This is a genomic window from Halomonas flagellata (assembly GCF_022487945.1).
Lineage (GTDB): Bacteria > Pseudomonadota > Gammaproteobacteria > Pseudomonadales > Halomonadaceae > Halomonas > Halomonas flagellata.
The window spans coordinates 1-57,671 of record NZ_JAKVPY010000010.1; the positions used below are offsets into that span (position 1 = coordinate 1).

45 protein-coding genes and 1 pseudogene (1 of these 46 running past the window's edge) are annotated in these 57,671 nt (G+C 68.3%); 31 read left to right on the forward strand and 15 right to left on the reverse strand.

The window, feature by feature from the left end; all coding sequences use genetic code 11:
* A pseudogene (locus MKP05_RS10005) lies at positions 1-278 on the forward strand (tyrosine-protein kinase); the annotation flags it as partial.
* Between the two features lie 503 nt (positions 279-781).
* Here the strand turns inward: MKP05_RS10005 and MKP05_RS10010 are convergent.
* The 6 genes from MKP05_RS10010 to leuS form a co-directional block, all read right to left on the reverse strand.
* Positions 782-1,201, reverse strand: coding sequence for a DUF488 domain-containing protein (locus MKP05_RS10010; RefSeq protein ID WP_240568158.1), 420 nt, complete (start codon positions 1,199-1,201; stop codon positions 782-784).
* The gene (locus MKP05_RS10015; RefSeq protein WP_439108977.1) at positions 1,198-2,106 is read right to left on the reverse strand and encodes a PA2778 family cysteine peptidase; all 909 of its coding nucleotides are present in this window, start codon (positions 2,104-2,106) and stop codon (positions 1,198-1,200) included. The genes MKP05_RS10010 and MKP05_RS10015 overlap by 4 nt, the downstream gene beginning before the upstream one ends.
* A gap of 87 nt (positions 2,107-2,193) precedes the next feature.
* Positions 2,194-2,601 (reverse strand): PA2779 family protein, encoded by a 408-nt coding sequence (locus MKP05_RS10020; RefSeq protein WP_110284027.1) that lies wholly within the window; start codon positions 2,599-2,601, stop codon positions 2,194-2,196.
* A 198-nt stretch (positions 2,602-2,799) separates the two neighbouring features.
* Positions 2,800-3,858 (reverse strand): DNA polymerase III subunit delta, encoded by a 1,059-nt coding sequence (gene holA / locus MKP05_RS10025; protein WP_240568159.1) that lies wholly within the window; start codon positions 3,856-3,858, stop codon positions 2,800-2,802.
* On the reverse strand, positions 3,855-4,346 hold the full coding sequence (locus MKP05_RS10030; protein ID WP_240568160.1) for an LPS-assembly lipoprotein LptE: 492 nt from the start codon (positions 4,344-4,346) through the stop codon (positions 3,855-3,857). Before MKP05_RS10030 ends, holA begins: the two co-directional genes overlap by 4 nt.
* 22 nt (positions 4,347-4,368) lie before the next feature.
* Positions 4,369-6,966, reverse strand: coding sequence for a leucine--tRNA ligase (leuS, locus tag MKP05_RS10035; RefSeq protein WP_240568161.1), 2,598 nt, complete (start codon positions 6,964-6,966; stop codon positions 4,369-4,371).
* Between the two features lie 215 nt (positions 6,967-7,181).
* Between leuS and MKP05_RS10040 the strand changes: the two genes are divergently transcribed.
* Entirely contained in the window at positions 7,182-7,700 is a 519-nt protein-coding gene (locus MKP05_RS10040; protein WP_240568162.1) for a zinc ribbon-containing protein, read from the forward strand.
* Positions 7,701-7,711: 11 nt separating this feature from the next.
* Here MKP05_RS10040 and MKP05_RS10045 read toward each other — a convergent pair whose 3' ends face one another.
* On the reverse strand, positions 7,712-9,040 hold the full coding sequence (locus MKP05_RS10045; protein ID WP_240568163.1) for a hypothetical protein: 1,329 nt from the start codon (positions 9,038-9,040) through the stop codon (positions 7,712-7,714).
* Between the two features lie 42 nt (positions 9,041-9,082).
* The gene (locus tag MKP05_RS10050; RefSeq protein WP_240568164.1) at positions 9,083-9,985 is read right to left on the reverse strand and encodes a LysR family transcriptional regulator; all 903 of its coding nucleotides are present in this window, start codon (positions 9,983-9,985) and stop codon (positions 9,083-9,085) included.
* Between the two features lie 388 nt (positions 9,986-10,373).
* Between MKP05_RS10050 and leuC the strand changes: the two genes are divergently transcribed.
* From leuC to MKP05_RS10135, 17 genes are all read left to right on the forward strand, one after another.
* Positions 10,374-11,822, forward strand: a complete 1,449-nt coding sequence (gene leuC / locus MKP05_RS10055; RefSeq protein WP_240568165.1) for a 3-isopropylmalate dehydratase large subunit — start codon at positions 10,374-10,376, stop codon at positions 11,820-11,822.
* A gap of 3 nt (positions 11,823-11,825) precedes the next feature.
* Positions 11,826-12,479, forward strand: coding sequence for a 3-isopropylmalate dehydratase small subunit (gene leuD / locus MKP05_RS10060; RefSeq protein WP_240568166.1), 654 nt, complete (start codon positions 11,826-11,828; stop codon positions 12,477-12,479).
* A 179-nt stretch (positions 12,480-12,658) separates the two neighbouring features.
* Complete coding sequence (gene leuB / locus MKP05_RS10065) at positions 12,659-13,738, forward strand: 3-isopropylmalate dehydrogenase (protein WP_240568167.1); 1,080 nt, start codon at positions 12,659-12,661, stop codon at positions 13,736-13,738.
* A 149-nt stretch (positions 13,739-13,887) separates the two neighbouring features.
* Positions 13,888-15,000, forward strand: coding sequence for an aspartate-semialdehyde dehydrogenase (asd, locus tag MKP05_RS10070; protein WP_240568168.1), 1,113 nt, complete (start codon positions 13,888-13,890; stop codon positions 14,998-15,000).
* Positions 15,001-15,236: 236 nt separating this feature from the next.
* Positions 15,237-17,900, forward strand: a complete 2,664-nt coding sequence (locus MKP05_RS21765) for a FimV/HubP family polar landmark protein (protein ID WP_276316587.1) — start codon at positions 15,237-15,239, stop codon at positions 17,898-17,900.
* 7 nt (positions 17,901-17,907) lie between these two features.
* Positions 17,908-18,825: a tRNA pseudouridine(38-40) synthase TruA gene (gene truA, locus MKP05_RS10080; RefSeq protein WP_240568169.1), complete on the forward strand. Its 918-nt coding sequence runs from the start codon at positions 17,908-17,910 to the stop codon at positions 18,823-18,825.
* A gap of 95 nt (positions 18,826-18,920) precedes the next feature.
* Positions 18,921-19,607, forward strand: coding sequence for a phosphoribosylanthranilate isomerase (locus MKP05_RS10085; protein ID WP_276316588.1), 687 nt, complete (start codon positions 18,921-18,923; stop codon positions 19,605-19,607).
* Positions 19,608-19,660: 53 nt separating this feature from the next.
* Positions 19,661-20,875, forward strand: coding sequence for a tryptophan synthase subunit beta (gene trpB / locus MKP05_RS10090; RefSeq protein ID WP_181422051.1), 1,215 nt, complete (start codon positions 19,661-19,663; stop codon positions 20,873-20,875).
* Positions 20,876-20,890: 15 nt separating this feature from the next.
* Entirely contained in the window at positions 20,891-21,706 is an 816-nt protein-coding gene (gene trpA / locus MKP05_RS10095; protein WP_110284031.1) for a tryptophan synthase subunit alpha, read from the forward strand.
* A gap of 74 nt (positions 21,707-21,780) precedes the next feature.
* Positions 21,781-22,803 (forward strand): acetyl-CoA carboxylase, carboxyltransferase subunit beta, encoded by a 1,023-nt coding sequence (gene accD / locus MKP05_RS10100; protein WP_240568170.1) that lies wholly within the window; start codon positions 21,781-21,783, stop codon positions 22,801-22,803.
* Between the two features lie 11 nt (positions 22,804-22,814).
* Positions 22,815-24,314 (forward strand): bifunctional folylpolyglutamate synthase/dihydrofolate synthase, encoded by a 1,500-nt coding sequence (locus MKP05_RS10105; protein ID WP_240568171.1) that lies wholly within the window; start codon positions 22,815-22,817, stop codon positions 24,312-24,314.
* Between the two features lie 8 nt (positions 24,315-24,322).
* Complete coding sequence (locus MKP05_RS10110; RefSeq protein ID WP_240568172.1) at positions 24,323-25,015, forward strand: SPOR domain-containing protein; 693 nt, start codon at positions 24,323-24,325, stop codon at positions 25,013-25,015.
* A 2-nt stretch (positions 25,016-25,017) separates the two neighbouring features.
* Complete coding sequence (locus MKP05_RS10115) at positions 25,018-25,599, forward strand: CvpA family protein (protein ID WP_240568173.1); 582 nt, start codon at positions 25,018-25,020, stop codon at positions 25,597-25,599.
* Between the two features lie 59 nt (positions 25,600-25,658).
* The gene (purF, locus tag MKP05_RS10120) at positions 25,659-27,182 is read left to right on the forward strand and encodes an amidophosphoribosyltransferase (protein WP_240568174.1); all 1,524 of its coding nucleotides are present in this window, start codon (positions 25,659-25,661) and stop codon (positions 27,180-27,182) included.
* A gap of 10 nt (positions 27,183-27,192) precedes the next feature.
* On the forward strand, positions 27,193-28,383 hold the full coding sequence (locus MKP05_RS10125) for an O-succinylhomoserine sulfhydrylase (protein WP_240568263.1): 1,191 nt from the start codon (positions 27,193-27,195) through the stop codon (positions 28,381-28,383).
* A gap of 422 nt (positions 28,384-28,805) precedes the next feature.
* On the forward strand, positions 28,806-29,360 hold the full coding sequence (locus MKP05_RS10130; RefSeq protein WP_240568175.1) for a cytochrome b: 555 nt from the start codon (positions 28,806-28,808) through the stop codon (positions 29,358-29,360).
* Between the two features lie 61 nt (positions 29,361-29,421).
* Entirely contained in the window at positions 29,422-30,012 is a 591-nt protein-coding gene (locus MKP05_RS10135) for a YceI family protein (protein WP_240568176.1), read from the forward strand.
* A 108-nt stretch (positions 30,013-30,120) separates the two neighbouring features.
* Here the strand turns inward: MKP05_RS10135 and MKP05_RS10140 are convergent, their stop codons facing one another.
* Positions 30,121-30,915 (reverse strand): 2OG-Fe dioxygenase family protein, encoded by a 795-nt coding sequence (locus tag MKP05_RS10140; protein ID WP_110283863.1) that lies wholly within the window; start codon positions 30,913-30,915, stop codon positions 30,121-30,123.
* 299 nt (positions 30,916-31,214) lie between these two features.
* Between MKP05_RS10140 and MKP05_RS10145 the strand changes: the two genes are divergently transcribed.
* Both MKP05_RS10145 and MKP05_RS10150 read left to right on the forward strand, forming a co-directional pair.
* A complete protein-coding gene (locus MKP05_RS10145) occupies positions 31,215-33,050 on the forward strand; it encodes a putative bifunctional diguanylate cyclase/phosphodiesterase (protein WP_240568177.1) in 1,836 nt (611 codons plus the stop codon).
* 280 nt (positions 33,051-33,330) lie between these two features.
* A complete protein-coding gene (locus MKP05_RS10150) occupies positions 33,331-34,590 on the forward strand; it encodes a D-amino acid dehydrogenase (RefSeq protein WP_240568178.1) in 1,260 nt (419 codons plus the stop codon).
* Positions 34,591-34,659: 69 nt separating this feature from the next.
* Here MKP05_RS10150 and MKP05_RS10155 read toward each other — a convergent pair whose 3' ends face one another.
* The 3 genes from MKP05_RS10155 to phhA are packed head-to-tail and all read right to left on the reverse strand — an operon-like array spanning position 34,660 to position 37,051.
* Positions 34,660-35,847, reverse strand: coding sequence for an amino acid aminotransferase (locus MKP05_RS10155; RefSeq protein WP_240568179.1), 1,188 nt, complete (start codon positions 35,845-35,847; stop codon positions 34,660-34,662).
* Positions 35,848-36,186 (reverse strand): 4a-hydroxytetrahydrobiopterin dehydratase, encoded by a 339-nt coding sequence (locus MKP05_RS10160; RefSeq protein WP_240568180.1) that lies wholly within the window; start codon positions 36,184-36,186, stop codon positions 35,848-35,850.
* A 28-nt stretch (positions 36,187-36,214) separates the two neighbouring features.
* Positions 36,215-37,051 carry a phenylalanine 4-monooxygenase gene (gene phhA, locus MKP05_RS10165; protein WP_110283868.1) on the reverse strand — a complete coding sequence of 279 codons (837 nt, stop codon included), beginning with the start codon at positions 37,049-37,051 and terminating at the stop codon, positions 36,215-36,217.
* 297 nt (positions 37,052-37,348) lie between these two features.
* Between phhA and MKP05_RS10170 the strand changes: the two genes are divergently transcribed.
* The 4 genes from MKP05_RS10170 to MKP05_RS10185 all read left to right on the forward strand — a co-directional run bounded on the left by MKP05_RS10170 (position 37,349) and on the right by MKP05_RS10185 (position 45,752).
* A complete protein-coding gene (locus tag MKP05_RS10170; RefSeq protein WP_240568181.1) occupies positions 37,349-38,911 on the forward strand; it encodes a sigma-54-dependent transcriptional regulator in 1,563 nt (520 codons plus the stop codon).
* A gap of 45 nt (positions 38,912-38,956) precedes the next feature.
* The gene (locus MKP05_RS10175) at positions 38,957-39,610 is read left to right on the forward strand and encodes a hypothetical protein (RefSeq protein ID WP_240568182.1); all 654 of its coding nucleotides are present in this window, start codon (positions 38,957-38,959) and stop codon (positions 39,608-39,610) included.
* A 131-nt stretch (positions 39,611-39,741) separates the two neighbouring features.
* The gene (gltB, locus tag MKP05_RS10180; protein ID WP_240568183.1) at positions 39,742-44,277 is read left to right on the forward strand and encodes a glutamate synthase large subunit; all 4,536 of its coding nucleotides are present in this window, start codon (positions 39,742-39,744) and stop codon (positions 44,275-44,277) included.
* Positions 44,277-45,752 (forward strand): glutamate synthase subunit beta, encoded by a 1,476-nt coding sequence (locus MKP05_RS10185; RefSeq protein WP_240568184.1) that lies wholly within the window; start codon positions 44,277-44,279, stop codon positions 45,750-45,752. Before gltB ends, MKP05_RS10185 begins: the two co-directional genes overlap by 1 nt.
* On the opposite strand, the gene MKP05_RS10190 is transcribed toward MKP05_RS10185, so the two are convergent.
* Positions 45,722-47,704, reverse strand: coding sequence for a RecQ family ATP-dependent DNA helicase (locus MKP05_RS10190; protein ID WP_240568185.1), 1,983 nt, complete (start codon positions 47,702-47,704; stop codon positions 45,722-45,724). The two genes, MKP05_RS10185 and MKP05_RS10190, sit on opposite strands and share 31 nt — an antisense overlap.
* 112 nt (positions 47,705-47,816) lie before the next feature.
* On the opposite strand from MKP05_RS10190, the gene MKP05_RS10195 reads away from it, so the two are divergent.
* The 6 genes from MKP05_RS10195 (at position 47,817) to MKP05_RS10220 (ending at position 56,154) form a co-directional block, all read left to right on the forward strand.
* Positions 47,817-49,349, forward strand: coding sequence for a hypothetical protein (locus MKP05_RS10195; protein ID WP_240568186.1), 1,533 nt, complete (start codon positions 47,817-47,819; stop codon positions 49,347-49,349).
* A complete protein-coding gene (locus MKP05_RS10200) occupies positions 49,346-50,143 on the forward strand; it encodes a hypothetical protein (protein WP_240568187.1) in 798 nt (265 codons plus the stop codon). The genes MKP05_RS10195 and MKP05_RS10200 overlap by 4 nt, the downstream gene beginning before the upstream one ends.
* Positions 50,140-50,331 carry a hypothetical protein gene (locus tag MKP05_RS10205; RefSeq protein ID WP_240568188.1) on the forward strand — a complete coding sequence of 64 codons (192 nt, stop codon included), beginning with the start codon at positions 50,140-50,142 and terminating at the stop codon, positions 50,329-50,331. Before MKP05_RS10200 ends, MKP05_RS10205 begins: the two co-directional genes overlap by 4 nt.
* Positions 50,328-50,519, forward strand: coding sequence for a hypothetical protein (locus MKP05_RS10210; protein WP_240568189.1), 192 nt, complete (start codon positions 50,328-50,330; stop codon positions 50,517-50,519). The genes MKP05_RS10205 and MKP05_RS10210 overlap by 4 nt, the downstream gene beginning before the upstream one ends.
* Positions 50,516-55,417, forward strand: a complete 4,902-nt coding sequence (locus MKP05_RS10215) for a hypothetical protein (RefSeq protein WP_240568190.1) — start codon at positions 50,516-50,518, stop codon at positions 55,415-55,417. The genes MKP05_RS10210 and MKP05_RS10215 overlap by 4 nt, the downstream gene beginning before the upstream one ends.
* A 71-nt stretch (positions 55,418-55,488) precedes the next feature.
* Entirely contained in the window at positions 55,489-56,154 is a 666-nt protein-coding gene (locus MKP05_RS10220; RefSeq protein WP_110283876.1) for a dienelactone hydrolase family protein, read from the forward strand.
* Between the two features lie 7 nt (positions 56,155-56,161).
* Here the strand turns inward: MKP05_RS10220 and MKP05_RS10225 are convergent, their stop codons facing one another.
* Positions 56,162-57,025, reverse strand: coding sequence for a GGDEF domain-containing protein (locus MKP05_RS10225; RefSeq protein ID WP_240568191.1), 864 nt, complete (start codon positions 57,023-57,025; stop codon positions 56,162-56,164).
* A 433-nt stretch (positions 57,026-57,458) separates the two neighbouring features.
* A protein-coding gene (gene cfa, locus MKP05_RS10230; protein ID WP_240568192.1) for a cyclopropane fatty acyl phospholipid synthase crosses the window boundary here: on the reverse strand, positions 57,459-57,671 show its 3' end. 942 nt of this gene lie beyond the right edge of the window; only the last 213 of its 1,155 coding nucleotides appear in the window; its start codon lies beyond the right edge, outside the window — the gene reads right to left on this strand; its stop codon occupies positions 57,459-57,461.

A 57,671-nucleotide genomic window follows, 5' to 3' on the forward strand; every position in this document is an offset into this window, starting at 1 on the left:
TCAGCCGCTTCCTCGACGCGGTGGGCGAGCGTTACGACCTGGTGATCGTCGACACCCCGCCGGTGCTGGCGGTGACGGATGCCGCGGTGATCGGCGCGCAGTGTGGTACCACGCTGCTGGTGGCGCGCTTCCAGGTGAACCCGCTGCGGGAGGTGCAGCTGGCGGTCAGGCGGCTGGAGACGGCGGGGGTGACGGTGAAGGGGGCGATTCTCAATGCCATGGTGCGCAAGGCAGCCACCCGGTATGGCTATGGGTATTACCACTACTCCTACAAGTGAGGGGCCATTGGGGATCGCCGTCGAGGCACCGGCCGACCCGAGGAGGGCTCGGCATAGCGCTGCTGGACAGGCCGGTGCCTGGGGGCCGGATACCTTTTCCGAATGGCTACGTAAGGTCATCGGTTTGCCACCGGGGAACTCGGGTATGAAAAATATGGACCGCCGAGCTGATTGAATTGCCGGGCGGCCTATATTATTTCTTTATTCGGGATTCGGGAGCGAGAGAGCGGCCGGAGAGGTGGCATATGCCTTCATGTGGAGGCTTGGTGCCGCATGGAGGTTCCATGCTTTTGCAATGTCCACGATGCAGGGGATTTGGTGTCTACAAGGTCAAGCAACGTTGGTGGGAGCGCGCCTTGCATATCGAGCGATTCTACTTCTGTGTCGACTGCGAAGCACATCTGCCGCGCTCCAGGATGCGCGAGGTAGTGTAATGGCTCCTCGCGCCATTTTCTTTCGGTATTGCCCCCATTTCTGCCCCATCTGCTGGGCGTAGTCGCTTACTACCTGATTTGTCCCTTGAAGCACGGCGGCGAGGTGAGTTCGCGCTCCTCGGCGTCCTCGGCCTCGAGCGCCTGGAGCAGCGCTTCGCGCAGGATGGGCAGATGGGAGTCGTCCAGCTCCCTGGCGGCCGAGAGCAGGGTCAGCCGCCCGCGCCGGGCGTGGCGCATCAGCGGGATCAGGCAGTCGGGGTCGTCACGCAGTTCGCCGCGATAGCGGGCGGCGAAGACGGCATGACTGATCTCTCCCAGGTGGTACTGGCGGCGTAGTGCCGGTGATGGCGAGGCGTCCCGATACCAGTCGGTCAGTGCCAGGCTCTCGCGCCGCTTGCCACGCGGCCAGAGGCGGTCGACCAGGACCCGGGCGCCATCCTCCGGCTCGGCGGGGCGGTAGATGCGCTTGAGGACGATATCGTAGCTCATGACAGGGTTTCCTCCTCCAGGCCGGTCAACGCCTCCCGGGCACGGGGCTGCCAGTGGCCGGGCAGGGCGGCGGCGCGGCGCAGGGCATGGCGGGCGGCATTCCTGTCACCCTGGTCGCGAAGCACCAGGCCCAGGTTGAGCCAGGCCACGGCGAGCTCCGGCTGGACCGCCACGGCGCGCTGGAAGGCCCGGATGGCCCCCTGGGCATCGCCCGTGGCATGCCGCGCATTGCCCAGGGCGAAGTGGCCCAGGGCGGCCCGGGGAAAGCGCTCGACCAGGGCCTCCCAGGCGGGCCGGGTGGCCTCCGCGCCATGCAGTCGTTCGTAGGCGGAGATCGCCTCCATGGCGCGGTCTTCGGCGACCCCCGCGGGGAGTGTGCCGGGGGGCAGGGCGACGAAGGCCCAGCGGTCACTGCGCGCCCAGGTGGCATCGAAACGACGGAAGGACTCGATCCGCTCGGGTTCTTCGCCACTGTGCAGGATCAGCTCTTTGGCGTCCAGGTCATAGCCGATGGCCACGGCATAGTGCCACATCGGCCAGGCCGGCAGGGCGAGGTTCTGCATCACCAGCACGGGGTGGCCGGCATCGATCTCGGTCAGCAGCGCATCGAGGCGATTGTCGATGACGAAGGGGATGCGACCGTGTCGGCGCACGGTGGCGAGCATCTCGGGCTGGACGCTTCCCTCCCGACGGGGCGTGAAGACCTGGGGAATCAGGGTGTCGACCCCCACCTCCACACCCTCGGCATTGAGGACCATGGCCAGGGAGGCGGGACCGCACTGGTAGTCGCGCTGGGCATGGAAGGGAACCGTTTCGACTGACGCCTGACGCGGCAGTCGCTCCCGGGTGGACTCGGCCAACTGCGGCGTACCGGCACAGCCGGCCAGCAGGAGTGTCAGCAGCACCAAGGCGAGAACGCCCGCAGGGCGGGCGTTCCTTGAGGCGTCATGCAAGTGCTGCCGTGAACGGCGTGGTGTCATGGGACTCCCCGGTCAGCGAGTGAAGGGGAAGACGTTGGTCAGGCCGAGGATATCGGTGACCAGCAGGATCACGAAGACGGCGAACAGCGCTCCGACGACACTTCCGACGCCGGCGCCGGCTGGGAGCTGCTCGAGTTGTTCGGCCATCTGGGCGGCTTCCTCGTCGGACAGGGCGGCGACGCGCGCTTCCACCTCCGCGAGGTCCACGCCCTGGGCGACGAGCTGTTGCTGGACCTCCTCGCGGGCGAGGATCTCGTGGATCCGCTCGCGGTCGGTCTGGGGTCGCTCGGCGTTCAGGGCCGCCTGGGTGGAGATCAGGTCGCTGCCCGGCGTGGCCTGGGGAGCCGCGGCAACGGGGAGACTGCCCAGCACCAGGGCGGCGATGAGCAGCGGGCTGAGGTAACGGCAGATCTTCTTCATCATCGTGGTGTTCCTTCTTCTTGGGTTTGGCTTCCGGCTCCTTGATGATCCACGCGTCGCGTCCAAGCGAGGCAGCGGTCGAGACGTGCATGCAACGATGCGTCACCAGTATAGGCAAAAATGGCCTGGAGTTTCATGCCGTTGGCATCAACGGATGGCGTCGGGGCAAGGGCAGTGTGCCCTCCGGCGTACGCATCGTCAGGCGATACGGTAGGAGGAGGGCAGTTCGGCGAGCAACCCGCGCCCTCCGGCGAGGGTCAGGGCGAGGTCGTGCAGGCCGTCCTGGACCGGCAGTCGCGAGGCGCCCTTGATGGCGAGATCGAGGCGCTGGGCGAACAGCAGTAGCTTGTGCAGGCGCTTCACCGGCAGGCGAGCCAGGGCCTGCTGATAGGCGGGGCGGCGCTTTTCGAAGATCGCCGGCTTCTGCGACTTGCAGGCGTGCTCGAAGCTCTGTCCCTGGTCCAGGTGCTGGTGCAGCGAGAGCAGGGTGCGCAGTTCGCGGGTCAGGGCCCAGAGGATGATGGGCGTCTCGACGCCTTCGCCGCGCAGTCCGGCCATGATGCGGGAGACCCTCGCTCTTTCGCCCCTGAGGCAGGCATCGACCAGGGTGAAGACGTCGTAGCGGGCGCTGTCCTCCACCCCGCCGGCGATCTCCCGGGGCGAGACGCGAGTGCCGGGAGGCACCAGCAGCGCCAGCTTCTGCAGCTCCTGGTCGGCGGCCAGCAGATTGCCCTCGGTGCGTTCGCCGAGCAGGCGGGCGGCGTCCAGCTCGAGGGTCAGGCCGTGGCGGCTGGCCCGGTCGCGTAGCCAGAAGCCCAGCCGCGAGGCATCCACCGGCCACACCGGCACGAACAGCCCGGCCTTGTCGAGGGCCTGGAACCAGGCGCTCTTCTGCTGGCGGAAGTCGAGCTTGCCCATGGCGATCAGCAGCACGTTGTCGCTGTCCCCGAGCCCGTCCACGTACTCCTTCAGTGCCTTGCCGCCCTCCTGGCCCAGGTTGCTGCCGGCCAGGCGCAGTTCGATCAGCTTGCGCGAGGCGAACAGCGACAGGCTGGCGGACGCCTCCCGCAGTCGTCCCCAGGCGAAATTGGCTTCCACAGGCAGGATCTCTCGCTCCTCGATGCCGGCGTCTCGTGCCGCGCCACGCACCGCATCACAGGCTTCCATATGCTGCAGGGGTTCGTCGCCGGCGACGATCACCACCGGCGGCAACTTCTTCGTCAGCGCCTCGGGCAGCTTGTCGGCATAGATCTTCATGCGTCGGTCATCGCCCGGAGCCGGTCGAGGAGACGGGTCACTGCCTCCCGGCGAAGCCGGTCGCGCGTCTCCGCGCGGATGTCATCCTGGGCCAGCAGGTTGTCGTCGGTCACCGTGAAGCGGGTGCTGACCTCGAGCCGCTGCTGGTCGAGCAGGTAGGCGCCGTCGCTGCGGCGCTGCACCGAAAAGGGCGCCGTCAGTTCCATTTCCAGCTCGCGGGGGCCACTCTCGAGCACGCCCAGGCGCCGTTCACGGAAGGTCTCGTCGCCCAGGTTGAGGGCCAGGGGGGCGCCATCGTGGACCCGGGTGCCGGCGGACGCGAGGCGTTCGACCGTCAGCCGCGCGAGGTCGCTGTCGGGGCCGGCGAGCGCGAGCTCGGGGAGCACCGCCTCGGGGGTGGCCAGGCCGCGCAGGTGGAAGCCGCAGCCGGCCAGCGCCAGGGAAGTGCCGGCGGCCAGTCCGAGGTGTAGAAAGGTTCGGCGCTGCATGGGTCTCTCCCTGTCTCGCTGCTCAGCCCACCACGACATTGACCAGCTTGCCGGGCACCACGATCACCTTGCGGATCGTCTTGCCCTCGGTATGGCGCTGCACGTTCTCGGCGGCGAGCGCCCGGGCCTCGACGGCGGCCTTGTCGGCATCCGCGGCCACCTCGATACGGGCGCGCAGCTTGCCGTTGACCTGGACCACCAGTTCGATGCTGTCGCGGGCCAGGGCCGACTCGTCGTGCACCGGCCAGGCGGCATCGATGACCGGCTCGTCATGGCCGAGCTCGCGCCACAGGGCGTGGCAGGCGTGCGGGGTGATCGGTGCCAGCAGCAGCACGCAGGCCTCCACGGCCTCGCGGGCCACGGCCAGGCCCTGGGGCGAGGCGTCGTCGTCGCCGTCGTTGTGGAAGCGCGACAGGGCGTTGGAGAGCTCCATCACCGCGGCGATGGCGGTATTGAAGGTGGTCCGTCGGCCGATGTCGTCGCTCGCCTTCCTGATGGTCTCGTGGGTCTTGCGCCGCAGCTCGCGCTGGGCGTCGGTCAGGGCGTTGACGTCGAGCGTGCCGGGACTACCGGCGTCGAGGTGCTCGCTGACCAGTCGCCACAGGCGCTTGAGGAAGCGGTTGGCACCCTCGACACCGGAGTCGGACCACTCGAGCGACTGCTCGGGGGGGGCGGCGAACATCATGAACAGGCGCACGGTGTCGGCACCGAAGCGGTCGATCATCGACTGGGGGTCGACGCCGTTGTTCTTCGATTTGGACATCTTCTCGATGCCGCCCATCTCCACCGGCTGGCCGTCGGCGATCAGGACGGCACTGATCGGGCGGCCCTTGTCGTCGCGCCTGACCTCGACGTCGGCGGGGTTGAACCACTCCTTGCCGCCGTTCTCGGTGGTGCGGTAGAAGGTCTCGGCGATCACCATGCCCTGGGTCAGCAGTTGCTGGAAGGGCTCGTCGGAATCGACCAGGGCGAAGTCGCGCATCAGCTTGTGGAAGAAGCGTGCGTAGAGCAGGTGGAGGATGGCGTGCTCGATGCCGCCGATGTAGAGGTCCACCGGCAGCCAGTAGTTGGCGCGCTCGTCGAGCATCGCTTCCGGGTTGTCGGCGCAGCAGAAGCGCGCGTAGTACCAGGAGGACTCCATGAAGGTGTCGAAGGTATCGGTCTCGCGAACCCAGCCGTCGCCGAGGTCCGAGAATTCCGGCATCTTTTTCAGCGGCGAGCCGGAGGCGTCGACGGTGACCTCCATGGGCAGGGCGACGGGCAGCTCGTCGTCGGTGAGCGGCACGGTCTGGCCTTCCGGGCCGTACTTGACCGGGATCGGCGCGCCCCAGTAGCGCTGGCGCGCCACGCCCCAGTCGCGCAGGCGGAAGTTGGTTTTCACCTCGCCGCGACCGAGCGACTCGAGCTTGGCGGCGATGGCGTCGAAGGCGGCCTGGAAGTCGAGGCCGTCGAACTCGCCGGAATTGATCAGGATGCCGTAGTCGTCATGGGCACCCACGGAAAGGTCCGGGGCCTGCCCGCTCTCGTCGGCGATCACCGCCTCGATGGGCAGGCCGTACTTGCTGGCGAACTCCCAGTCGCGCTGGTCGTGGCCGGGCACCGCCATCACCGCGCCGGTGCCGTATTCCATGAGCACGAAGTTGGCCACGAAGACCGGGAGCTCGCGGCCGGTGAGGGGATGCACCGCCACATGGCCGGTGGGCATGCCCTTCTTCTCCATGGTGGCGAGCTCGGCTTCCGAGGTGCCGCCGTGGGAGCACTCCTCGAGGAAGGCCGCGAGTTCGGCATTGCCCTCGGCGGCCGCCTTGGCCAGCGGATGGCCGGCGGCCACGGCCACATAGGTCACCCCCAGCAGGGTGTCGGGGCGCGTGGTGTAGACACGCAGCGGCTCGAAGGCGTCGCCGTCGTGGTCGGCGATGTCGAAGGCCATCTCTACGCCCCGCGACTTGCCGATCCAGTTGCGCTGCATGGTCTTGACCTGCTCGGGCCACTCCACCTTGTCGAGATCGGCCAGCAGCTCCTCGGCGTAGTCGGTGATCTTGAGGAACCACAGCGGGATTTCCTTGCGCTCCACCGGGGCGCCGGAGCGCCAGCCGCAGCCGTCGATCACCTGCTCGTTGGCCAGCACGGTCTGGTCGACCGGGTCCCAGTTGACGGTGGACATCTTCTTGTAGACCAGGCCCTTCTCCAGCAGCTTGGTGAAGAACCACTGCTCCCAGCGGTAGTAGTCGCTGTCACAGGTGGCGAACTCGCGGCTCCAGTCGTAGGCGAAGCCCAGCGCCTTCAGCTGGCGGCGCATGTAGTCGATGTTGTCGTAGGTCCACTTGGCCGGCGGCACCCGGTTCTGGATGGCGGCGTTCTCGGCGGGCATCCCGAAGGCGTCCCAGCCCATGGGCTGCATGACGTTCCTGCCCTGCATGCGCTGGAAGCGCGAGACCACGTCACCGATGGTGTAGTTGCGCACATGCCCCATGTGCAGCTTGCCGCTGGGGTAGGGGAACATCGACAGGCAATAGAACTTCTCGCGGCTGGCATCCTCCACCGCCTTGAAGCACTGGTGCTGGTCCCAGAACTGCTGGGCATCGCGTTCGATATCGAAGGGCTTGTACTGTGCGTCCATCGCTGTCTAGGGGTACCTTGCAAGTCAGGCGCACCGCTTGCGGGCGCTGCGCGGGTCAAAACGGGCATTGTCCGGTGTCATGGTCCCGTCGCCAAGATGCGTCAAGACATTGAACTGCCGGCAGGATGTCGTCTAAATGGTAGGCAAGGATACCCCAGCACGGCAGGGTCCGGCTATGCCCGGGCCCATCGCCTCGAGAACGGAAGGAGCAGATCATGAGCGAGCAGAAGGATCCCCGTCACGACCGCCGCCTGCGCGAAGGCTACGAGCGCATGCTGGGCCGCATCAAGGAGGGCGCCCACGAGCTGACCTGGGAGAACCTGCAGCAGGAGCTCGACGACGCGGTGGAGTTCGAGGCCGAGCTGGAGGAGTTCACCAAGGACGAGCTGTCGCTGCTGCGTGCCTGGGTCGAGCGCGACCTCAAGGAGATGCGCCGCTACCTGGGGGCCGGCGGCGAGAGCGTGGCGACCTGGCTCGGCATCGATCTCTCCATGCTGTCACGCAAGGTGGTGGAGTCGCTGTTCTCCATCGCCGATCGCAGCCGGATCGAGCGCGAGCGGTTCGAGGAGGACCTGGAGGCCGCCCGCGCCGACTACTGCGAGGGCGAGATGGCGGCCCCCGGGCGCATGGCCTGCGTGCACTGCGGTGCCGTGGTCAACCTGGAGGGGGTGGCGCGCATCGGGCCCTGCCACCAGTGTGGCCACCGTTACTTTGCGCGTGCGCCGCTGGAGTGACCGCAAACCCCCTATAGCCAGGCGTCCAGCCCCAGGATGGCCGCGACGACCAGCACGGCCATCGCCGCCGCATAGCCGAGATTCTGGCGCATCATCCGCGAGCCGCTGACGCCATAGCGCCCCTGGAGGGAGAGGTTGATGCCCGACAGGGGGCCGACGCTGGTGCCCACCGCCCAGGACGCCAGCGCCACGAAGGCGAACAGCGTCTGGCGGCCGGCATCGAGCTCCAGCATCGAGGCCAGTACCGAGACGCCGATGATGGGATGCAGGCCGAGGACCGCGCTGGCGACGATGGCGAGGAAGCTCGCCACTGCCTCGAGGGGGCCGAAACGGACGAAGAGCGTCCACTCGCTGCCGGTGGTGGCGGCGATGAAGGTGGAGAGCCCCTGGGTCAGCAGCCCCGCACAGAGGAACAGCGAGATCTCCCCGCGCATCGCCGGCAGCCGATGCAGGCTGTGCAGCCGCACCCGTCGCAGCGTCCAGCGCGGCCCCTTCGGCAGGTTGGAGGCGAGCGCCACGGCGGGCAGCAGGAAGGTGATGATGCTGACGATGCTGAGTCCCGGCGTCAGCCCGTAGTGGAAGAGCATCACCAGGGCGGCCATCGAGACCGGCATCAGCAGGCTCGACGGCGACAGCGAGAAGCCCGCGGTCTCCGCGAGGTCGAAGCGGCGCGACAGGTCCACCAGGCTGAGCCCCCCCGCGCACAGCGCCAGTGGTAGCCCGAAGGCGACCACGGTCGAGAAGCGCATCTCGGGCGCGAGGGTCATCACCACCCCCATGGAGGCGAAGAAGGGCGACCAGAGCGCGGCGCTCGACAGCCCGCGGTTGAGGGCCAGCAGCTGGGGCGTGGTCAGCGGGCCGTTGCGCTGCAGCCGGTCGCCGATCATGAAGACCGTGGAGAGGTTGAGGATCGCCCCGAGCAGGTGCACGCCCAGCCAGGTGCCGGCGATGCCACGCCCACCGGTCACCGGGTGCCCCAGGGGGCGGACGTTGCCGCGGCGGTTGCCGATCAGTCCGATGAAGCTCACGCCCACCAGCATCGCCACCACATAGCTGTTGCCGTCGAGCGTGCGCGGCCAGGCGACATAGGCGCCATACCGCCACTGCGCCACGATCAGCAGCCCCAGCCCGATGCCCGCCAGGGCGCCGGCCTGACGGCGCGTGCGCCGCGGCAGGTCGGGCCAGAGCAGCAGCACCGCCAGCCAGAAGCCGTAGCTCACCGGTTGGGGGGCGATCGGCAGCCCGGCGAAGCGCAGCACCTGCAGCACCAGCCCGGCGAGGATCAGGCCGCCGGCCAGGGCATGGCGGAACGGGGGAGGGCTGGCGTCGCTGTCGGTCACGGTGGCGGGGCTCCGGAAGATATGCTGAGCAGCCTAAACAATTCAGCGCCTGTCCCGCCACTCGCTGGCGCCGGGCTCGCGGGCGGCCTCCAGCTCGTCGATCATGGCCCGGGCGGCGTTGGAGAGGGTACGGCTCTGGTGCACCAGATAGCCCAGGGGGCGGTGGATGGGTGGATGGTCGACCGTCAGCACCCGCAGCTCGCTGGTCACCAGGCCCTCGGGAAGCAGGCTCCAGCCCAGGCCGATGGCGCTCATCATCCTCAGGGTCTCGAGGTAGTTGGTGGAGAGCGCCACGGGCAGGGTGAGGCCGACAGCGGCGAAGCGTGCCTCGATCAGGGTGCGGGTGAACGTCAGCGGACCGGGCAGTACGGCATCGAACTCGCAGAGCTCGTGGAGCGTCAGGCGCTCACGGCCGGCCAGGGGGTGGTCGGGGGCACAGACGAAGCAGAGCCGGTCGATCCAGATCGGCACCACCTCGAGATGCTCGTCGGGGTGCGGGGCGAGGGTCACTACGGCGATCTCCAGCTCGCCGTCCAGCACCCCCTGGTAGGCCTGCTCGGAATCCAGGAAGTGCAGGTCAAGGCGCACCCCGGGATGCCGGCGGGTATAGGCCTTGAGTAGCGGCGGCAGTCGGTGCAGCCCGATATGGTGGCTGGTGGCGAGCGTCAGGCTGCCGCCCACGTCGCCGGCGAGGTTGCCCAGGGCCCGGCGGCTGTCGTCCACCATCACCAGGATCTGCCGGGCCCGGGGCAGCAGGAGCCGGCCGGCCTCGGTGAGGGTGACGCGCCGGCCAATGCGGTCGAACAGCCGGGCATCGATCTGGCCCTCGAGCACGGCGATGCGCTTGCTCACCGCCGGCTGGGTCAGGTGAAGCTGTTCGGCGGCCCGGGAAAAGCTGCCACTGTCGGCCACGGCGAGAAAGGCCTGAAGGCTCTGGGTATCCATGGTTCGGCTCCGGCATGGCGCTGAGATTCCAATGTGGAATCCATTCAATAAATAACATGAATTGATTTTATGGGCGAGTCGCAGGACACTGCATGCATACGCTGAGGCTGCCCCTATGGGGTCAGACCCCAGCCGAGTCACGAAGCCTGCCGTGATGCAGGTTTCGAGCGTACACGACACCGCCGGGGTCTGACCCCATAGGGACCCGCGGGCCAAGCCCGAGCGGCGCCGGGGACAGAGCGAAGCGGAGGTCATTCTTCATGGATGAAGAATGTAGCGCCCAGGGATGGGTTTACAGCGCCTCCGCGACGCCCTGTCGACGGAAGAGCCGCGAAAGGCAGCAAACGACCGGATTCAGCTAAGAGGGCCGAAGGCCCGGGAGAACGACATGGCAGGCCAGACACTCTACGACAAGCTGTGGTCGCAGCACCTCGTCAAGGAGCGCGACGACGGTACCGCGCTGATCTATATCGACCGCCAGCTGCTCCACGAGGTGACCTCGCCCCAGGCCTTCGAGGGGCTGCGCCTGGCCGGCCGCAAGCCGTGGCGCCTCGATGCCAACCTGGCGACCCCGGACCATAACGTGCCGACCACCGTGATCGAGCGCGCCGAAGGCAATGCCGGCATCAAGGATCCGGTCTCGCTGATCCAGGTGCAGACCCTGGACGACAACTGCGAAGCCTTCGGCATCGAGGAATTCCGCATCAACGACGCGCGCCAGGGCATCGTGCACGTGGTGGGCCCCGAGCAGGGCGCCACCCTGCCGGGCATGACGGTGGTGTGCGGCGACTCCCACACCGCCACCCATGGCGCCTTTGCGGCGCTCGCCCATGGTATCGGCACTTCCGAGGTCGAGCACGTGCTGGCGACCCAGTGTCTGCTGGCCCAGAAGATGAAGAACATGCAGGTACGGGTGGAGGGCAGGCTCGGCACCGGTGTCACCGCCAAGGACATCGTGCTGGCCGTCATCGGCCGCATCGGCACCGCCGGCGGCACCGGCTATGCCATCGAGTTCGCCGGCAGCGCCATCCGCGATCTCACCATGGAGGGACGGATGACGGTATGCAACATGGCCATCGAAGCCGGTGCCCGGGTGGGCCTGATCGGCGTCGACGACACCACCATCGAGTATCTGCGCGAACGGCCCTTTGCCCCGACCGCCGAGCAGTGGGATGCCGCCGTGGCCGACTGGCGCCACCTGGTCTCCGATGACGACGCCGCCTTCGACAAGGTGGTGGAGCTCGACGCCGCGGCGATCGAGCCACAGGTGAGCTGGGGCACCAGCCCCGAGATGGTCACCGGGGTCTCCGGCGAGGTGCCCGATCCGGCCGAGGCCCCCGATGAGACCGTCCAGCGTAGCTATGTGCGGGCCCTGGAGTATATGGGGCTGGCGCCGAAGCAGAGGATCACCGATATCCGCCTCGACAAGGTGTTCATCGGCTCCTGTACCAACGGGCGCATCGAGGACCTGCGCGAGGCGGCCAAGGTGGCCAAGGGCAAGAAGGTGGCCGACTCCATCATGCTGGCCATGGTGGTGCCGGGCTCCGGCCTGGTGAAGCGCCAGGCCGAGGCCGAGGGGCTCGACAAGATCTTCACCGAGGCGGGCTTCGAGTGGCGCGAGCCGGGCTGCTCCATGTGCCTGGCCATGAATGCCGACAAGCTCGGCACCGGCGAGCACTGCGCCTCCACCTCGAACCGCAACTTCGAGGGGCGCCAGGGCTACGGTGGGCGCACCCATCTGGTCAGCCCGGCGATGGCCGCCGCGGCGGCCATCGCCGGCCACTTCGTCGATGTGCGGAGCATCGACGACTCTCAATCATCCGTGCAGGAGGCCTGAGCCATGCAGAAGTTCGAACGTCTCGAAGGCCTCGTTGCGCCGCTCGACCGGGCCAACGTCGACACCGACCTGATCATCCCCAAGCAGTTCCTGAAGTCGATCAAGCGCACCGGCTTCGGCGTCAACCTGTTCGACGAGCTGCGCTATCTCGACGAGGGCCAGCCCGGCCAGGACTGCTCGAAGCGCCCGCTGAATCCCGACTTCGTGCTCAACCAGGCGCGCTACCAGGGCGCGAGCGTCCTGCTGACCCGGCGCAACTTCGGCTGCGGCAGCTCGCGGGAGCATGCTCCCTGGGCGCTGGAGGACTTCGGCTTCCGGGTGGTGATCGCCCCGAGCTTCGCCGACATCTTCTACAACAACGCCTTCAAGAACGGCATCCTGCTGATCCCCCTCCCCGAGGAGACGGTGGATCGCCTGTTCAAGGAGGTCGAGGCCAGCGAGGGTTATCGGCTCGACGTGGACCTCGAGAACCAGCGGGTCGTCACGCCCACGAGCGAGGTTCTCGAGTTCGAGGTCGATGCCTTCCGCAAGCACTGCCTGCTCGAGGGGCTCGACGACATCGGCCTGACCCTGAAGGACGAGGAGGCGATTCGCGCCTTCGAAGAGAAGCATCGGCAGGCGCGCCCCTGGTTGTTCCGCGATACCGCTCAGGCTTGATACAAACTCGTTGCATCGGCCGGGTGACGGGGCTGATCCGGCGGCAGGCCTGCGAGGAGGCGCTGTGAACCCTTCCTTGGGCGCTACATTTGCCATCCATGGCAAATGACCTCCTCTTCGGCCTGCCCCCGGCGCCCCTCCTGTTGCCCTGCTGGCTGTGACGGCACAAGGACGAAACCATGACACAGAAGATTCTGGTACTGCCGGGCGATGGCATCGGTCCCGAGATCACCGCCCAGGCCAGCCGCGTGCTGGCCGCCTGCCAGGCCCGCGGCCTCGACGTCGAGGTCGAAGAGGCCCTGGTCGGCGGCAGCGCCTACGACGCCCATGGCGAGCCGCTGCCGGCCGCGACCCTGGAGAAGGCCAGGGGTGCCGACGCCATCCTGCTGGGCGCCGTGGGCGGCCCGAAGTGGGACACCATCGAGGACCTGGCCAAGCGCCCCGAGAAGGGCCTGCTCGGCCTGCGCAAGAACCTCGGCCTGTTCGGCAACCTGCGTCCGGCGATCCTCTACCCGCAGCTCGCCGACGCCTCGAGCCTCAAGCCCGAGGTGGTGTCGGGGCTGGACATCATGATCGTGCGCGAGCTGACCGGCGGCATCTATTTCGGCCAGCCCCGCGGCATCGAGGAGCGCGACGGCGAGCGGGTGGGCTTCAACACCTATGTCTACGCCGAGTCCGAGATCGAGCGTATCGGTCGCGTGGCCTTCGAGATGGCTCGCAAGCGCCACAAGAAGCTCTGCAGCGTCGACAAGGCCAACGTGCTCGAGGTCACCATCCTGTGGCGCGAGGTAATGGAGCGCCTGGCACCGGAGTATCCCGACGTCGAGCTCTCGCACCTGTATGTCGACAACGCCGCCATGCAACTGGTGCGGGCCCCCAAGCAGTTCGACGTGATCGTCACCGGCAACATGTTCGGCGACATCCTCTCGGACGCCGCGGCGATGCTCACCGGCTCCATCGGCATGCTGCCCTCGGCCTCGCTCAACGAGTCCGGCCAGGGCATGTACGAGCCCTGCCACGGCAGCGCTCCGGACATCGCCGGCCAGAATGTCGCCAACCCGCTGGCGACCATCCTCTCGGTGGCCATGATGCTGCGCTATTCGCTGAACGAGCCCGTGCTCGCCGAGCGCATCGAGGCCGCCGTGGGCAGGGTGCTGGACGACGGTCTGCGAACCGCGGATATTGCCTCGGCAGGCACTCGCACCGTCTCCACCACGGAGATGGGTGACGCCGTGCTGGCGGCCTTCGAGGCCCAATAGGCTCAAGGGTTATCGCATTTCGCAGGCTTGCCGCCAGATCAGCCCCGAGCGGTCTGTCCATCGGCACTAGTCCTGCCTTGGCGTGAGCCTGCGATCCCTTCCGGCTTCCTGTATAATATGGACCACATTCAATTTCAGGAGGACTTCACATGTTGAAAGTCGGTTTCGTCGGTTGGCGCGGCATGGTGGGCTCGGTGCTCATGCAGCGCATGGTGGAAGACGGGGATTTCAATGGCATCGAGCCGGTCTTCTTCACCACCTCCCAGGTCGGCCAGGCCGGCCCCGACGTCGGCGTCGACGTGCCTCCGCTCAAGGACGCCTTCGACCTCGAGGCCCTCAAGGCGCTGGACGTGGTGATCACCTGCCAGGGCGGCGACTACACCAAGGAGGTCTACGCCGACCTGCGTGGCGCCGGCTGGAAAGGCTACTGGATCGACGCCGCCAGCACCCTGCGCATGGTGGACGAGGCGACCATCATCCTCGACCCGGTCAACCGTCACGTCATCGATGCCCAGCTGGCCAAAGGGGCGAAGACCTTCGTCGGCGGCAACTGCACCGTCAGCCTGATGCTGATGGGCCTCGGCGGCCTGTTCGAGGCCGACCTGATCGAGTGGATGACCTCCATGACCTATCAGGCCGCCTCCGGCTCCGGCGCCAAGCACATGCGCGAACTGCTCAACCAGATGGGCGCGCTGCGTGACAGCGCGGCCGCCGAACTGGCCGATCCGTCCAGCGCGATCCTCGACATCGACCGCAAGGTCACCGCGGCCATGCGCAGCGGCGACTTCCCCACCGACAACTTCGGTGCGCCGTTGGCCGGCAGCCTGCTGCCCTGGATCGACGTCAAGCGCGACAATGGCCAGAGCAAGGAGGAGTGGAAGGGGAGTGTCGAGACCAACAAGATCCTCGGCCTGCAGGACAACCCGATCCCCATCGATGGGCTCTGCGTGCGCATCGGTGCCATGCGCTCCCACAGCCAGGCCTTCACCATCAAGCTGAAGAAGGACGTACCGATCGATGAGATCGAGGACCGCCTGGCCAGGCACAACGACTGGGTCAAGGTGATTCCCAACGACAAGGACGCCACCATCGCCGGCCTGACGCCGGCGGCCGCCACCGGCACCCTGAGCGTGCCCGTGGGCCGGCTGCGCAAGCTGGCCATGGGCGGCGAGTACCTCTCCGCCTTCAGCGTCGGCGACCAGCTGCTGTGGGGCGCGGCCGAGCCGCTCAAGCGGATGCTGAAGATCCTGCGCGAGCAATAAGCCTTGCCGGCATGGCCACCACGGGGCGCCTCCTTCGGGAGACGCCCCGTTTTTTCTCGTGGAATGGCGGATTCGCGGGAACGCCTCGTTCTGGCTTACGTTGAAAGGCACGGCATCAAGCATGATCCGGAACAGGCGCACGGGGCCAGGTTTGTGATACATAAAGATCATAACGAGACTAATCATTTCACCCGCTGCCCGACGACCCGGCCAGCCGGGAGAAGCAAGGGAACGCCATGAAACGCAAGCTGACTCTCGCCATGCTGCTCTCGCTCTCTGCCACCAGCCCCCTGGCGCTGGGGTTGGGGCTGGGCGAGACCGACGTGCGCTCTACGCTCAATGCCCCGTTGCGTGCCAGTATCCCCCTGACGGATACCGCCGGGATGCAGGCGGGACTGCTCAACGTCTCGGTGGCCGATGAGCGGGCCTTCTCGGCTGCCGGCCTGGCTCGTACGCCGCTAGCGGCCAGCGTGCGGCTGGCCGTCGAGCAGCGCGAGGGCCGGCTGGTGCTGGTCCTGACCACCGACCGTCCCGTGCGCGAGCCCTGGCTCGATCTGCTGCTGCGCTTCGACTGGCCGGACGGCCAGCAGCTGCGCGAGGTGACCCTGTTGCTCGATCCGCCCGACTATGACCAGATGCCGGCGCTGATCACCCCGACACGGCCGGCGGCGCCCTCCGTCGCCGCTGCGTCGCCGGGCCAGGAGCCATCGGCGACGTCACGCCCCGTCGTCCGTCCGGCGGCCCGGGCCGGTAGCGACGATCCGGCCTGGGTGCGCAGTGGCGACACCCTCTGGTCGGTGGCCGGCCGCCTGCGACCGGACAGCGGCATCAGCATGAACCAGATGATGGTGGCACTGGTGGAAGCCAACCCCGAGGTGTTTCCCTCGGGCAACATCAACGCCATGCGTGCCGGCTTCACCCTGGTGGTGCCGGGCCGGGACACCATCGCCGCGCGTTCCGCCGGTGACGCCGCACGCGTCGTCCAGGCCATGAACCAGGCCTGGGCCAATCGTGGCAGCGGGGCACCGGCCCGTGTGCCGCTGGGCGGCAGCGAGGAGGTCTCGCCGGAAGCCGCCGTCGCGGCGGCCGGCACCGCCGAGACCCCGACCCCGGCCGAGCCAGCGGCCGCGACGGAGGGCGAGGAGGCCGAGCCGGCGACGCCTCCAGTCGTCGAGGCTCCCGCGGAGATCGGCGGGGAGGAGGGGCCACACCTGACGCTGCTCACCGATGCCGAGGTGGCTGCCGAAGCGGCGCGGGCCGCCGACTCGGTGGAGGGGGCGGCGCCCGGAGAGGGGGGGGCAGACGAGGAGGGTGCCGCGACCCCCGGCGGGGAACGGCTCGACATCGACCCGACGGTGCTCCAGGCTCTCCAGGGCGGTGGCGACCTGACCAGCGACGAGCGTTTGCTGCGCCTCGAGGCCCGCTGGCTCGAGAGCCAGCAGTCCCTGGAAGCGGTACGCAACGAGCGCGACGAACTGCAGGACGAACTCGGCCAGATGCGTGAGGAGCTGGACGCCCTGCGCGAGGAGCTGGCCGCCCTGAGTGCCGGGGGGCAGGGGGGCGACGGCCCCGGGACGGGCGGGGTGGTGCTGCCGGGAGAGAGCGGGCAGCCGGCCGAGACCCCCTGGTGGAGCGCCCTCTACCGGGGGGCGCTGGATCGTAGCCTGATGCTGGGGGGCGCCGCCCTCGCCGCGTTGCTGGCGCTCTGGGTGCTGGTGCGACGCCGGCGCCGGGAGGAGACGGCGACCACCTTCGGCCTGCAGGCGGTGGCGCCGGACGGTGGCGGGGCCGGCTCCACGGTGGGTACCCCTTCGGCGGCCGACGCGGGCGAGGCCGCGCCGGCACGGACCGCCATGCCCCAGGCCGAGGCGATCAACGAGGCCGATATCTTCATCGCCTATGGCCGCTACGATCAGGCGCGTGAGCTGCTCGAGGCCAGCCTGGAGCGTGAGCCCGAGCGCGACGACCTGAGGGTGAAGCTGTTGATGGTCCACCTGGAGCAGGGTGACCATGAAAAGGCCGATCGCGAGGCCATGCGCCTGCGGGCCGGCGGCGACCCGGCGGTGCTGGCCGAGGTGGAGAGCCTGATGAACCGGCACCCCGCGCCGCAGGACGCTTCGGCTGCGCCGGCGGGAGGCGACCGTGCCGTCTTTGCCGAGCCGGCGGAGCTGCCGCCGCGGCGTTTCGACGAGCCCGACGAGGAGCCGTCCCCATCGGCATCCGAGCCTGGTGGGGAGCCAGCGGAACGAGTCGCCGACGACGCCGCCGAGCCGGAAGTGCTCGAGGATCCTGCCGCCCGCTACCGTCGGCCCGAGTCCGAGTCCGTGTCGGAGCCCGAGCCCGAAAGCGATGTCCGGCCAACCCCGGCCTCGCCGGAAGCCGCGCGCCCCGAGGCGAGCGAAGACGAGCCGCCCCCTGCCCCCGAGCCGCCCCCTGCCCCCGAGCCGCCTCCTGCTGCCGAGCCGCCGCCCGCACCGATGCTGTCCCATCGGGTCGACGACCTCGGTCGCGACATCATCGATTACCGGCCGCCCGCCCTGGACCCCAGCCCGGCGCCACGCGAGGAGACGCCGATGCAGCCCAGCGTGGAGTTCAGTCCGGCCGCTCCCGCTGGCCCCTCGGACGAGGAGCCGAAGCCGCCCGGCGACGAGCGTCGCGGTCCCGCCGGGGCGCCCGACGACTGGGAGGTCGAAGAGGTGGCATTCCCGCCGCTGGATCGGGATAATGAGTGGCTTTCCGCCGGCGCTTCCTCCGCGTCAAGGCTGGCCGAGGCTCGCCGCCTGCTGGATGCGGGCGAGCGCGATCGGGCTCGGCCCTTGCTGCACGAGCTGGTCGATCTCTCCGACGATCCGTCGGCACGGGAGGAAGCCCGGGAGTTGATCACCCGCCACGACCTCTGAAGGCCGCATGACCCTGTTCCGACCCCTCGACGATCGCCATCCCCTCTCCGGCCGCCTGGTCATGGGGGTGGAATATGACGGCAGCGCCTACTGCGGCTGGCAGCGTCTCAAGCATGCCGCCTCGGTGCAGGCCGAACTGGAGAAGGCATTGGCGAAGGTGGCCAGCCACCCGGTGACGGTGCATGCCAGCGGGCGGACCGATTCCGGCGTCCATGCCACCCGCCAGATCGTGCATTTCGACCCCCCCGCGCCGCGCTCGCAGAAGGCCTGGGTCTTCGGCGTCAACGCCAACCTGCCGCGGGATATCGCGGTGCGCTGGGTGAAGGCGGTGCCCGACGCCTTCCATGCGCGCTTCAAGGCGCTGGCGCGGCGCTACCGCTACGTGATCCTCAACCAGCCGAGCCGGCCGGTGCTGGAGCGGGCCAACGCCACCTGGTGTCGCGACCCCCTGGATGCCGAGGCCATGCACCTGGCCGCCCAGGCCCTGGTGGGGGAGCACGACTTCTCGAGCTTCCGTGCGGCGGGCTGCCAGTCGAAGACCGCCTGGCGCCACCTGCACTTCATCGAGGTGCATCGCCACGGTCCCCTGGTGGTGATCGACGTCCAGGGCAACGCCTTCCTGCACCACATGATCCGCAATATCGTCGGCGCCCTGGTCACCGTGGGGCGCGGAGAGCGAGGCAGCGACTACCTGGTCGAGCTGCTGGCCCTCAAGGATCGTACCCTGGCCGACGTCACCGCGCCGGCCTGTGGCCTGCACTTCGTCGACTCGCTCTACGACGAGGCCTGGGGGCTGCCGCGGGAGCCGCTGGGGCCCAACCTGCTGGCCTTTCTCGGCGAGTGGACCGGCGAGCGCGAACTGCCCGACTGCCCCATGGTCGAATTCCGGCGCGGCAAGCCGATGGCCGTCGAAAAGGAGGGCTGATGCACTCAACGCTGCCGCTCCCTATGGGGCCATGCCACCGACATGGTTAGCGAAAGGGCCAACATCGAGAAATACGCGGTCATGGAGAGTTTCACTTGTCGAATGCCGATCAAATCCCTTCCCGCACCCGGGTCAAGCTCTGTGGCATGACCCGCGAGCAGGACGTCGATGCCGCCGTGGCGGCGGGGGCCGATGCCCTGGGCTTCGTGCTCTGGCCCGGCAGCAAGCGGGCCATCGACGAGGCGCGCCTGGCCGAACTCACGGCGCGGGTGCCGGCCTTCGTCACCCGGGTGGGGCTCTTCGTCGACCAGGATCCCGGGCTGATCCACCGCTGTGCGGCGCATCTCGACCTGCTGCAGTTCCACGGCGACGAGTCCCCCGAGGCCTGCGCCGCTTTCGCCCGGCCCTGGATCAAGGCGCTGCGCATGCGCGACGGCCTCGACCTGCACGCCCTCGCCGCTGCCCATGACGGCGCCCGGGCCCTGCTGCTGGACGCCTACCGACCCGGGGTGCCGGGCGGCACCGGCGCCACCTTCGACTGGTCGCGAATCCCCGCAGGCCTGGCAAAACCTGTTATTCTCGCGGGGGGCCTGACCCCCGACAACGTGGCCGAGGCGGTCGCCCGTGTGCAGCCCTTCGCGGTCGACGTCTCGGGCGGCGTGGAGGCCGCCCCCGGGGTCAAGGATGCCGGGCGCATCGCGGCCTTCCTGCAGGCCGTTCGGCGAGGTGACGCGCTCCGCGCCGCGGGTAATGCCCAGTGTCCCGGCACGCCTGATCCTTGAAGCAAGAGTTTTCAACCACCAGCCCCTTTCTGGCGACCTGTGAGGTGTCTTTCGTGAGCAAGTTCAGTGACCTGACCCGACTGCCGGATGCCCGTGGCCACTTCGGCCCCTACGGCGGCCGGTTCGTCTCGGAGACCCTGAGCTTCGCCCTGGACGATCTGGCCAAGACCTACCTGAGTCTTCGCGACGATCCGGCGTTCCAGGCGGAATTCGACTATGACCTGGCTCATTACGTGGGCCGTCCTTCGCCGCTCTATCACGCCGAGCGGTGGTCGAAGCAGCTCGGCGGGGCGCAGATCTGGCTCAAGCGCGAGGACCTGAACCACACCGGCGCCCACAAGGTGAACAACACCATCGGCCAGGCGCTGCTCGCCAAGAAGAGCGGCAAGCCGCGGGTGATCGCCGAGACCGGCGCCGGCCAGCACGGCGTGGCCACCGCCACCGTGGCGGCACGCCTGGGGCTGTCGTGCGACGTCTACATGGGGGCCGAGGACGTGGAGCGCCAGAAGCTCAATGTCTATCGCATGCGCCTGCTCGGGGCCAACGTCATTCCGGTGACGTCCGGCACTCGCACCCTGAAGGACGCCATGAACGAGGCGCTGCGCGACTGGGTCACCAATGTCGACGACACCTTCTACATCATCGGTACCGTGGCGGGCCCGCATCCCTATCCGATGCTGGTGCGCGACTTCAACGCCGTGGTCGGCCGCGAGGCGCGCCGCCAGTCGCTGGAGGAGTTCGGCAAGCTGCCCGATGCGCTGATCGCCTGCGTCGGCGGCGGTTCCAACGCCATGGGGCTCTTCTACCCCTTCGTCGAGGACGACGAGGTGGCGATGTACGGCGTCGAGGCCGGCGGCGACGGCGTCGAGACCGGTCGCCATGCCGCCCCGCTGGCCTCCAATGCCCCCCGCGGCGTGCTGCACGGCAACCGGACCTACCTGATGTCCGACGAGGGTGGCCAGGTCTCCGATACCCACTCGATCTCCGCCGGGCTCGACTATCCGGGCGTCGGCCCCGAACACGCCCTGTGGAAGGACGTGGGTCGCGTCAACTACGTGGCCGCCAACGACGAGGCGGTGCTCGAGGCCTTCCGCGAGCTGACCCGGATCGAGGGCATCATGCCGGCGCTGGAGTCCGCCCATGCCCTGGCCCATGCCAAGGTGCTGGCGCCCTCCATGCGGCCCGACCAGCAGATCGTGGTCAACCTCTCCGGCCGTGGTGACAAGGACATCATGACCGTGGCAAAGATCGACGGGATCGAATTCTAGATGACGGCCCATACCATGAATCGTATCGACCAACGCTTCGCCGCGCTCAAGGCCCAGGGCCGACGCGCGCTGATTCCCTACATCACCGCCGGCGATCCGGCGCCCGAGCACACCGTGACCTTCATGCACGCCCTGGTGGAGGCGGGGGCCGATGTCATCGAGCTCGGCGTGCCGTTCTCCGATCCCATGGCCGACGGCCCGGTGATCCAGAAGGCCTGCGAGCGGGCCCTCAGGCACGGCGTGCGCCTCGCCCACCTGTTCGAGATGGTGCGCGAGTTCCGCCAGACCGACAGCACCACCCCGGTGGTACTGATGGGCTACCTCAACCCCATGGAGCGGATCGGCCTCGAGGCCTTCGCCGAGCAGGCCGCGACGGCCGGCGTCGACGGCGTGCTGACCGTCGACATGCCGCCGGAGGAGGCCGAGGAGTTCGGCCCCGTGCTCAAGGCCCGGGGGCTGGCCTCGATCTTCCTGGTGGCCCCTACCACTTCCAGCGCCCGGGCCGCTACAATATGCGCCCACGGTGAAGGTTACCTCTACTATGTGTCGCTGAAGGGCGTGACGGGCTCGGCGACCCTCGATGCCGAGGACGTGGCCAGTCACCTGGCGCCGCTGCGCGAGATGACCGAGCTGCCGCTCTGCGTCGGCTTCGGCATTCGTGACGGTGCCTCGGCGGCGGAAGTGGGCAGGGTAGCCGACGGGGTGATCGTGGGCTCGGCCCTGGTCAGCCGCATCGCTGCCAACGCCGAGACGCCGGAGGCGATTCCCGCCGAGCTCAAGGCGGTGCTGGGCGAGATGCGCCAGGCCCTGGACGCCTCGAGCGGCGCCTGACAACGGCCCTCGACAGATTCGATCCACGCGCCCGGGATGCCGGGCGCCGACCAGATGACGGAACCCTTTCTGACATGAGCTGGCTAGACAAGATCGTGCCCTCCAGGGGGCGCATTCAGCGCAAGGATCGCCGGGCGAGCGTGCCCGACGGCCTGTGGCGCAAGTGCCCCAAGTGCGAGGCGGTGCTCTATCTCCCCGAACTCGAGAAGCACCACAACGTCTGCCCCAAGTGCGACCATCACCTGCGCCTGACCGCGCGCAAGCGGCTCGACTGGTTCCTCGACAAGGAGGGGCGCGAGGAACTGGCCGCCGGGGTGGAGCCGGTGGATCGCCTCAAGTTCCGCGACTCCAAGAAGTACAAGGACCGCCTGGCGGCGGCCCAGAAGGAGACCGGCGAGAAGGACGCCCTGATCGCCATGCGGGGCACCCTCGATGGCCTGCCTGTGGTGGTGGTCTCCTTCGAGTTCACCTTCATGGGCGGTTCCATGGGCGGCGTGGTGGGCGAGAAGTTCGTGCGTGCCGCCACCGTGGCCCTGGAGGAGGGCATCCCGCTGATCTGCTTCTCCGCCTCCGGCGGGGCCCGCATGCAGGAGGCGCTGTTCTCGCTGATGCAGATGGCCAAGACCTCGGCGGCGCTCGAGAAGCTCAAGCAGGCCGGCGTGCCCTATATCTCGGTGCTCACCGACCCGGTGTTCGGCGGTGTCTCGGCATCGCTGGCCATGCTCGGCGACCTCAATGTGGCCGAGCCCAATGCCCTGATCGGCTTCGCCGGTCCCCGGGTCATCGAGCAGACCGTGCGCGAGAAGCTTCCCGAGGGCTTCCAGCGCAGCGAGTTCCTGCTCGAGCATGGCACCGTGGACATGATCGTCCACCGCCGCGAGATGCGCGATCGCCTCGGCGGCGTGCTGCGCAAGCTGACCCATCAGCCGGCCATCGGCCTGGCCGAGGAGGGGGAGCCTGAGCTCGACCTGGTGGATGCCGCCGAACAGGCCCAGGCCGCCGCCAATTATACCCTGACCCTTCCCGAGCATGAGGCCCCCGCGCGCGCCGAAGGCGAGGAAGTGGGACGTGACGACCGCGCCGATGGCCCGCGCTGACCGCTATCGCCATGAGTGATGCCGCCCTGCCCACTTCCCTCGACGCCTGGCTGGCCCGGCTGGAAGCGGCCCATCCGGTGGGCATCGACCTCGGCCTCGAGCGCGTGGCCGAGGTCGCCCGGCGCATGGGCCTGCTCGAGGCGCCGATCGCCGGGCGGGTGATCACCGTGGCGGGGACCAATGGCAAGGGCTCCACGGTGGCCATGCTCGAGGCGCTGGCCCGGGCCCATGGCGTCTCCACGGCCGCCTATACCTCCCCCCATCTGCTGCGCTACAACGAGCGTCTGCGCCTGGACGGGAAGGAGGCCGGCGATGCCCTCCTGATCGCCGGTTTCGAGGCCGTCGAGGCCGCGCGCCTCGACGGCGAGCCGGTGAGCCTGACCTATTTCGAGGTCGGCACCCTCGGCGCGCTCTGGGCCATTGCCCGTCGGCCTCCCGACCTGGCGATCCTCGAGGTGGGGCTCGGGGGGCGGCTCGATGCGGTGAACGTGATCGACCCCGACGTCGCGGTGGTGACCACCGTGGCCCGGGACCATGCCGCCTTCCTCGGCGACGACCTGCAGGGCATCGGCCGCGAGAAGGCCGGCATCCTGCGCGCCGGACGCCCGGCCGTGCTGGGCAGCACGACGCTGCCGGCGAGCGTCAAGGCGGTGGCGAGCGAGCTGGGCGCCCGGGTCTACGCCCTGGACGAAGCGTTCTGGCGCCAGGGTGATGGTGAGGGCTGGGGGTTCTCTGGACGTGTTGCCGAGGTGGCGCCTTTGGGGTCTGACCCCCTCGATGAAAAGGGTCCGCAACAGCGGCTATCCATGAGGGCGTCAGAACCCATGGGGTCAGACCCCAAAGGCTACCCACCTTCCGAGCGGAACTGCCCGCCGCCGGTGTCTGACCCCACAGGCGAGGTCGCTCATCAGGCCCGTCCCGACTCCAGGGGAGTCCTTGCCCTTGGCGGGTTACCCGACCCCGGCCTGCCGCTGGACAACGCGGCCACGGCCCTGCAGGCCCTGGCGCTCGCCGGCGTGCCCCTGGAACTGGGCGCCTGCCGCCGGGCCCTGTGCCGGGTCGCGTTGCCCGGTCGCATGCAGTGGCTGGGCCGATGGTGCCTGGACGTGGGGCACAACCCCCATGCGGCGACCTATCTTGCCGAGCGGCTACTGGTGCGCCCCTGCGACGGCCGCACCATCGCCCTGCTCGGCATGCTCGGTGACAAGGATGCCGACGGCGTGATGGCGGCGCTGGCCCCGGCAGTGGACGCCTGGGTGCCGGTCGGTCTGGCCGGCGAGCGGGCCCGCACCGCCGATGACCTCGCCGAGCGACTCGTCGCCCGCGGCGAGGAAGTATGGCACCGCGCCGCGTCCCCCGCCGAAGGGGCCGCCTGGCTGGCCGCCCGCCTTGCCCCCGAGGACCGGGTGCTGGTGTGCGGTTCCTTCTTCACCGTGGGCGAGGTACTGGCATGGTGGCAGTCGTCGGCGCAGACTGAAGCGGATGAGACGACCATCGAGGGAGCCCCATGAAGTACGGAATGCGAGAACGCCTCAGTGGAGCCGTGATCCTGATCGCCCTGGCGGTGATCTTCGTCCCCATGCTGTTCGACGAGCCTGCCCCGCGCAGCGAGCGCCCCCAGCCGGTGCTGACCATCGAGCAGCCCGTCGACGTCGAGCGCCATGACGTACCGGATCCGCAGCCTCCCGCGAGCCTGGGGCAGATCGAGTCGCCTTCGGTCCTCACGCCCCGGACAGCGGAGGAGGGCGAGCCAGCCTCCGTCGACGAGCCAGCCATGGCCGAGGTGCCGCCCGAGGAAACGCCGGACGAGGCATCCGAGGAGGTCTTGACGGAGGCCGTCGAGGCGGTCGCGTCGCCCGAGTCCGAGCCGGCGCGCGAGGACGCCGACCCCATCGCGGAACTGGCCCGGGCCGCCGACCAGCGCCTCGCCGAGAGTTCGCGCCGCACCGAGAGCGAAGCGGCAGCGCCCACGCCGGCGGCCTCTACCGGCGAGTGGGCGGTGCAAGTGGGCAGCTTCGGCGAACCGGCCAATGCCGAGCGTCTCGAGGCGCGGCTCGGGGAGCAGGGCTTCACGGTCTTCAGCCGCCCACGTGACAACCTGACCACCGTCTACGTGGGACCCTATGACTCCTCGGAGGATGGGGAGCGCGCCATGGGCGAGCTCAAGGAACGGGCCAACCTGCAGGGCCTGCTGGTGCGAGTGAGAGAGTGAGCATGGCGCTGACCTGGTTCGACTGGAGCTTTCTCGCCGTGCTGGCCGTGACCACCGTGACCGGTTTCCTGCGCGGGCTGATCCGCGAGGCGCTGGGCCTGGCGGCGTGGATCATCGCGCTGCTCGCGGCGCGGCTGCTGGCCGAGCCGGTGGCGGACCTGATGACGGGCCTGATCGACAACCCCGATGCTCGCCTGGTGCTGGCCTTCATCCTGGTGATCTTCGGCGTCATCCTGCTGGGCGGTATCGTCATTCGCCTGGTGCATGCCGCCGTCGAGTGGGTGGGCATGGGGCTGTTCAATCGCGTGATGGGGGCCGCCTTCGGTACCGCCAAGGGGGCGGCGATCCTGGTGCTGGGCACCATCCTGATCACCCTCACGCCATTGGCCCAGCTCGAGGCGTGGCAGGAGGCCGAGCTGCGTCCGGCCTTCGAGCAACTGCGCGACTGGGCGGTGAGCCAGCTCGAGGCGTGGGAGGGGCGCATTCCCGAGACGCCCGAGTCCCTGGGCGAGATGTCCCTGCCCGGCAACGATCGCCAGGCCGACATCGAGCCGGAGGCCGACCCGGCGACGACGATCCCCTGACATATGAATTCGGGACGGGCTACGGTCACGTCTCATCAAGGCAAGCGAGGTAAGGTGGTATGTGCGGTATCGTGGGCCTGATGGCCAAGCAGGCGGTGAACCAGGGCATCTATGACGCCCTGACGGTGCTCCAGCATCGCGGACAGGATGCCGCCGGCATGATGACCTGGCATGAGGGCCGTTTCCTGTTGCGCAAGAGCAACGGCCTGGTGCGGGACGTCTTCCATACTCGCCACATGACGCGCCTCAAGGGCAACGTGGGCATCGGCCATGTGCGCTACCCGACCGCCGGTTCCGCCAGCGAGGCAGAGTCGCAGCCCTTCTACGTCAATTCGCCCTACGGCATCTCGCTGGCCCACAACGGCAATCTGACCAACTCCGACCAGCTCAAGCAGGAGCTGTTCTCCTCCGACCTGCGTCATATCAACACCAGCTCCGACTCCGAGGTGCTGCTCAACGTCTTCGCCCACGAGCTGGGCAAGCAGGGGCTGCACCTCGAGCCCGGCGACATCTTCGACTCGGTACGGCGCGTGTACCGCCGCTGCAAGGGCGGCTATGCCGCGGTGGCGATCATCAACGGCGTCGGCATGGTCGCCTTCCGCGACCCCCACGGCATTCGCCCGGTGGTGTTCGGTACCCGCGACGAGGGCCAGGGGCAGGAGGTGATGATCGCCTCCGAGTCGGTGGCGCTCGACGTGGGTGGCTTCGAGCTGCACCGCGACCTGGACCCGGGCGAGGCGATCTTCGTCGACATGACCGGCACCATTCATACCCAGCAGTGTGCCGACCGGCCGCGGCTCGCGCCCTGCATCTTCGAGCACGTCTACCTGGCGCGCCCCGACTCCATCCTCGACGGCGCCTATGTCTACGGCACCCGCATGCAGATGGGGCGCAAGCTCGGCGATCGCATCCAGAGCGAGTGGCCGGAGCACGACATCGACGTGGTGATCCCGATTCCCGATACCTCGCGCACCTCGGCCCTCGAGCTCGCCCAGCACCTGGGGGTGACCTACCGTGAAGGCTTCATGAAGAATCGCTATATCGGGCGGACCTTCATCATGCCCGGCCAGACCCAGCGCAAGAAGTCGGTGCGCCAGAAGCTCAATGCCATCGACATCGAGTTCAAGGGCAAGAACGTGCTGCTGGTGGACGACTCCATCGTGCGCGGCACCACCTGCAAGCAGATCATCCAGATGGCCCGGGAAGCCGGCGCCAAAAGGGTCTACTTCGCCTCGGCCGCGCCGCCGGTGCGCTACCCCAACGTCTACGGCATCGACATGCCGGCGGCCAGCGAGCTGATCGCCCATGGCCGTAGCGAGGCCGAGGTGGGCGAGCTGATCGGTGCCGACCGCATCTTCTACCAGGATCTCGAGGACCTGAAGGCCGCCTGCCGTGAGGTCAATCCGACCCTCGAGCAGTTCGACTGCTCGGTGTTCGACGGCAACTACGTCACCGGCGACATCGACGAGGCCTATCTCTCGGACCTGGAGGCCTCGCGCAACGACGCCGCCAAGCAGGAGCAGAGTGCCGGCGACCATGCCCTGGTGGGGATGCACAACCAGGACGACGACATCGATGACTGAGGGGCCGACCATGCACGACGACCAGACACCGGACTGGGACCTGGAAACCCTGGCGATACGCGCCGGCCACCAGCGTACCCACGAGCAGGAGCACGGCGAGCCGATCTTCCCGACCTCGAGCTTCGTCTATGGCAGTGCGGCCGAGGCCGCGCGCAAGTTCGGTGGCGAGGAACCGGGCAACATCTACTCGCGTTTCACCAACCCCACGGTGCGCACCTTCGAGCAACGCCTGGCGGCCATGGAAGGGGGCGAGCGTTGCGTGGCCACCAGCTCCGGCATGGCGGCGATACTGGCCACCGCCCTGGCGCTGCTGCAGGCCGGCGACGAGATCGTCGCCTCGCGCTCGCTGTTCGGCTCCACCGTCAGCCTGTTCGACAAGTACCTGGGCAAGCTCGGCATCACCACCCGCTACGTGGAGCTGTCGAACCTCGACGCCTGGGAGGCGGCCATCACCCCGGCGACCAAGCTGCTGTTCGCCGAGACGCCCTCCAACCCGCTCTCCGAGGTGGTCGACATCGCGGTGTTGGCCGAACTCGCTCACCGCCATGACGCGCTGCTGGCCATCGACAACTGCTTCCTGACCCCGGCGTTGCAGAAGCCCATCGAACTGGGTGCCGACCTGGTGATCCACTCCGCCACCAAGTACCTGGACGGCCAGGGCCGGGCCGTCGGCGGGGCGGTGGTGGGGCGTGACGCCGAGCTCGAGGAGCTGTTCGGCGTGGTACGCACTTGCGGCCCCTGCCTGAGCCCCTTCAACGCCTGGATCTTCACCAAGGGCCTGGAGACCCTGAACCTGCGCATGCGCGCCCACTGCGACAACGCCCAGGCCCTGGCCGAGTGGCTGGAAGCCCACCCGGCGGTGGCGCGGGTCCACTACAGCGGATTGCCGAGCCACCCCCAGCATGCACTGGCCGCCCGTCAGCAGCGGGGCTTCGGCGCGGTGATCGGATTCGAGGTGAAGGGCGGTCGCGAGGTGGCCTGGTCGGTGATCGATGCCACCCGCCTGCTCTCGATCACCGGCAACCTGGGCGACGTCAAGTCCACCATCACCCATCCCGGTACCACCACCCACGGCCGGCTTTCCGACGACCAGAAGGCGTCCGCCGGCATCACTGAGGGGCTGATCCGCGTGGCGGTGGGCCTCGAGGCCCTCGACGACATCCGTGCCGACCTGGCCCGCGGCCTCGACGCCCTGGCTTGAGTGATCCTCGAGGCCCGTGCCATAGATCTATCGCAGATAGCTTTCACCGCTCGGGGCTGATCTGGCGACAAGCCTGCGAGGAGGCGCTGTGAATACCTCCCTGTACGCTACCGACGCCCTGCTGCGCTCTCGCGTCCTGCTCCGCTTGCAGGGCCGGTGCTGGCCATCCATGGCCAGCCCGTTCGGAGGAATCCTCCTCACCCCTGGCGTAGGACCTCCTCTTCGGCTTGTCCTCAGCGCCCCTCGCTTTGCGTAACCGCGATGGCCATGGCCCGCGCCACCGTGTGATGGTACGGGCGGCGTCGCTGGGCGGGAGTTAACGGTTTTTCCGAATGGTGCATTCGGCTTTTTTCAGCGGATGCTGATGATGCGCTACGGTATGCTTCTCGCCATCATCATCGAGGCACCCGAGGAACGAGACCATGTGGCGCAACACGGAGAGTGGCTGGGGACTCGTCAGCATCCTGCTGCACTGGATCCTGGCGATCGCCATCGTCGGCCTGTTCGCCCTGGGCTGGTGGATGACCGGCCTGGGCTACTATGACAGCTGGTACAACCTGGCCCCCTGGTGGCACCGCTCCGTGGGCATGCTGGTGCTGTTCGCCACCCTGCTGCGGCTGGCCTGGCGTTTCATCCAGCCGGCGCCGGCCGCCCGCGGCCATCGTCTCGAGCGCCTCGCCGCCCACCTCGGCCATATCGCCCTCTATGTGCTGATGCTGGTGGTGCTGGTCAGCGGCTACCTGATCTCCACCGCCGACGGCCATGGCATCGGCGTATTCGACCTCTTCGAGGTGCCGGCGCTGGTCAGCGACCTGCCCAACCAGGCCACCCTGGCCGGCGAGGTCCACTGGTACAGCGCCCTGGCGTTGATCCTGCTCGCGGCGGGCCATGCCCTGGCCGCCTTCAAGCACCATCTCGTCGATCGCCACGACGTGCTCAGGCGAATGATCAATCCGGCGCATTCCCGGCGACCCTGAGCCGGGCGCCCCCGTGTAAGTGCCGCCCCCGGGTGGACCCGATCCCAAGGAGACATCACCGATGCTGAAGAAGACCGCCCTTGCCACTGCCTTGGCCGCCGCGGCCCTGGTTCCGCTTTCCCAGGCCCAGGCCCAGGCCGACGACTACGTGATCGACACCGAAGGCCAGCATGGCTTCATCCAGTTCAAGATCAACCATCTCGGCTATTCCTATATCCTCGGCAACTTCGAGGAGTTCTCGGGCCAGTTCCAGTACGACCCCGAGAATCTCGAGGCTGCCAGCGTCGAGATGGAGGTGCAGGTGGACAGCCTGAACACCAACAACGCCGAGCGCGACAAGCACTTCCTCAGTAGCGACTTCCTGGATGCCGGCGAGTATCCGACCGCTACCTTCGTCTCCACCGGCTTCACGCCTAACGGCGACGACGATGGCATGCTGACCGGTGACCTGACCCTGCACGGCGAGACCCGCGAGATCGAGATGCCGGTGACCCTGATGGGCGAGGGCGAGGATCCCTGGGGGGGCTATCGTGCCGGCTTCGAGGGTTCCGCCATGCTGACCCTGGCCGATTTCGGCATCGACATGAGCGACTTCCCGGAGGCGATGCACGAGCTCGAGCTCTACGTGACCTTCGAGGGCGTACGCCAGTAAGCTCCCCGTTACCCCGTAACGACGACACCCCCGGGCCCTCGGCCCGGGGGTGTCGTGTTTGTGGTGGAGGCGCCGCATCGGGAGCCTCCCTCCCGACGCGGGATCTGCTCAAGCGCCTTCGTTGAGGACCGCGTCGGGGAAGTGGCGCCGCAGGATGCGGTTCTGGAAGTCATCCACGAAGCGGCTGTTGATGATGATGATGAAGCGCTCGAAGGGCGCGTCGGGGTCATCCTGGGCGATCCCGTCCACACTGTGGAAGATACGATCATCTCGCAGGTGCAGGATATCGCCCGGGGCCAGGGTGGCGTCCGCGAGGGGGTGGCTACCGGCCTTGTCGGCGTAGAGGTGGTTGTCTGCGCCACTCACGTTCTCCCGCTTGAGCACCAGGATGCTGAGGGCCTTGCAGCCATCGGCATGGATACCCTGGCCCTGCAATGGGTCGACCCGGCCCTCGCCGCGGACTCCGGTGATCTGCATCAGGATCGGCTCGTTGGCGCCGAGGTTCCACAGCCTCGCCCAGGCGCGCACGAAGGCCTTGACGTCGGGGCGGGCCAGGAAGTCGGGCGTCAGGGGATCGTAGTAACGCAGGCGGTCGGCCATGCTCTCGGCGTCGTTGAAGGCACCGCCCTGTGCCATGGGGCAGTGCCCCATCTCCTTGACGTCGCCCAGCTCATCGAGTGCCAGCCAGGACATGCGTTTCCAGCGACGGTTGACGTAGGGGTCCCGGGGAAGGTCGTCGGTGAAGGCCTGCCAGGCCTCCAGGTCCAGGCGTGAGCGCACCTCGGTCAGTGCCCAGTCCTGTTGCGCCAGCGAGGTGGCCACTGTCGAAGGCCAGTAGTTTGCCAGCAGATCAATGGGCATGCCGGTGAGGTCGAAGCCATACTTCAGGGTCTCGAGTTTCATGAGAGTTTTCTCCTGTCGATAGGGCAGAATTGCCCGTGCGCTGTCGGACAAAAGTCCGACCCACAGGAGAAAAATGAAAATAAATGCAATGAAATGTCAAAGAAATGTACTTATAATTTACAAATGTGGTGATGGATCTCGACCAGTGGTACGGGATAGTCGGGACCACTCCGATCAGGGATGTAGGAGATTGGCGACAGGGAGGTGTAGGATATAAGAGCTAGGCGCCAGCATGATCAGGCCTCCCGGCCTTGATCCTTGATGGTTGGCTGGCGCCGTTCCCGACGAAGAGGATGTGAATGTTCGCCCGCGACTCCCGTCTCAGGCAGTGGCTGGGACAGTGGCTGCCGAAACGGCCGGTGACTCGACTCGCTTCGCCTGCCACCGCAGGGGGTGGCCAGGGAGACGTGGAGCGTGTTCGGCGCCAGTATCTGGAGAGCGAGCAGCGTTTCAGGGCGTTGCTGGAGAGCCTGCCGAAGGTGGCGGTGCAGGGGTACGACCGCCACCGTCGCGTGATCTACTGGAACGAGGCCAGCACTCGTCTCTACGGTTACGCGCCGGATGAGGCGCAGGGGGAGTTGCTCGAGGACCTGATCATTCCCGACGTCATGCGCGATGGCGTCATTGCGGCCCATCGCGCGTGGATACACGAAGGCGTCGAGATTCCCGCAGGCGAGCTGGAGCTCAAGCATCAGAGTGGTGAGTCGGTTCCCGTCTTCTCCCACCACGTCATGCTCAACGAGCACACCGACGAGCCGCTCATGTTCTGTGTCGACGTGGACCTCTCCGACCAGAAGCGGGCCCATCGCGATCTGGAGTTCGCCACTCGCTTCGATCGCCTGACCCACCTGCCCAACCGCCAGACCTTCGAGGCGAATCTCGACGAGGTCCTCGACGGGTGTCGCCGACGGGGTCTCGGCCTAGCGCTGCTCTACCTCGACATCGATCGCTTCGTCGAGATCAACGATGCCCTCGGCTACGAGGAGGGGGATCGCCTGCTGATCGAGCTGAGCCGACGACTGAGCGAGCAACTTCGAGCCACGGACCTGATGTCGCGGGTCTCGAGTGACGAGTTCGTGCTGGCGTTTCCCGGCCTGCACAGGGAAGACGATGTCATGCGTGTCCTGCACAAGGTGCAGGAGGTCTTCCGGCGGCCCTTCGGCCTGGAGGGACACAAACGCGGCATCACGGCGAGCCTGGGGATCTGCCTGTTTCCCGACAACGGCAACGGCGCCCGCGAGCTGATCCGCAATGCCGATGTGGCCAAGAACCGGGCCAAGCTGGAGGGGCGGGGGGGGCTGCAGTTCTTCCACCAGCATCTGCACGACGAGCTGGTACGACAGCACCGCCTGGCCGAAAGCCTCGAGCTTGCCCTCGACAACGATGAACTTTCCCTGCACTACCAGCCTCAGGTGTCGGCGGTCAGTGGCCAGATCGAGAACCTCGAGGCCTTGCTGCGATGGACGCCGCCCCATGGGCAAGCGGTCTCGCCCCAGGAGTTCATTCCCGTCGCCGAGCGTTCCGGGCTGATCCATCGCCTGGGCGACTGGGTCATGCAGGAGGCTTGCCGGCAGCGGGCGTTGTGGCGGGATGCCGGCGTGAAGCTGGAGCGCATCGACATCAACTTTTCCGGACGGCAGATGGGGCGGCACGATGTCTTCGAGCGACTCGAGGCCTATCTGCGTCGCTACGGTCTCGGGCCGCGAGAGATCGGTATCGAGCTCACCGAGAACGTGCTGATCGAAGCCGATGCGCGCATCCTCGAGGGATTGCGTTCCCTGCACCATCGCGGCTTCCGCATCGCCATCGACGACTTCGGTACCGGCTACTCGTCACTGAGCTACCTGAAGCAGTTCCCGGTGACGTCCTTGAAGATCGACCGCTCCTTCGTGCGGGATGCGCCCGGGCAGCCCGAGGATCGTGCCATCATGGAGGCGGCGGTCTTCATCGGCCATCGCCTGGGGCTCGAGGTCGTGGCCGAGGGGGTCGAGAACGCCGAGCAGCTCGCCCTGGTCCGCGAGATACACTGCGATCTGGTACAGGGCTTCTATTTCTATCGCCCCATGCCCGCCGCTGCCATCGAGCGGCTGCTGCTCGTCGGGGTGGTGCCGAGTCTCGGAAGCCTGTTGAGCTGAGCACGGTGCGACTCTTACGTAGAATACGGCGTTCACTCCCGCACAGCTGGCGCGTAGGCGAATCGACTATAATTATGGATTAATATTAAATATCATCCTGCTTGTTGTTGAAAATACATTTATATGCATTGGATATAGATGGATAAACAGCATCATCCACTGGATAGGTTTCCCTATACTCCTTCCGTCGTCGCCCGGCACCTGTGCCGGGCGACCTGCGTTGCGGCAGCGATCACAAGCACCAGGCCATCCAACAACGGAAGCCAAGGGAGGAGAACCCATGAAGGTACTGATTCTCGGCAGCGGTGTCGTCGGCGTCACCAGCGCCTACTACCTGGCCCGCCAGGGCCACGAGGTCACGGTGGTGGATCGCCAGCCGTCCCCGGCGCTGGAGACCAGCTACGGCAACGCCGGTCAGGTCTCCTTCGGCTTCTCCTCGCCCTGGGCGGCCCCCGGCATCCCGCAAAAGGCGGTCAAGTGGATGTTCCAGGAACATGCCCCGCTGAAGATCCAGCCGAAGATGGATCCGACCATGGCGCGTTTCATGATGCAGATGCTCGGCAACTGCAACCCCGAGCGCTATGCGGTGAACAAGGAGCGCATGGTGCGGGTGGCCGAGCACAGCCGGGCCTGCATCAATGCCCTGCGCGAGGAGACCGGCATCCGCTACGAGGATCGCCAGCGCGGCCTGCTGCAGCTGTTCAGGAACGAAGCGCAGGTGGAAGCCGTGGGCAAGGACATGAAGGTGCTCGAGCAGTGCGGCGTGCGCCACCGGCTGCTGGGGGGCGACGAGCTCGCCGCGGTGGAGCCGGCGCTCGCCCGCGTGCCCGGCAAGTTCGTCGGTGGCCTGCACCTGCCCGACGACCAGACCGGCGACTGCTATCTCTTCGCCAATCGCCTGGCGGATCACTGCCGCGAGCGGCTCGGCGTCGAGTTCCGCTTCAACGTCGAGATCCAGCGCCTCAAGCGCTCGGCGGGCCGCATCGAGAGCGTGGTGACAAGCGTCGGTGAGCTGACCGCCGATGCCTATGTGGTCTGCCTGGGCAGCTACTCGCCCTTCCTGGTCAAGGACATGGACATCCGGCTGCCGATCTACCCGGTCAAGGGCTACAGCCTGACCGTGCCGGTGACCGACGACGGCGGCGCCCCCCAGTCCACGGTGATGGACGAGAGCTTCAAGGTGGCGATCTCGCGCTTCGACGACCGCATCCGGGTGGGCGGTACCGCCGAGTTGGCCTCCTATAATCTCGACCTGCTGGAGAGGCGCCGGGCGACCATCAGCATGGTGGTGAGCGATATCTTCCCCGAGGGGGGCGACGTGGCGAAGGCCGAGTTCTGGACCGGCCTGCGGCCGATGACCCCGGATTCCACGCCGATCATCGGCGCCACCCGGGTCGACAACCTCTGGCTGAACACCGGCCACGGCACCCTGGGCTGGACCATGAGCTGCGGCAGCGGCCAGTTGCTGGCCGACCTGATGAGCGGTCGTGAGCCTGCCATCGACCCGAGTGGCCTCGACGTCTCACGCTACGCGGCCTGAGACACCCTGCCAGGAACGAAAACGCCCGGGCAAGTGGCCCGGGCGTTGTCGATTCCGAGGATGCCGAGATCAGTTGACCGCGGCGATCGCCTTGGCCAGGTAGGGCAGGTTCTCCTGGGAGAAGCCGGCCACGTTGGCGCGACCCGAGCGCACCATGTAGATGCCGAACTCGTCACGCAGGCGGTCGACCTGGTCGGGGGTCAGGCCGGTGTAGGAAAACATGCCGCGCTGCTCGGCCACGCAGTGGTACTTCTGGTCCAGGCCGTAGGGCTTGAGGGCCTCGACGAAGTCGCGCCGCAGGGTGTTGATGCGGTCGCGCATCTCGGTCAGCTCCTCGCGCCAGACCGCCGCCAGCTCGGCGGAGTAGAGGGTCTCGATGACGATGGAGCTGCCGTGGGCCGGCGGGTTGGAGTAGTTCTCGCGGGCCACGATGGCCATCTGCGAGCGCACGTTCTCCATCTGCTCGTGGTCCTTCGCCACCACGATCAGGCAGCCGGTCCGTTCATTGTAGATGCCGAAGTTCTTGGAGCAGGAGCTGGTGATCATCACCTCGTCGAGGCTCTCGGCCAGCAGGCGCACCGCGTAGGCGTCCTCGTCGAGCCCCTCGCCGAAGCCCTGGTAGGCGAAGTCGATCACCGGCAACAGGTTGCGCTCCTGGATCACCTCGAGCACCTGCTTCCACTGTTCCCGGGAGAGGTCGAAGCCGGTGGGGTTGTGGCAGCAGGCGTGCAGCAGGATCACGTCGCCGTGGGGAATCGTCTTGATGGTCGCCAGCATGCCGTCGAAGTCGAGGCGGTTCTCGGCGTCGACATAGGGGTACTTGTGCAGCTCGATGCCGGCGGCCGGGAAGATGCCCAGGTGGTTCGGCCAGGTGGGATCGCTGACCCAGATGCCCTTGCCGGGAAGACGGGACTTGATGAAGTCGGCCGCCAGGCGCAACGCACCGGTACCACCGGGTGACTGGGTAGCGCTGGCACGACCGGCCTCGAGCACCGGAGAGCCCTCGCCCAGTACCATGGGCAGGATCGCCTGACCGTAGCGAGGATCGCCATGGGAGCCGATATAGGCCTTGGTGGTCTCGTTCTTGAGCAGCAGCGCCTCGGCTTCCTTGACCGCACGCATCACCGGCGTGTTGCCTTGGGCGTCCTTGTAGACGCCGACGCCGAGATCGACCTTCTGGGGGTTGGTATCCTTCTTGAAGGCCTCGATCAGCCCGAGGATGGCATCCCCGGGGACCCGCTCAATGTGTTCGAACATTTATTTCGCTACCTCGTCGGTTCTGGCGGCAAGAATGAAATCGTTCTTGTGCAGGCCCTTCAGCTCGTGCGACCACCAGGTCACGGTGACCTTGCCCCATTCGGTCAGCAGGGCCGGATGATGCCCCGCATCCTCGGCGATCTCGCCGACGCGATTGGTGAAGTCCAGGGCCTGCTTGAAGTTGCGGAACTTGTAGACCCGCTCCAGCTGCATGATGCCATCGCGCTCGACGATCTGCCACTCGGGGATGTCCTTCTTGAAGGCCTCGATCTCGGCCTCGGTGACAGGGGGGGCGTCCCCGCTGCAGGCCTCGCACTGCTGTTCGGAAAGCTGGCTCATGGTATCTCCTTGTCGTGTCGAAAGGTCGTCAGGCGCTCGCCTTGCCGGTGCTCGGGGCCGGTTCGAAGCGAGGTTCGAAGAGCCCCAGCTCCATGGCCCGGTGCACCATGCCCATGATGTCCTGCCTCGAAAGGTCGTGCAGGGTGGTGAGGGCGTCAAGCACGTAGTAGAGCGGCTGCAGGATGTCGATGCGATAGGGGGTCCGCATCGCTTCCACCGGGTCGAAGGGCAGGTGCTCCGGGACCTCGGAGAGGGCGTACAGGGTCTCCTTGTGTGAGGAGATGATGCCGCCGCCATAGATGCGCCGCCCGGACGGTGTGTCGACCAGGCCGAACTCCACGGTCATCCAGTAGAGCCGCGCCAGATAGACCCGCTCCTTGTGCGTGGCCGCCTGGCCCAGCCGCCCGTAGGTGGCGGTGAACTCGGCGAAGGAGGGATCGGTGAGCATCGGGCAGTGGCCGAAGAGCTCGTGGAAGATGTCCGGTTCCTTGAGGTAATCCATCTCCTCTGGGGTGCGGATGAAGGTGGCCACCGGGAAGCGCCGGTTGGCGAGCAGGTCGAAGAAGGTGTCGAAGGGGATCAGCGCGGGTACCTGGGCGGTGCGCCAGCCGGTGGCGTCCTGCAGCACTCGGTCCACCTCGCCGAGCTGGGGGATACGGTCCTCGGGCAGGGCCAGGCGCTCCAGGCCGTCAAGGTACTGCTGACAGACGCGGCCCTCGATGATCGCCAACTGGCGCTGCATCAGGGCCTGCCAGGTGGCGTTCTCGGTGTCGCTGTAGACGATATGGCCCTGGTCGTCGGGCAGCCGGGCGCGGTAGCCGGTCTTGCTGACGCACTCACTGTGGGGAGAGGTCGTTACCGTCATGGGGCGCTCCGTGATGTTTGCGGCTGTGATACTGCGTTAGTCGTCGAGTACTAGGCATCGTTCTATCGTTCTGGAGTCTAGAAGGCCAGCGGGAGGGTCAGGGGACGAGCTGGGAGAGTATGACGATCGAAAGGGCGGTCATGGTCGTAAGGGAATCGTGACGGTGAGGGGCCGATGAGGGGGGCTGACATGGGAACCGCGCCATCACGGTGATTGAGTCGGGGAGAGTGTCACGTTATCTTTACAGGAGAGTCACGCCGACGTGACGACTTTCATGACGACGAGGGGCACTTCCCGATGCGCTTGAGGTTTCACTGCCAGAACCGGGTGGGCATACTGCGCGACATCGTCGCCCCCTTCGCCGACTACGGGCTCAACGTGGCGCGTGGCGAAGTGGGGGGCGAGCACGGCAACGCCATCTACCTGCACGTGCCCAACCTGCTCAACGCCCAGCTCACCACCCTGAAGCCCGAGCTGGAGGCGGTGCCCGGGGTGTTCGGCGTGCGTCGCGTCAGCCTGATGCCCAGCGAGCGCCGCCACCTGGAGCTCGACGCCCTGCTCTCGTCGCTCTCCGACCCGGTGATGTCCATCGACATGGAGGGCCACATCGTGGCGGCCAATCGTGCCGCCGGCCAGCTGCTCGGCGTGCGCATCGACGAGGTACCGGGCCTCTCGCTCGACCGCTACCTGCCTGACCTCGACCTGCCGGCCCTGATCCGGCGCAACAACGCCCGGGTCAATGGCCTGCGCATCAAGCTGCGCGACGCCACCTTCCTCGCCGACATCGCCCCGCTGCATCGCGAACACCAGGATGATGTGGCCTCGCTGGCCGGCGCCGTGGTGACCCTGCACAGCGCCGATCGCATCGGCGAGCGCATCTACCATGTGCAGCGCCAGGAGCTGCGCGGCTTCGAGGCGATCTTCCAGGCCAGCCCCCGGCTCCAGGCGTTGATCCGCGAGGCCCGACGCATGGCGCCGCTGGATGCACCGCTGCTGATCCAGGGCGAGACCGGTACCGGCAAGGAGTTGCTGGCGCGGGCCTGCCACCTGGCCAGCGCCCGGGGCCAGGCGCCGTTCATGGCGCTCAACTGCGCCGGCCTGCCGGAATCCATGGCCGAGACCGAGCTGTTTGGTTATGCCTCCGGGGCCTTCGAGGGCGCACGGCCCGAGGGCAAGCTGGGCCTGCTGGAGCTGACCGCTGGCGGTACCATCTTCCTCGACGAGGTGGGCGAGATGAGCCCCCGGCTGCAGGTCAAGCTGCTGCGATTCCTGCAGGATGGCGGCTTCCGGCGGGTGGGCAGCGACGAGGAGACCTGGCTCGACGTGCGGGTGATCTGTGCCACCCAGCAGGACCTGCCGCGGCTCTGCGCCGAAGGCCACTTCCGCCAGGACCTCTACCACCGCCTCAACGTGCTCTCGCTGACGGTGCCGCCGCTGCGCGAGTGCCGCGACGGCATCGAGGCACTCGCCGTCCACTTCATCGACCGTGCCGCCCGGCAGATCGGCTGTCGCCTGCCGGCGCTCTCGCCGGCGGCCCTGGCGAGGCTTTCCGCCTACCACTGGCCGGGCAACGTGCGCCAGCTCGAGAACGTGCTCTTCCAGGCGGTCTCGCTGTGCGAGGGCGACACCATCGAGGCCTCGCACCTGCGCCTGCCGGACGTGGGCGAGGCGCCGGGGCTGGCCGGCATCGACCTGGAGGGCTCGCTTGCCGAGATCCTCGGCGAGGTGGAGCGTCGGGTGCTGGCGGCCCTCTATCCGCAACACCCCTCCAGCCGCCAGCTGGGCAAGCGGCTCGGGGTCTCCCATACCACTATCGCCAACAAGCTCAAGCGCCATGGCCTCGGTGCCGGAGAGGAGTGAGCGGCAGGCTGCTAGAGTAAGGGCATCCGGGCCAGGAGCACCGTGATGCCTGACGATGCCCATACTCGCCTGACCGGGGGGCGCCGGCCGCGGGCAGGCCTGCCCCTCTGGCTGAAGCTGGCGTTTACCGCCTGGATCCTCGGCTGGGCGCCCACCTACTGGGTGCTGCTCGGGCCGCAGAACTACTTCTGGCTGTGCAACCTGGCCAATTTCCTGATCCTGGTGGGGCTGTGGCGGGAGCATCGCCTGCTGCTCTCCATGCAGTGGCTGGCGGTGTCCCTGGTGGGTAGCCTCTGGGCGGTGGACGTGGGCACGGCCTGGCTGACCGGGATGCACCCCATCGGCGGCACCGAGTACATGTTCGACGAGAACCAGCCACTGCTGACCCGCATGATGTCGCTCTACCATCTGATTCTGCCGCCGGTGGCCGGCTTCGCCCTCTGGCGGCTCGGCTACGATCGCCGGGCGCTGGCCTGGCAGACCGGCCTCACCTGGCTGGTGGTTCCCCTGAGCTATGTCTTCACCGACCCCGAGCGCAATATCAATTGGGTGCACGGGCCCTTCGGCCAGCCCCAGGACAGCCTGGATCCGCTGGTCTATCTGGCCGGCCTGACGCTGCTGTGGCCGGTGGCGGTCTATCTGCCGGTGCATCTGCTGATGATCGGCCTGCAGCATTGGCGCGCCCGCCATCGCCCTTGAGCCTGCCGCGTTCGCCCCCGGCTCGCGCGAGTCGGTCTCGGGCTTTCTGCTATCGTCTGAGTTTGTGACAGTGCCAGCCCCACATGGCCTAGTATGAGCGAGAGTGCCACCAGGCAAGGGTAACGACATCCATGCGATACCCGGCAGGCAAATCCAGCAAGGCACGCCTTGACCCTCATGCCGGCTACGCCAGCTGCGGCGTTGGCGCGGTGGTCAACGTGCATGGCGAGGCGACACATGGCCTGATCGAGGACGGCCTGCGCATGCTGCGCAACCTCGATCATCGCGGGGCGCGTGGCGCCGAGGAAAACACCGGTGACGGTGCCGGCATGCTGTTGCAGGTGCCGCACCGCTTTTACGCTGCCGCCATCCCCAGCCTACCCAGTGCCGGCTGCTATGGCGTCGGCCAGCTCTTCCTGCCCCGGGACAAGGCGCAACGCTCCGCCATCAAGCGGCTGATGACGTCGGTCATCGATACGCTGGGCTATCGGCTGCTCGCCTGGCGTCGCGTGCCCACCGATAACCGCGGCCTGGGGCGAACCGCGCTGGATTCCGAACCCGTGGTCGAACAGTGCTTCGTGGTCCCCAGGCAGGCCATGTCGCCCGAGGCCTTCGATGTCGGCCTCTACGTGCTGCGCTGCGAAATCCAGAATCGAGTGCGCGAGCAGGAACTGGGCGGCGAAGGAGCCAACCTGTTCTACATCTGTAGCCTGGATCGACGGCGCCTCGTCTACAAGGGCCTGCTGACCTGCGCTCAACTGGCCAGCTACTACCCGGACCTGAGCGATTCACGGGTGGAGAGTGCGCTGGTGCTGGTGCATTCGCGTTTCTCTACCAACACCCTGGGCGCCTGGGAGTTGGCGCATCCCTATCGCTCCCTGATCCACAATGGCGAGTTCAATACGCTACTCGGCAACGTCAATTGGATGCGGGCCCGGGAACCCCTGCTGGCAAGCGAGCGTTTCGGTACCGATATCGAGCGGATCCGTCCGGTCCTGGCCGAAGAGGGCCAGAGCGATTCTGCCGACTTCGACCACGTCCTGGAACTGCTGCTGGTCGGTGGCCGCTCGCTGCCCCATGCGTTGCGCATGCTGATTCCCGAGGCCTGGGAAAAGGACACGGCGATGGCGCCGGAGCGCCGCGCCTTCTATGACTACCATGCTTCCCTCATGGAGCCGTGGGATGGGCCCGCGCTGGTCGTGGCCACGGACGGCGACGCGGTCGGGGCGGTCATCGATCGTAACGGCCTGCGTCCCTGTCGGTACTGCCTGACCCGCGACGACAAGCTGATCATGTCCAGCGAGAGCGGCACCCTGGACACCGACTTCGGCGAGATCGTGATGCAGGGACGGCTGCGCCCGGGCCAGCTCTTTTTCGCCGATACCCGCGAGGGGCGCATCGTGCCCGAGGCGGAGGTCTTCCAGCGCCTGACCGGCGCCGCTCCCTATGCCGACTGGCTCGCCCAGCACCGGGTCAAGCTAGCCGATCTGGTCGATGAAACTGCCGAGCCTGCCATCGATGCATTCGATCCGGCCACACTCGCCGCCCATCAATGCGCCTTCGGCTACACGCTCGAGGGCCTGCGCGTGCTGCTGGTGCCGATGGCCGAGTCCGGCAAGGACCCGCTGGGGGCAATGGGCAACGACACCCCGCTCGCGGCCCTGTCGGCGCAGCGCAAGCCGCTGTTCGCCTATTTCCATCAGCTCTTCGCTCAGGTCACCAACCCGCCGCTGGACTACCTGCGCGAGGCGCTGGTCACCTCGCTGAGCGGCTACCTCGGCTATCAGCGCAATCTGTTGGGCGAGACACCCGAGCACTGTCGCCAATTGCTGATCGAGAGTCCGATCCTCGATGACCGGGAATTCGCGACCGTGGCCGGGCTTGATGGCGACGGGCTGCGCGCACGGACGATCGATACCACCTATCCCCCGGGCCGGGGGATGGCCTCGGTCATCGAACGCCTCCGTCGCGACGCCGAAGCCGCCGTCGATGCCGGTGCCACCCTCTTGGTCCTCGATGACCATCGGGTGGGGCCGCAGCGAGTGGCCGTGCCCGCGTTGTTGGTAGTCGGTGCCGTCCACCATGGCCTGATCCGGGCCGGCAAACGCAGCCGAGTGTCGTTGGTGTTGCGCAGTGGCGAGCCCTATGCGGTGCACCACTACTGCACTCTGGTGAGTTATGGCGCCGATGCCATCTATCCTTGGCTGGCCTACCGCAGCCTCGAGCATCTGCACGCCGAGGGCGCACTCACCGACGTCGGAAGCCGAGCCGCGGCGCGCCATGCCTATCGTCTCGCCATCGAGGACGGCCTGCTCAAGGTCATGGCCAAGATGGGCATTTCCATCCTGGAGAGCTACAAGGGCGCGCAGATCTTCGAGTGTATCGGCCTGGATCAGGCGCTGGTCGATGAGTGTTTTGCCGGCACCCCGGCGCACATCCCGGGCGTCGGGCTGGACACCATCGAGGACGAGACCGAGCAGGCCCATGCCGTTGCCTACAGCGACCGTATCGCCGGCAACCTGCAACTGTTGCAGGGAGGCGACTTCTACTGGCGGCGCGACGGCGAATGGCATCAGTGGAATCCGCAGACCATCGGGCATCTGCAACAGGCGGCACGGCACAATGATGCCGAGAGTTATCGGCGTTTCGTCGAACTCATCAATGAGCAGAGCCGGCGTCTGCAGACGTTGCGGGGCCTGCTCGACTTCGATAGCGATCCGCGACGCTCGATTCCGCTCGAACGGGTCGAACCGGTAGAGGCGGTTCTCAAGCGCTTCGGTACCGGCTCGATGTCGTTCGGCGCCCTGTCGCGCGAGGCCCACGAAGTCATGGCGATCGCCATGAATCGCATCGGCGGCAAGGCCGGCAGCGGCGAAGGCGGAGAGCAGGTCGAGCGCTTCGGTACCGAGGCCGAGAACTCGATGAAGCAGTGTGCCTCGGGGCGCTTCGGGGTCACCGCGCACTACCTGGCGAGTGCCCGCCAGATCGAGATCAAGATGGCCCAGGGCGCCAAGCCGGGCGAGGGCGGTGAGTTGCCCGGCGGCAAGGTCGATGCGGCGATCGCCGAGGTGCGCTTCACAGTGCCCGGGGTCGGGCTGATCTCGCCGCCACCACATCACGACATCTACTCGATCGAGGACCTGGCCCAGTTGATCCATGACCTCAAGTGCGCCAATCCCGAGGCCGAGATCCACGTCAAGCTGGTCTCCAAGGCCAATGTCGGCACCATCGCCGCCGGCGTCGCCAAGGCGCGGGCCGATGCGGTGCTGATCTCCGGCGACGCCGGCGGCACCGGGGCGGCCAAGAAGACCTCGATCAAGCATACCGGGACACCGTGGGAATTGGGGCTGGCCGAGACCCATCGGGTACTGATGGCCAACAACCTGCGCTCGCGCATCACCGTGCGTACCGACGGTGGCATGAAGACCGGGCGCGATGTGGCGATGGCCGCGCTGCTGGGGGCCGAGGAGTTCGGCTTCGGTACCGCGCCGATGGTCGTGGTCGGTTGCCTGCTGCTGCGCAAATGCCACTGCAATACCTGTTCGGTCGGCGTGGCGACCCAGGATCCACGACTGCGCGAGCGCTTCGATGGCGAGGCCGAGCACATCATCAACTATCTGCGCTTCGTCGCCGAGGAGCTGCGCGAGATCATGGCCACACTGGGCTTCGCCTCGGTCCGCGAGATGGTGGGGCGCGTCGACCGGCTTCGCCCGCGGGAGGTGGCGCACCCCCGGGGCATCACGCTGGACCCCGGCGAGTTGCTGGCCCGAGTGGAATCGACCGACACCCCCTACAAGACACGCGAGCAGAACCACGAGCTCGACGACAAGCTCGATCAACGCCTGATCGCCCAGGCCCGGCCGGCGCTCGAGCATGGCGAGCCGGTGCGCATCGATACCCGGGTATGCAATCGCGATCGCAGCGTCGGCACCTTGCTGTCGTCGACACTGGTCAAGCGCCATGCGCCGACCATGCCGGCCGACGATACCCTGCGCCTCTACCTGCAAGGAACGGCCGGCCAGAGCTTCGGTGCCTTCGTCGCCCGGGGCATCAGCCTGCACCTGACCGGCGACGCCAACGACTATCTCGGCAAGGGCCTGTCGGGCGGCCGAATCAGCGTGCGCACCCCGCCGGAGGCCGGTTATGCCGCGACCGATAATGTCCTCATCGGCAATGTCGCGCTGTTCGGTGCCACCAGCGGCGAGGCCTACATCAACGGTCTGGCCGGTGAGCGCTTCTGCGTACGCAATTCGGGGGCACTGGCCGTGGTCGAGGGCGTCGGCGATCACGGCTGCGAGTACATGACCGGCGGCGTGGCACTGATTCTCGGCCCGTGCGGCAAGAACTTCGCCGCCGGCATGAGTGGTGGCGAGGCCTATCTGCTCGACGAGCAGGGCGACCTGGCCGAGCGGGTCAATGCCGAGCGGGTGGGGCTGGAAACCGTGGAAGACGCGCGTGACATTGCCCTGGTGCAACGCCTGCTGGAAAATCACCATGCCTACACCGGCAGCCATCGCGCCCGGACACTGCTCGATGATTGGCCCGCTACCCTGGCGCGGCTGGTCAAGGTCGTGCCCGAGGCCTATGCCGAGGTAGTAAGCCGCGAGCTGGCCGAGGGGCGGGATATTCGCGTCGCACCGCCGACCGCGGCCCGGGAGGTGGCCTGATGGACGAGAACCATCCCGAGGGCTTTCTCAGACACCCACGCGAGCCGATCGGCAAGCGCGACCCGCGCGAGCGCATCGGCGACTATCGCGAGATCTATGCGCCGAGCTGGCGGGAGGATCACCTGCGCCAGCAGGGCGAGCGTTGCATGGATTGCGGTGTGCCGACCTGCATGGGCGGCTGCCCGATCGGCAACCTGATCCCCGAGTGGAACGACCTGGTGGTGCGTGGCCGCTGGCGCGAGGCCCTGGCGCGGTTGCATGCCACCAACAATTTCCCCGAGTTCACCGGTTATACCTGCCCGGCACCCTGCGAGCCGGCCTGCACGCTGGCCTACAACGCCGATGCCGTGGCCATCAAGAGCCTCGAGCGGGCAATCGTCGACAAGGGCTGGGAAAGGGGCTGGATCCGTCCCGAGCCGCCGGCGCGGCGAACCGGCAAGCGGGTAGCGGTGGTCGGCAGCGGCCCGGCGGGGCTGGCGTGTGCCCAGCAGCTCAACCGTGCCGGGCATGCGGTCACGGTGTTCGAACGCGATGAGGCGCTCGGCGGGTTGATGGCCCTGGGCATCCCCGACTTCAAGTTCGCCAAGCACCAGGTCGAGCGGCGCCTCGACCAGCTGCGCGAGGAGGGTATCGAGTTCCGCACAGGAGTCGAAATCGGCCCTGTCATGTCTTTGGCCCAGTTGCGCGAGCGCTTCGATGCGGTGTGTCTGGCGATCGGTGCCCAGCAGCATCGCGAGGTGACGGTACCGGGACGCGAGCTGAGGGGAATCCATTTCGGCATGCCCTACCTGACCGCCGAGAATCGCCGCCAGGCGGGCCGCGACAGCCTGGCGATCGATGCCCGGGACAAGCGAGTGGTAGTGCTGGGCGGGGGCGACACCGGCGCCGACTGCGTGGCCACCGCCCATCGCCAGGGCGCCGCGGAGGTGGCGCAGATCAGTGTGCGCGAGCAGCCGCCAATGACGCGCCCCGCCGACAACCCCTGGCCGTGGCAGCCGCGCACCTATGAACAGACCTATGCATTGGAGGAGGGCGGCCGGGCGCTGTTCGCGCTCAATGTCACTGCGTTCGTCGATGACGACGAGGACGGTGCCGTGGATGCCCTGGTCACCGAGCGCGTCAAATGGACCCTCGATAGCCAGGGACGGCGCGTGGACAAGACGGTGCTCGAGGAGAATATCCGCATTGCCGCCGACCTGGTGCTGATCGCCATCGGCTTCCAGGGTGCCCAGGCCCAGGCGTTCGTCGACCAGGGGCTGACGCTTGCCGACAGCGGCGCATTGGCAACCGACGATGCCATGATGACGTCGCTCGATGGTGTCTTTGCCAGCGGCGATGCCCGCCGAGGGGCGTCGTTGGTGGTGTGGGCGATCGGCGAGGGGCGCGACGCGGCACGCCATATCGACACCTACCTGATGGGGGGATCGCGGCTGCCGCCGAGCCTTCAGACCCTGACTCCGCCGACCGACGACTGACCTGCCAGCCAACCCTGCACCTCGGCGTAGGGGTAACCCTCCAGGGCGGCGAAGCCGGGCAACTGCCGTGCCTTGAGGCGGGTGAACAGCGGCGTGGTGATGCCGCAGAGGAAGCGCGCCAGCAGGTCGGGGGTGGCGGGGTGGCCATCGCCTGCCATCTCGAGGCGTTCGAGTAACCCACCCAGGAGGGTTTTCATGTCCTGGTCCTCCAGCGGCGGCCGCGGGGCGGCGGCGGGCAGCCGGGCGGGGTGCCCGCGGCAGGCCGAGCAGTGGCCGCAACGCTCGGGGGCGCGGTCGTCGCCGAACCACTCGGCGAGCCGTCGGCTCAGGCAGCGGTCGGTCTCGAACAGCGCCAGCATGGCATGCAGCCGGGCGATCTCGGCCTGCTCCTTCTCGCGGAAGTAGCGGTGCAGCTCGTCGCTGAGCGCCGCCGGGTCGAGGTCGGGGCGCAGCACCTCGTAGACCTCGGTGAGCTGGCGGCTCTGCAGCTCGAGCCAGCCCTTGTCGACGAAGTAGTCCAGGGCGGTGATCACGCGGGCCCTCCCGGTATCCAGGTCGCGCTCCCGGCCGAGCGCCTCCAGCGTCGCGAAGTCGAGCTCGTGCCAGGTACGGGCGCGCCTCGAGGCATCCAGGATCGCCTGCACGAAGGCGCGCCGCTCGCCCTGGAAGCGCTCGACCAGCGCCTCGGGCTCACACAGCAGCTTGAAGCGGTAGTCGGCGAAGTAGGCGTGGCGTGGCTGGATGATGCCGCGCAACTCGAGTTGCACCAGCAGCGTCTTGAGCGGCAGCGGCCGGATGTTGGCATGCTGCGAGAGGCCGTTGAGCAGCAGTTCCCAGCGCGGCCCGGCGGCCTGGAGCTCGTCGATCACCCGCCGAATGCCGTGGGACTCGGGGGTATCGCCGTAGACGAAGGTCTCCAGCACTCCCAGGGTGTCGCGGCCGGCCAGCATCAGGCACTCCGAGGGCCGGCCGTCGCGCCCGGCGCGGCCGATCTCCTGACTGTAGTTCTCGATTGACTTGGGCAGGTCGAAGTGCACCACGTGGCGGATGTCCGCCTTGTCGATGCCCATGCCGAAGGCGATGGTGGCAACGATGCAGTTCACCTGGCCGGCCATGAAGGCCTGCTGGATGCCCTCGCGGCGTTCGCCGTCGAGGCCGGCGTGGTAAGCGGTGGCGGCGATGCCCGCCTTGTTCAGGTAGGCGGCCAGGCGCTCGGCGGTCTGCTGCAGGGTGACATAGACGATGGTGGGGGCGGGCAGGCCGGCCTGCAGCCGGGGGCGTAGCCAATCGACCATGGCGCGCGGGCGGGCGTCGGCCGTTACCGGGGCCACCGTCAGGTCGAGGTTCGCGCGGTAGAAGCCGGTGGCGGTCACGTCGCTCTCGGTGATGTCGAAGCGCTCGCGCATGTCGTCGATCACCCGCGGGGTGGCCGTGGCGGTGAGCAGCAGTGCCTGGGGAATGCCGAACTCGCGCTGGTGGTCGGGAAGCTTCAGGTAGTCGGGGCGGAAGTTGTGGCCCCACTCGGAGATGCAGTGCGCCTCGTCGACCACCATCAGCGAAATCGGTACCCGGCGGATGAAGGCGCGGAAGCGCTCGTTCTTGAGCCGCTCCACCGAGATCATCAGGATGCGGATATCGCCACGGGCGACGCCCTCCATCACTGCCGTCGCTTCCTCGCGGCTCTGGCCGGAGTCGATGCTTGCGGCCCGGATGCCGTGGCGCTCGAGGAAGGCGAGCTGGTCCTGCATCAGCGCCAGCAGCGGCGAGATCACCAGCGTCAGGTGAGGCAGGTGCAGCGCCGGAAGCTGGTAGCACAGCGACTTGCCGGAGCCGGTGGGGAAGATCGCCGCCGCCGAGCGTCCGGCCACCACCGCCTCGATCACCGGCCGCTGGCCGGCGCGAAAATCGTCGTAGCCGAAGACCTGCTGTAATGTCCGGTCGATCCCGTTCATGCTGACGCTCCCTGTCGTGTCGTCCCGTCCGTCACAGGGTACACCCTCGCGGGCCCCATGACCCGATGCGCCAGCCTTGGCATAATGCCCCTTTTGTCCTCAGGGAAGACCCATGACCGCCTGGAGCAAGTTACTCGTCGCCACCACGCGGCTGATCGACCTGCACGATAGCGGCCACGAGCCGGGCTCGCCCTTCGTGCAGGTCAACCAGGAGCAGCGCCGCGGCCTGCGCGACGGCTACTGGCTCGACCTCGGCTGCCTGCTGCTCGACTACCTGCTCGACCTGGACTTCGCCACCAACAGCGCCTTCGTCTCCCAGGCGCGCTGCCTGAACCATCTGCGCGAGACCTATCCCGAGCTGCCCCATGACGACCTCGTCTTCGTCATCAATCTGCTCTCCACACCCAGCGAGCTTCACTTTCGTCAGCCTTCCCCGCTGCCGGACGAGGCGGAGGATGCCGACGAGTCGGCGGCCAGGGCCCGGCACAGCACCAAGCGCACCGCCCTGATCGAGAAGCAGGGCCAGACCGGCCAGGTGCGCCTGACACCGAGCGGGCGCCAGGCGGTGACGCTGGCCAGCCAGGTCGAGGACCTGCTCTACTCCGAATACGATGCCGCCAAGGTGCTGGCGGCCCTGGCCCGCGGCGACTTCGCGCGGATTCCCGATATCACCAACCAGATCCTGCTGGCGATCCGCGCCCTGACCCAGGAACTGCGCCGGGTACGCGAGAACCCCACCCGCGAGGGCAAGCTCAGCGCGCTGCTCGACAACGAGCGCCACTACCACAACGCCCTCTCCAACATCCAGCAGACCCTGCTCGACGCCCGGGCCCAGCTGGCGACCCCGCGGCTGATGGAGCGCTTCGACGCCTGGCGCGAGGCGCAGCCGGACGACTGGGAGCTGCGCGTGCTCTCCGGTGCCATCGGCCGGGTGCTCACCGCCATCGAGAACCTCTCGCGGCGGCTGTCGGAACTGCTCGCCGACATCGCCGAGGGGCGCATCCAGTCCATGGGCGTGGTCGACTTCCAGGACCTGGCGAGGCGACTGCTCTGTGTGCCCCCGGCGCCACGCTTGCAGGGGGCGCTGGTGGCCCGGATGATGCCGCTGCACGCCCAGGCCTGCTTCCCGCGTCTTGCCCCGCTGGTCCCGCTGCTGGAGAGTCGCCGCGCCGAGACCAGCCACGCCGCCCTGGTGTTCGACGAGCAGCACGATGCCGCCCCGGAAGACCCGCTGCTGGCCCGCTTCCTCGACGCTCGCGGCCCGGCACTGCGCACGCGCATCGGCGAGGCGCCGCTGTCGCTGCCCGAGGCCCTGGAGGAGGGCTGGCACCGCTTCGAGGAGGGCGACTGCCTGGCCCAGCTGCTCAACACCTTCGTCGACACCGAGCTGCTCGACCCGCGTCTCTCGGTAGGGATCGAGACGTCTCCCTTCGCGCTGACCCTGGCCGACGGGCGACGCCTCGAGGGGCCGGTCACGCCCTCGCTGGGCTATTTCCGGGCGCCGGTCTCCAAGGCGCCGCTCTCCAAGGCGCCGCTCTCCAAGGCGCCCGAAGCCGCGCCTGGCGCGCCACTCGATAGCGTGGAACACCCGCACGTCGAACCGCACGCGATGTCGATGACGACCGATCAGGATGATCACCGATGAACATGACCGAAATGGGCGAAGTCGTCGCCTACCTGCTGCGCTACCGCAGCGCTGAACGTGCCCCCGGCGGCGGTCGCAAGCGCCGCGCCGCCCGTGAGGGGCAGCTCTCCGAGCGCGACGTCTGCGCGCTGATCGACGATGCCAGCGACCTCGAGCGCGAGGCGCTGCGTGACTTCCTCGCCGGCCAGGGGCTGCGGCTCAAGGCCTTCGAGTCCGGCGACTATCCCGGTATCGCCCCGGGGTCGCGCTACTACGCCCTGCTGCCGGACCCGGAGCTGGAGCAGCCGCCGCTCTACACCCGCGAGCCGGTGTTCGAGGCGCTCAAGCTGCGCCAGGAGAGCCGCGCCGAGCTGGCCCAGTGGTACCTGCAGCTGTGGCTGCTGATGCACACCCTGCTCTACACCCGCTACAACCGGGCGCTGTCCGACGTCAGCCGCTACCAGGAGGCGACCTTCAGCGGGGTGGAGCTGGCCGAGCTGATGCGCGAGCAGCTCGAGACCCTGCGCGGCCTGGGCGAGGCGGCGCCGGAGGCGAGCCGCGGCCTGCTCGAGGAGCGCGGTGAGGACATCAGTCGCCGGGTGCGTGCCTTCGTCGAGCTGCAGGCCCGGGCCGGGTTGCTCGAGGCGCTGCGCGACCTGGGCGAACCGGGTACCGGCGATGCCGGCGGCGACAGCGGTGGCGAGGTCTGGCAGCAGACCCTGCTCGGCGCGCTCGAGAGCGAACAGACCGGCCTGCACCAGCTGGCCCATCTGCAGGCCCTGGCCGAGGGACGGATCGCGGAGGAGCCGGCATGAGCGTGATCCACCGTATCGAGATCGCCAACCTGCTCAACAAGCACGGCGACGTCGCCTCCCCCTGGGACGCCAAGATGCGCCACCTGCTGCTCGACCTGCGCGGCCAGTCCAGCGCCATCAGCATGGAGAACGGTTTCGGCCGAATCAGCACCCTGGCCGAGGCGTACGCCGAGGAGACGATGGCATGAGCGTGATCCACCGTATCGAGATCGCCAACCTGCTCAACAAGCACGGCGACGTCGCCTCCCCCTGGGACGCCAAGATGTGCCACCTACTGCTCGACCTGCGCGGCCAGTCCAGCGCCATCAGCATGGAGAACGGTTTCGGCCGACTCAGCACCCTGGCCGAGGCGTACGCCGAGGAGACGATGGCATGAGCGTGATCCACCGTATCGAGATCGCCAACCTGCTCAACAAGCACGGCGACGTCGCCTCCCCCTGGGACGCCAAGATGCGCCACCTGCTGCTCGACCTGCGCGGCCAGTCCAGCGCCATCAGCATGGAGAACGGTTTCGGCAAGACCACCCTGGCCGAGGCGTTGATCGGCCTGCTCTCTCGGGACCGTACCCTGCTGGCGCGTACCCGCCGCAAGTGCTCGCCCTCCGCGGTGGCGGGCGAGGGGCGTAGCTGGAGCCACCTGCGGGTGGAGTTCCGCTCGCGCAGTGGTGCGGCCGGCCAGGACGACATGCTGGCCGTGGCCGGCGAGGAGGTGGCCGGCGAGACCTTCGTGTTCGGCTTCTACGGCTACAGCGACGGCAGCGGGCTCTCCTTCTACCATTATGCCGGGCGACTCGAGGAGATCCCGGTGCACCATCTCACCCGGGACGGCAAGCTGGCGCTCCACGCCAACCGCGACGTCAAGACCGCCATGGCGAGCCGCGGCGTGCGCCTGACCCACAACCGCGACGAGTGGCTCGAGGCGGTGGGCGCCCATGTCTCGCGCCGCGAGCTCGCCCAGCTCGCCGCCTTCCAGAAGGAGGGCGGGGCCGACAAGAGCCAGATCTTCAACGCCATCAAGCCGCGCCCCGGCGAGAAGGCCGACCAGGCGTTCTTCTTCGAGGTGCTGGCGCCGGAGATCCTCTCCGGGGCGACCCGCGGCGAGACCGACGAGGGCGAGGAGCTGATCGAGGAGGTGATCCTCAACTCCGGCACCAACATCACCGAACTGCGCCACCGCCTGGAGGAGGCGGAGAGCGACCAGCTTCGCGCCGGCGAGAAGGTCCAGCGGTTGGCGGCGCTCAGGGAGGATGGCGAGACGCTGCGCGAGGCCCGCGAGTGGCTGGCCGGGCTCGACCGGGGACTCGCCGCCAGCGAGGCCCTGCTGGGGGGCCAGGCATTGACCGGCCTGCCGGGGCTGCCGCGGTGCCCGGCCGAAGGTGCCGAGGCACCGTCGTCCGCGGGCGCGTCGTCGGCAACCCTTTCCGGTTTCGCCTGGGCCGTGGGGGATACCGGGCGGCCGCGGGTCTCGACCTGGCTGCTGGCCCGGCTCTCGGGGCTCGCCGAGCGGGCCGTGCGCCAGGCGCTCTCCGAGCGCGGGGCGCGACTCGACGCCCACCGCCGGCTGCTGCACCTGCCCGAGGCCGAGTGGCCGGCGGGGCGCGAGGTGGGCCATGTCGGCTTCGAGGCGGCCCGGGAGTGGCTGGCCGAGAGCCTGGCCTTCGGCGACGACACCGCCCGCTATCGTGCCCTGGCGGCGCTGGACGAGGGCGCCGAGGCCTTCGAGGCGCTGGACGGCAACCGCTTCCGCGAGGAGGTGATCGGCGATGGCGTCTACCTCGAGGAGCTGGGGCGCGAGCTGGAGGCACTCGACGCCCGGCGCGAGTCGCTGGAGCAGGAGCGTGAGCGCCTCGAGTCCCAGCAGCGCGACTTCGTCGACAACCAGAGCTTCTACACCCAGGCCCTCGGCGAGGGCCTGTTCGGCGAGGCCGAACTGGAGAGCCCCGAAGCGACGGCCGAGGTGGCGCGAGCCGAGGCGACATCGACCCGGCAGGCCCTGAACGCCCACCTGGGGCGTGTCGGCGAGCTCCGGCAGGTGGCCGGCTGGCACGCCGCCTTCCGTCGCGAGCACCCCGACGAGACCCCGGCCGAGCGGCTGGCGGAGAAGCGCGAACACGAGGCCGAACTCGCCGAGACCCTCGACACCCTGGCGCGAGAGCGGGACGACAGCGCCAGGGCGCTCGAGCAGGCGCGGGCGGAACGCGAGCGGCTCGGCGGTGAGCGCGAACGGCTGGCTGGCGAGCGGGGGCCACTGGCCCGCGGCCAGGCTCCCTGGCGGGCCTTCGTCGAGGGCTGGCCCGGGGAGGAGGTGAGTGGCTTCTGGACGCGCCGCAAGACCGCCCTGGCGGAACTCGAGGGCCGCTGCCGCGACGCCGAACGGCGCCGGCAGGATGCCGAACGGCTGCACTCGAGGCTGATGCCGCTGGCCGAGGCCGCCCGCCGCTACGCCGAGCTGCACGGCGACGACGACCCGGTGCACCTGCGCCAGCGGTTGCGCGAGCGCGAGCATGAACTGGCCGACAAGCAGCACCGCCTGGAGAGCGAGGAGGTGAGGCTGCGCCGGTTGCACCAGGCGCGCCTCGACTTCGCCGACCATAGCGAGCTCACCCCGGAGGCCTGGTTGCGCGATGCCAGGCTGCGCTATCCGCGACTGCTGCGCGAGGCCGAGGCAGTGGAGGCAGACATCGTCGCCCGTGAGCGCTACCTGCAGAGCTTGGCCGGTGATCCCCTCGAGCGGCGTGCCGTCGAGGCCGAGGCGCATCGCCGCCTGGTCGAGGCCGAGATCGACTGGCAGCCGCTGCACGAGGTGCTCAACGACGCCTCTGCCTCGCTGGAGAATCGTCGCCAGTGGCTCGCCCAGGCCGCCGGCTTGCTGTTCGCCCCGGTGGTGGCCGGCGCCGAGGCGGCGGAAACCGTTGCCGCCATGCTGATCGAGGCGGGCCTGGCGCTGCCGGTGTTCGAAGCCGGGCGGCTGGCGTCGCTGCTGGCCCGGGACGAGCCGCCGCTGGGCGCCGTCCAGGGCGTCGAGACCCTGGCGGTGAAGGCCGCGCTGGATCCGAGCTACCTGGAGGCGCTGCGCGAGACCACCGAGCGGCGGCTGTCCGCCGACCTCGAGCGACGCAAGGCGCTGGCGGCGGAGTGTGCACGACTCGACCCCCATGGCGAGACCTTTGCCCTGGCGGTCCAGGCCCGGGCCGCCGACGAGGAGGGTGTCGAGGCCGCGCTGGAGGCCGTGGACGAGGCACGTGCCGCCCTGGGCGAGCGCCGGGCCGGGCTGGCCCCGCGGCTGACCGAGGCGGCGCTGGCCTGCATCGACGACTTCCAGCGCTACCTGCAGGAAGGGGGTGATCTCGCCCTGGAACAGGCCGCCGAGGCCCGGCTCGCCGCCGAGACCGAGCTGGAGGTGCTGACTCCCGAACGGGAGCGGGCGGGACGCGAGCTCGAGGCCCACGGCAACACCTGGCTGGCCGCCGAGCAGTTCAGCGATGCCGGCGGCATCGAGCGGCTCGAGACCCTCGATGCGCGACTGGCCGAGCTCGAGGGCTGGCTGGCCGAGGCCGGCGAGCGGCTGGCGGTCGCCGAGCAGCAGCGCGAGGCGCTGTCGCGCCGCCACGGCGATATCGAGGCCCGGCGGCGTGCCCTGTTCGCCGATGGTGAACGCGACCGGCTGCGTGCCCTGGCGACCTTCGAGGAGGAGGGCGGCATCGGCTTCATGGAAACCGCCGAGGCGGTCCAGACGGAGCTCGAGACGACGCTGGCCCGCGCCAACCGGCGCGCCGATTTCGACTTCATCCGCATTCGCGCCTATCTCGAGGTGCGCGACGCCGGCGGCGGCAGCCAGAAGCTCGAACGCGAGATCGCCCGGGTCAGGCGCGAGCTCAACGAGGCCCGGGAGCTGCGCAAGGCGAAGGCCGCCGAGCGCGAGGCGCTCTCGGCACGCCTGGCCGAGCAGCGCCGTGCCCTGGAGTGGGTGGACCAGCTCGGCGTGGCCTGGCTCGGCGTGCTGCGCGAGCTGCCGGCGGGCTGGTCCCGGCGGCTGGCGGTCCGGGAGGATCTGGCGGGCACCGGCCGTTGGCCCCGGGACGATGCCGAGCACGAGGCGCGCCAGGCGGCCCTGACACGCTGGCGCGCGCTCGCCGGCGAGCCGGGCGAGATCGACCTCGACGCCCTGGAGGCCTGCCAGCAGGTCCTGCTCGATGCCCTGGATGGGCTGAACCTGGGCGAGCAGGCGCGCAACCGGGAGCGGCAGGCGAAGCGGGTCGAGGCCACCGAGCGGCGCCTGGCGGAGTCCCTGGACGAGGCCGCTCACAGCCGCCTGTTCAGCGACACCGAGCGCGCCAGGCTCGCCGTGCTCAAGGGGGCCAGCGAAACGGCACTGGCCGATCTCGCCGCCCTGCACGGCCAGCTTTCCCGCCAGCTCGACGAGCATCGTCAGCGGGTCGGCCGGCTGCATGCCACCCGCGAGCAGATCGAGGGTACCCTGGTGGAGCGACTCGGCTCGATCATCAGCGATGCCGCGGGCAACCTGGACATCCTCAGGCGGGTGGCCCGCAGCAGCGGCACGGGCGGTGCCTTCTTCGAGGTCAAGGCGGCCCTGATCGGCCCCGACCAGTTGCGCGAGCTCATCGTCACCCTGCTGGCCGATATCGACGAGCACCAGGCCGCCATGCGCCGGCACGCCGAGCGCGACGGCGGGGTGGCCGACGCCGAGCGGCGGCGTCGCGACGACGACCTGCTGCGCCAGATTCGCCGGCGCATCTACCGCGGGCTCTTCCACGAGGTCGCGATCCGCCTGAAGCACGATGCCATCCGCCCCCACGGCCGGCTCTTCTCGCTCAACGAGGAGATGTCGGAAGGGCAGCGCGAGGCGGTATCGCTGATGTGGCTGGTCAAGCTCTCGGAGTTCGCCATCGAGCGCGAGCTGCGCGAACTGCCGGGCCACCACAAGCGCCGCGCCCGGGCCAGCCGCGAGAGCGTGATCCTGCTCGACGGCCTGTTCTCCAAGCTCTCCCACCGGCGGCTGATCCAGGACTCGCTGGAGTCGCTGCGCAACACCCGCGGCCGTTTCCAGATGATCGGCCTGATCCACAACCCCAACTACGAGAACGACCCCGAGATCTTCCCCACCTACCTGGTGGGCAGCGTCATCGGCGGGGCGCAGGGACAGGGCGGCCACGTCATGGTGCGTGACGGGCGAGCCACCGCCCCCGAGGCGCTGGGGCGCAGCAGCGGCGAAGCGAGCCTGTTCGGCATCCATATCACCGAGCCGGTGACGTAGGAACGGGGGACGGCCGCTACACTTCAGGTAGTACCGCCACCTGTTCCGGCGGTATCCCGGGAGGGCCGGTCATGTCGTATTCCCAGCAGCCACTGGAGATCGAGACGGCGGGAGTATCGCTGGAAGGGGATCTCCTGCTTCCCGAGGCCCCGGCGGGCATCGTGGTCTTCGCCCACGGCAGCGGCAGCAGCCGCTTCAGCGTGCGCAATCGCCAGGTGGCGCGTCACCTGGCCGAGCAGGGGCTCGCCACCCTGCTGTTCGACCTGCTGACGCCGGAAGAGAGCCTGATCGACGAGCGCACCCGCGCCTTGCGCTTCGATATCGAGCTGATCGGCTCCCGCATGAGCGGGGCGGTGGACTGGGTGGCCGAGGCGTCACAGGCCCGGGGGCTGGCGATCGGCCTCTTCGGTGCCAGTACCGGGGCCGCCGCGGCGCTGATCGCCGCCGCCGAGCGGCCCGCGCGGGTGAGCGCGGTGGTCTCCCGCGGAGGGCGTCCCGACCTCGCCGGCGACCACCTGCCGCGGGTACGGGCACCGACCCTGCTGCTGGTCGGCGGGCGAGACACCCAGGTGATCGCGCTGAACGAAGCCGCCATGGCGCGCATGACGGCGCCCTGCGAGTTGCTGATCGTGCCCGGGGCCACCCACCTCTTCGAGGAGCCCGGAACCCTGGAGATGGTCGAGGCGCGGGCCGCCCGCTGGTTCCTGGATCATCTCGGGGCGGGCCGACCGGGATGACGGCGCTTCAGTCGCTGGTCATGACCCGGTTCCTGCCCCCGTGCTTGGCGGCATAGAGGCCCTGGTCGGCGCGGGCGATCAGGGTGTCGCGCGCCTCGCCGATGCGGTGCTCGGCAAGCCCGATGCTGACGGTGACGCGCCCCGGGCCGGGGCCGAAGTCGTGCGCCGCGATGCGCTCGCAGAGACGCCGGGCCAGGGTCTGGCAGGGGCCGATGGGGGTCAGCGGCAGCAGCAGGGCGAACTCCTCGCCGCCCAGGCGGGCCACCAGGTCCTCCTCGCGCAGCGACCTGCGACACAGCCCGGCCAGGTCGCGCAGTACCTGATCGCCCTGGAGGTGGCCCCAGGTGTCGTTGATCGACTTGAAGTGATCCAGGTCGAGCATCATCAGCGACAGGGGCGTGGCGTGACGGTTGCTCAGGGAGATCTCCTCGTCGAGCCGATCGATCAGCTTGCGGCGGTTGGCCAGTCCGGTAAGGTCGTCGGTGTCGGAGAGGCGGCGCAGGCGCGCCTCCTCGGCGACCTGCTCGGAGATGTCGAGCATCATGCCGTGCCAGAGCACGTCATCGTCGACCCGTCGTGGCTGGGCCCGCACGGCGATCCAGCTGTGCCGGCCACCCATCAGCCGCAGGCGGAACTTGGTGGTGATGGGGGTCATCCAGCGTGCCGAGCGCTCGATGGCGGCCATCAGCCTCGGATAGTCGGCATCGTCGAGTCGTGCCAGCGCCGGCCTGGCGTCCTCGGCCAGCAGCCGACGGTCGATGCCGGTCAGGCGGGTACCGCTGCCGGCCAGGTAGGGGAAGTGCATGCTGCCGTCCGGCGCACGCTGTAACTGGAAGATGACCCCGGGCAACTGCTCGGTCAGCTCGGCCATGGCTCCACTGTGCCTCTTTCCCCCACCCGGCATGACGTCTTCGAAGGGCATGCGGGTGTCCTTGTGTTCCTGCTGCGTACAGGTGGTGTTCTTCTCGCGGGCGCTGAGCGCCTCTAATCAAGCGTTCTATGATACGCCGAGTCGCCGGAGCGTCGCATCCTGCCTCGGTTGTAGGAGATCGCCTACAAGCTGGGAGGGGCATGCCCGGGATCGATGTCTCTCACCGCTGGGCATCATACCCCTCGGGCGGCTTCGGCAGTAGGCCAGGGGGCACGGCTGCGGGTCGCTAGCGCGGCGCGTCGTACCGCCCGGGACGCCCGCGGGAGAAGACCACCTGCCACAGCTGCAGGTCGCGCGAGCGGAAGGCGCCGGCGCAGACCGAGAGGCCATAGGGTAAGCCGGAACATGCGCCGATGGCGCATGTTCCCCGGACTCAGCGCGGCGCGTCGTAGCGCCCGGGACGCCCCCGGGAGTAGACCACTTGCCAGAGCTGCATATGGCGCGCCCGAAAGGCGCCGGCGCACACCGAGAGGTAGTAGCGGAACATGCGCCGGGTGCGCTCGTTGTAGTGCTGGGCGATCTCGTGCCAGTGGGTGTCGAAATTCGCCAGCCACGCCATCAGGGTGTGATCGTAGTCGGGGCCGAA

Excerpts from the sequence above, each read along its gene's own strand:
- MKP05_RS10220 (WP_110283876.1), top strand. The coding sequence starts at position 55,489 with ATGTCGTATTCCCAGCAGCCACTGGAGATCGAGACGGCGGGAGTATCG.
- asd (WP_240568168.1), top strand. The coding sequence starts at position 13,888 with ATGTTGAAAGTCGGTTTCGTCGGTTGGCGCGGCATGGTGGGCTCGGTG.
- leuB (WP_240568167.1), top strand. The coding sequence starts at position 12,659 with ATGACACAGAAGATTCTGGTACTGCCGGGCGATGGCATCGGTCCCGAG.
- MKP05_RS10205 (WP_240568188.1), top strand. The coding sequence starts at position 50,140 with ATGAGCGTGATCCACCGTATCGAGATCGCCAACCTGCTCAACAAGCAC.
- MKP05_RS10150 (WP_240568178.1), top strand. The coding sequence starts at position 33,331 with ATGAAGGTACTGATTCTCGGCAGCGGTGTCGTCGGCGTCACCAGCGCC.
- purF (WP_240568174.1), top strand. The coding sequence starts at position 25,659 with ATGTGCGGTATCGTGGGCCTGATGGCCAAGCAGGCGGTGAACCAGGGC.
- MKP05_RS10200 (WP_240568187.1), top strand. The coding sequence starts at position 49,346 with ATGAACATGACCGAAATGGGCGAAGTCGTCGCCTACCTGCTGCGCTAC.
- MKP05_RS10195 (WP_240568186.1), top strand. The coding sequence starts at position 47,817 with ATGACCGCCTGGAGCAAGTTACTCGTCGCCACCACGCGGCTGATCGAC.
- MKP05_RS10010 (WP_240568158.1), bottom strand. The coding sequence starts at position 1,201 with ATGAGCTACGATATCGTCCTCAAGCGCATCTACCGCCCCGCCGAGCCG.
- truA (WP_240568169.1), top strand. The coding sequence starts at position 17,908 with ATGACCCTGTTCCGACCCCTCGACGATCGCCATCCCCTCTCCGGCCGC.
- MKP05_RS10105 (WP_240568171.1), top strand. The coding sequence starts at position 22,815 with ATGAGTGATGCCGCCCTGCCCACTTCCCTCGACGCCTGGCTGGCCCGG.
- MKP05_RS10140 (WP_110283863.1), bottom strand. The coding sequence starts at position 30,915 with ATGAAACTCGAGACCCTGAAGTATGGCTTCGACCTCACCGGCATGCCC.
- MKP05_RS10115 (WP_240568173.1), top strand. The coding sequence starts at position 25,018 with ATGGCGCTGACCTGGTTCGACTGGAGCTTTCTCGCCGTGCTGGCCGTG.
- holA (WP_240568159.1), bottom strand. The coding sequence starts at position 3,858 with ATGAAGATCTATGCCGACAAGCTGCCCGAGGCGCTGACGAAGAAGTTG.
- leuC (WP_240568165.1), top strand. The coding sequence starts at position 10,374 with ATGGCAGGCCAGACACTCTACGACAAGCTGTGGTCGCAGCACCTCGTC.
- MKP05_RS21765 (WP_276316587.1), top strand. The coding sequence starts at position 15,237 with ATGAAACGCAAGCTGACTCTCGCCATGCTGCTCTCGCTCTCTGCCACC.
- MKP05_RS10210 (WP_240568189.1), top strand. The coding sequence starts at position 50,328 with ATGAGCGTGATCCACCGTATCGAGATCGCCAACCTGCTCAACAAGCAC.
- MKP05_RS10020 (WP_110284027.1), bottom strand. The coding sequence starts at position 2,601 with ATGAAGAAGATCTGCCGTTACCTCAGCCCGCTGCTCATCGCCGCCCTG.
- MKP05_RS10135 (WP_240568176.1), top strand. The coding sequence starts at position 29,422 with ATGCTGAAGAAGACCGCCCTTGCCACTGCCTTGGCCGCCGCGGCCCTG.
- MKP05_RS10050 (WP_240568164.1), bottom strand. The coding sequence starts at position 9,985 with ATGGATACCCAGAGCCTTCAGGCCTTTCTCGCCGTGGCCGACAGTGGC.
- MKP05_RS10215 (WP_240568190.1), top strand. The coding sequence starts at position 50,516 with ATGAGCGTGATCCACCGTATCGAGATCGCCAACCTGCTCAACAAGCAC.
- MKP05_RS10190 (WP_240568185.1), bottom strand. The coding sequence starts at position 47,704 with ATGAACGGGATCGACCGGACATTACAGCAGGTCTTCGGCTACGACGAT.
- MKP05_RS10160 (WP_240568180.1), bottom strand. The coding sequence starts at position 36,186 with ATGAGCCAGCTTTCCGAACAGCAGTGCGAGGCCTGCAGCGGGGACGCC.
- MKP05_RS10145 (WP_240568177.1), top strand. The coding sequence starts at position 31,215 with ATGTTCGCCCGCGACTCCCGTCTCAGGCAGTGGCTGGGACAGTGGCTG.
- MKP05_RS10170 (WP_240568181.1), top strand. The coding sequence starts at position 37,349 with ATGCGCTTGAGGTTTCACTGCCAGAACCGGGTGGGCATACTGCGCGAC.
- MKP05_RS10225 (WP_240568191.1), bottom strand. The coding sequence starts at position 57,025 with ATGGCCGAGCTGACCGAGCAGTTGCCCGGGGTCATCTTCCAGTTACAG.
- MKP05_RS10125 (WP_240568263.1), top strand. The coding sequence starts at position 27,193 with ATGCACGACGACCAGACACCGGACTGGGACCTGGAAACCCTGGCGATA.
- MKP05_RS10175 (WP_240568182.1), top strand. The coding sequence starts at position 38,957 with ATGCCTGACGATGCCCATACTCGCCTGACCGGGGGGCGCCGGCCGCGG.
- MKP05_RS10185 (WP_240568184.1), top strand. The coding sequence starts at position 44,277 with ATGGACGAGAACCATCCCGAGGGCTTTCTCAGACACCCACGCGAGCCG.
- MKP05_RS10155 (WP_240568179.1), bottom strand. The coding sequence starts at position 35,847 with ATGTTCGAACACATTGAGCGGGTCCCCGGGGATGCCATCCTCGGGCTG.
- leuS (WP_240568161.1), bottom strand. The coding sequence starts at position 6,966 with ATGGACGCACAGTACAAGCCCTTCGATATCGAACGCGATGCCCAGCAG.
- MKP05_RS10030 (WP_240568160.1), bottom strand. The coding sequence starts at position 4,346 with ATGCAGCGCCGAACCTTTCTACACCTCGGACTGGCCGCCGGCACTTCC.
- gltB (WP_240568183.1), top strand. The coding sequence starts at position 39,742 with ATGCGATACCCGGCAGGCAAATCCAGCAAGGCACGCCTTGACCCTCAT.
- leuD (WP_240568166.1), top strand. The coding sequence starts at position 11,826 with ATGCAGAAGTTCGAACGTCTCGAAGGCCTCGTTGCGCCGCTCGACCGG.
- accD (WP_240568170.1), top strand. The coding sequence starts at position 21,781 with ATGAGCTGGCTAGACAAGATCGTGCCCTCCAGGGGGCGCATTCAGCGC.
- MKP05_RS10110 (WP_240568172.1), top strand. The coding sequence starts at position 24,323 with ATGCGAGAACGCCTCAGTGGAGCCGTGATCCTGATCGCCCTGGCGGTG.
- MKP05_RS10130 (WP_240568175.1), top strand. The coding sequence starts at position 28,806 with ATGTGGCGCAACACGGAGAGTGGCTGGGGACTCGTCAGCATCCTGCTG.
- trpA (WP_110284031.1), top strand. The coding sequence starts at position 20,891 with ATGAATCGTATCGACCAACGCTTCGCCGCGCTCAAGGCCCAGGGCCGA.
- phhA (WP_110283868.1), bottom strand. The coding sequence starts at position 37,051 with ATGACGGTAACGACCTCTCCCCACAGTGAGTGCGTCAGCAAGACCGGC.
- MKP05_RS10040 (WP_240568162.1), top strand. The coding sequence starts at position 7,182 with ATGAGCGAGCAGAAGGATCCCCGTCACGACCGCCGCCTGCGCGAAGGC.